Origin of the sequence: Streptomyces sp. NPDC102467, assembly GCF_044765445.1 — a bacterium.
Lineage (GTDB): Bacteria > Actinomycetota > Actinomycetes > Streptomycetales > Streptomycetaceae > Streptomyces.
The window spans coordinates 1-54,962 of the sequence record NZ_JBIWKA010000005.1 but is presented as its reverse complement, the minus strand read 5'-3'; the positions used below and the strand labels follow the sequence as shown (position 1 = coordinate 54,962).

57 protein-coding genes (1 of these 57 running past the window's edge) are annotated in these 54,962 nt (G+C 71.9%); 22 read left to right on the top strand and 35 right to left on the bottom strand.

What is annotated here, in order from left to right:
* Together ACIREE_RS11270 and ACIREE_RS11265 are read left to right on the top strand one after the other, a co-directional pair.
* Positions 1-237 carry the 3' portion of a FecCD family ABC transporter permease gene (locus ACIREE_RS11270; protein WP_404149561.1) on the top strand. Its footprint begins 813 nt before the window's first position, so 237 of the gene's 1,050 nt are visible here — the last part of the coding sequence; its start codon lies off the left edge, out of view; it ends in the stop codon at positions 235-237.
* Entirely contained in the window at positions 234-1,334 is a 1,101-nt protein-coding gene (locus tag ACIREE_RS11265) for a FecCD family ABC transporter permease (protein WP_404149558.1), read from the top strand. The genes ACIREE_RS11270 and ACIREE_RS11265 overlap by 4 nt, the downstream gene beginning before the upstream one ends.
* A 160-nt stretch (positions 1,335-1,494) precedes the next feature.
* Here the strand turns inward: ACIREE_RS11265 and ACIREE_RS11260 are convergent, their stop codons facing one another.
* From ACIREE_RS11260 to ACIREE_RS11240, 5 genes are read right to left on the bottom strand one after another with little or no spacing between them, the layout of a single operon-like run.
* Positions 1,495-3,525, bottom strand: coding sequence for an RICIN domain-containing protein (locus ACIREE_RS11260; RefSeq protein WP_404149556.1), 2,031 nt, complete (start codon positions 3,523-3,525; stop codon positions 1,495-1,497).
* A gap of 58 nt (positions 3,526-3,583) precedes the next feature.
* The gene (locus tag ACIREE_RS11255; protein WP_404149554.1) at positions 3,584-5,629 is read right to left on the bottom strand and encodes a beta-galactosidase; all 2,046 of its coding nucleotides are present in this window, start codon (positions 5,627-5,629) and stop codon (positions 3,584-3,586) included.
* 53 nt (positions 5,630-5,682) lie between these two features.
* Positions 5,683-7,023: an ABC transporter substrate-binding protein gene (locus tag ACIREE_RS11250; protein WP_404149552.1), complete on the bottom strand. Its 1,341-nt coding sequence runs from the start codon at positions 7,021-7,023 to the stop codon at positions 5,683-5,685.
* Positions 7,024-7,083: 60 nt separating this feature from the next.
* A complete protein-coding gene (locus tag ACIREE_RS11245; RefSeq protein WP_404149549.1) occupies positions 7,084-8,022 on the bottom strand; it encodes a carbohydrate ABC transporter permease in 939 nt (312 codons plus the stop codon).
* Positions 8,023-8,027: 5 nt separating this feature from the next.
* Positions 8,028-8,963 (bottom strand): carbohydrate ABC transporter permease, encoded by a 936-nt coding sequence (locus tag ACIREE_RS11240; protein ID WP_404149547.1) that lies wholly within the window; start codon positions 8,961-8,963, stop codon positions 8,028-8,030.
* A 295-nt stretch (positions 8,964-9,258) separates the two neighbouring features.
* Between ACIREE_RS11240 and ACIREE_RS11235 the strand changes: the two genes are divergently transcribed.
* Entirely contained in the window at positions 9,259-10,251 is a 993-nt protein-coding gene (locus ACIREE_RS11235; protein WP_404150469.1) for a LacI family DNA-binding transcriptional regulator, read from the top strand.
* Between the two features lie 40 nt (positions 10,252-10,291).
* On the opposite strand, the gene ACIREE_RS11230 is transcribed toward ACIREE_RS11235, so the two are convergent.
* Positions 10,292-10,852, bottom strand: coding sequence for a YbaK/EbsC family protein (locus ACIREE_RS11230; RefSeq protein ID WP_404149544.1), 561 nt, complete (start codon positions 10,850-10,852; stop codon positions 10,292-10,294).
* A gap of 43 nt (positions 10,853-10,895) precedes the next feature.
* Positions 10,896-11,468 (bottom strand): helix-turn-helix domain-containing protein, encoded by a 573-nt coding sequence (locus tag ACIREE_RS11225; RefSeq protein ID WP_404149541.1) that lies wholly within the window; start codon positions 11,466-11,468, stop codon positions 10,896-10,898.
* Between the two features lie 93 nt (positions 11,469-11,561).
* Between ACIREE_RS11225 and ACIREE_RS11220 the strand changes: the two genes are divergently transcribed.
* A complete protein-coding gene (locus ACIREE_RS11220; protein ID WP_404149538.1) occupies positions 11,562-12,437 on the top strand; it encodes an EamA family transporter in 876 nt (291 codons plus the stop codon).
* Between the two features lie 18 nt (positions 12,438-12,455).
* Here ACIREE_RS11220 and ACIREE_RS11215 read toward each other — a convergent pair whose 3' ends face one another.
* On the bottom strand, positions 12,456-13,763 hold the full coding sequence (locus ACIREE_RS11215) for an MFS transporter (protein ID WP_404149535.1): 1,308 nt from the start codon (positions 13,761-13,763) through the stop codon (positions 12,456-12,458).
* Between the two features lie 243 nt (positions 13,764-14,006).
* Complete coding sequence (locus ACIREE_RS11210) at positions 14,007-14,741, bottom strand: acyltransferase (RefSeq protein WP_404150467.1); 735 nt, start codon at positions 14,739-14,741, stop codon at positions 14,007-14,009.
* A 123-nt stretch (positions 14,742-14,864) separates the two neighbouring features.
* Here ACIREE_RS11210 and ACIREE_RS11205 point away from each other — a divergent pair, with 123 nt between their 5' ends.
* Positions 14,865-15,401, top strand: a complete 537-nt coding sequence (locus ACIREE_RS11205) for a gamma carbonic anhydrase family protein (protein WP_404149532.1) — start codon at positions 14,865-14,867, stop codon at positions 15,399-15,401.
* Positions 15,402-15,437: 36 nt separating this feature from the next.
* On the opposite strand, the gene ACIREE_RS11200 is transcribed toward ACIREE_RS11205, so the two are convergent.
* The 3 genes from ACIREE_RS11200 to ACIREE_RS11190 all read right to left on the bottom strand — a co-directional run bounded on the left by ACIREE_RS11200 (position 15,438) and on the right by ACIREE_RS11190 (position 18,146).
* On the bottom strand, positions 15,438-16,085 hold the full coding sequence (locus ACIREE_RS11200) for a DedA family protein (protein ID WP_404149529.1): 648 nt from the start codon (positions 16,083-16,085) through the stop codon (positions 15,438-15,440).
* 85 nt (positions 16,086-16,170) lie between these two features.
* Positions 16,171-17,769 carry a carboxylesterase/lipase family protein gene (locus ACIREE_RS11195; protein WP_404149527.1) on the bottom strand — a complete coding sequence of 533 codons (1,599 nt, stop codon included), beginning with the start codon at positions 17,767-17,769 and terminating at the stop codon, positions 16,171-16,173.
* A 182-nt stretch (positions 17,770-17,951) separates the two neighbouring features.
* On the bottom strand, positions 17,952-18,146 hold the full coding sequence (locus ACIREE_RS11190; RefSeq protein ID WP_363194315.1) for an antitoxin: 195 nt from the start codon (positions 18,144-18,146) through the stop codon (positions 17,952-17,954).
* 143 nt (positions 18,147-18,289) lie between these two features.
* Between ACIREE_RS11190 and ACIREE_RS11185 the strand changes: the two genes are divergently transcribed.
* Positions 18,290-18,904 carry an HAD family hydrolase gene (locus ACIREE_RS11185; protein WP_404150465.1) on the top strand — a complete coding sequence of 205 codons (615 nt, stop codon included), beginning with the start codon at positions 18,290-18,292 and terminating at the stop codon, positions 18,902-18,904.
* Positions 18,905-18,926: 22 nt separating this feature from the next.
* Here ACIREE_RS11185 and ACIREE_RS11180 read toward each other — a convergent pair whose 3' ends face one another.
* On the bottom strand, positions 18,927-19,379 hold the full coding sequence (locus ACIREE_RS11180) for a DUF4442 domain-containing protein (protein WP_404149525.1): 453 nt from the start codon (positions 19,377-19,379) through the stop codon (positions 18,927-18,929).
* Between the two features lie 131 nt (positions 19,380-19,510).
* On the opposite strand from ACIREE_RS11180, the gene ACIREE_RS11175 reads away from it, so the two are divergent.
* Both ACIREE_RS11175 and ACIREE_RS11170 read left to right on the top strand, forming a co-directional pair.
* Entirely contained in the window at positions 19,511-20,596 is a 1,086-nt protein-coding gene (locus ACIREE_RS11175; protein ID WP_404149524.1) for a hypothetical protein, read from the top strand.
* A 78-nt stretch (positions 20,597-20,674) separates the two neighbouring features.
* Positions 20,675-21,988 carry an MFS transporter gene (locus ACIREE_RS11170; RefSeq protein ID WP_404149522.1) on the top strand — a complete coding sequence of 438 codons (1,314 nt, stop codon included), beginning with the start codon at positions 20,675-20,677 and terminating at the stop codon, positions 21,986-21,988.
* Positions 21,989-22,002: 14 nt separating this feature from the next.
* Here ACIREE_RS11170 and ACIREE_RS11165 read toward each other — a convergent pair whose 3' ends face one another.
* Together ACIREE_RS11165 and tuf are read right to left on the bottom strand one after the other, a co-directional pair.
* The gene (locus ACIREE_RS11165) at positions 22,003-22,860 is read right to left on the bottom strand and encodes a spermidine synthase (RefSeq protein ID WP_404149520.1); all 858 of its coding nucleotides are present in this window, start codon (positions 22,858-22,860) and stop codon (positions 22,003-22,005) included.
* An 89-nt stretch (positions 22,861-22,949) separates the two neighbouring features.
* Positions 22,950-24,137, bottom strand: coding sequence for an elongation factor Tu (tuf, locus tag ACIREE_RS11160; protein ID WP_404149518.1), 1,188 nt, complete (start codon positions 24,135-24,137; stop codon positions 22,950-22,952).
* Between the two features lie 387 nt (positions 24,138-24,524).
* Between tuf and ACIREE_RS11155 the strand changes: the two genes are divergently transcribed.
* Positions 24,525-25,268, top strand: a complete 744-nt coding sequence (locus ACIREE_RS11155) for a TVP38/TMEM64 family protein (RefSeq protein WP_404149516.1) — start codon at positions 24,525-24,527, stop codon at positions 25,266-25,268.
* Between the two features lie 20 nt (positions 25,269-25,288).
* On the opposite strand, the gene ACIREE_RS11150 is transcribed toward ACIREE_RS11155, so the two are convergent.
* The 4 genes from ACIREE_RS11150 to ACIREE_RS11135 all read right to left on the bottom strand — a co-directional run bounded on the left by ACIREE_RS11150 (position 25,289) and on the right by ACIREE_RS11135 (position 29,421).
* Positions 25,289-25,996: a cupin domain-containing protein gene (locus tag ACIREE_RS11150; RefSeq protein WP_404149515.1), complete on the bottom strand. Its 708-nt coding sequence runs from the start codon at positions 25,994-25,996 to the stop codon at positions 25,289-25,291.
* On the bottom strand, positions 25,990-26,928 hold the full coding sequence (locus ACIREE_RS11145; protein WP_404149513.1) for a PmoA family protein: 939 nt from the start codon (positions 26,926-26,928) through the stop codon (positions 25,990-25,992). The genes ACIREE_RS11150 and ACIREE_RS11145 overlap by 7 nt, the downstream gene beginning before the upstream one ends.
* On the bottom strand, positions 26,921-28,081 hold the full coding sequence (locus tag ACIREE_RS11140) for a Gfo/Idh/MocA family protein (protein WP_404149511.1): 1,161 nt from the start codon (positions 28,079-28,081) through the stop codon (positions 26,921-26,923). The genes ACIREE_RS11145 and ACIREE_RS11140 overlap by 8 nt, the downstream gene beginning before the upstream one ends.
* Positions 28,082-28,233: 152 nt before the next feature.
* On the bottom strand, positions 28,234-29,421 hold the full coding sequence (locus ACIREE_RS11135) for an MFS transporter (protein WP_404149509.1): 1,188 nt from the start codon (positions 29,419-29,421) through the stop codon (positions 28,234-28,236).
* An 85-nt stretch (positions 29,422-29,506) separates the two neighbouring features.
* Here ACIREE_RS11135 and ACIREE_RS11130 point away from each other — a divergent pair, with 85 nt between their 5' ends.
* Positions 29,507-30,490, top strand: coding sequence for an ArsR family transcriptional regulator (locus ACIREE_RS11130; RefSeq protein WP_404149508.1), 984 nt, complete (start codon positions 29,507-29,509; stop codon positions 30,488-30,490).
* A 179-nt stretch (positions 30,491-30,669) separates the two neighbouring features.
* Positions 30,670-31,545, top strand: coding sequence for an undecaprenyl-diphosphate phosphatase (locus ACIREE_RS11125; RefSeq protein ID WP_404149507.1), 876 nt, complete (start codon positions 30,670-30,672; stop codon positions 31,543-31,545).
* Positions 31,546-31,566: 21 nt separating this feature from the next.
* Here the strand turns inward: ACIREE_RS11125 and ACIREE_RS11120 are convergent, their stop codons facing one another.
* Complete coding sequence (locus ACIREE_RS11120; protein WP_404149506.1) at positions 31,567-32,280, bottom strand: SDR family NAD(P)-dependent oxidoreductase; 714 nt, start codon at positions 32,278-32,280, stop codon at positions 31,567-31,569.
* 101 nt (positions 32,281-32,381) lie between these two features.
* On the opposite strand from ACIREE_RS11120, the gene ACIREE_RS11115 reads away from it, so the two are divergent.
* Complete coding sequence (locus tag ACIREE_RS11115) at positions 32,382-33,287, top strand: helix-turn-helix transcriptional regulator (RefSeq protein ID WP_404149504.1); 906 nt, start codon at positions 32,382-32,384, stop codon at positions 33,285-33,287.
* 58 nt (positions 33,288-33,345) lie between these two features.
* Positions 33,346-33,522, top strand: a complete 177-nt coding sequence (locus ACIREE_RS11110; protein WP_404149501.1) for a hypothetical protein — start codon at positions 33,346-33,348, stop codon at positions 33,520-33,522.
* 53 nt (positions 33,523-33,575) lie between these two features.
* On the opposite strand, the gene ACIREE_RS11105 is transcribed toward ACIREE_RS11110, so the two are convergent.
* Complete coding sequence (locus tag ACIREE_RS11105; RefSeq protein ID WP_404149499.1) at positions 33,576-34,355, bottom strand: glucose 1-dehydrogenase; 780 nt, start codon at positions 34,353-34,355, stop codon at positions 33,576-33,578.
* Between the two features lie 20 nt (positions 34,356-34,375).
* Complete coding sequence (locus tag ACIREE_RS11100) at positions 34,376-35,041, bottom strand: hypothetical protein (RefSeq protein WP_404149496.1); 666 nt, start codon at positions 35,039-35,041, stop codon at positions 34,376-34,378.
* 283 nt (positions 35,042-35,324) lie between these two features.
* On the opposite strand from ACIREE_RS11100, the gene ACIREE_RS11095 reads away from it, so the two are divergent.
* Together ACIREE_RS11095 and lnt are read left to right on the top strand one after the other, a co-directional pair.
* Positions 35,325-35,795: a nuclear transport factor 2 family protein gene (locus tag ACIREE_RS11095; protein WP_404149494.1), complete on the top strand. Its 471-nt coding sequence runs from the start codon at positions 35,325-35,327 to the stop codon at positions 35,793-35,795.
* A gap of 113 nt (positions 35,796-35,908) precedes the next feature.
* Complete coding sequence (gene lnt, locus ACIREE_RS11090) at positions 35,909-37,483, top strand: apolipoprotein N-acyltransferase (RefSeq protein ID WP_404149492.1); 1,575 nt, start codon at positions 35,909-35,911, stop codon at positions 37,481-37,483.
* A gap of 1 nt (position 37,484) precedes the next feature.
* Here the strand turns inward: lnt and ACIREE_RS11085 are convergent, their stop codons facing one another.
* Together ACIREE_RS11085 and ACIREE_RS11080 are read right to left on the bottom strand one after the other, a co-directional pair.
* Entirely contained in the window at positions 37,485-38,390 is a 906-nt protein-coding gene (locus tag ACIREE_RS11085; RefSeq protein WP_404149489.1) for a Gfo/Idh/MocA family protein, read from the bottom strand.
* Between the two features lie 62 nt (positions 38,391-38,452).
* Entirely contained in the window at positions 38,453-39,658 is a 1,206-nt protein-coding gene (locus ACIREE_RS11080; protein WP_404149486.1) for an FAD-dependent oxidoreductase, read from the bottom strand.
* A gap of 112 nt (positions 39,659-39,770) precedes the next feature.
* On the opposite strand from ACIREE_RS11080, the gene ACIREE_RS11075 reads away from it, so the two are divergent.
* Complete coding sequence (locus tag ACIREE_RS11075; RefSeq protein WP_404149484.1) at positions 39,771-40,427, top strand: TetR/AcrR family transcriptional regulator; 657 nt, start codon at positions 39,771-39,773, stop codon at positions 40,425-40,427.
* 80 nt (positions 40,428-40,507) lie between these two features.
* Positions 40,508-40,975: a hypothetical protein gene (locus ACIREE_RS11070; protein ID WP_404149481.1), complete on the top strand. Its 468-nt coding sequence runs from the start codon at positions 40,508-40,510 to the stop codon at positions 40,973-40,975.
* A gap of 44 nt (positions 40,976-41,019) precedes the next feature.
* Here ACIREE_RS11070 and ACIREE_RS11065 read toward each other — a convergent pair whose 3' ends face one another.
* From ACIREE_RS11065 to ACIREE_RS11035, 7 genes are all read right to left on the bottom strand, one after another.
* Positions 41,020-41,589 (bottom strand): hypothetical protein, encoded by a 570-nt coding sequence (locus ACIREE_RS11065; RefSeq protein ID WP_404149478.1) that lies wholly within the window; start codon positions 41,587-41,589, stop codon positions 41,020-41,022.
* Positions 41,590-41,676: 87 nt separating this feature from the next.
* Positions 41,677-42,360 carry a uracil-DNA glycosylase gene (gene ung, locus ACIREE_RS11060; protein ID WP_404149475.1) on the bottom strand — a complete coding sequence of 228 codons (684 nt, stop codon included), beginning with the start codon at positions 42,358-42,360 and terminating at the stop codon, positions 41,677-41,679.
* 137 nt (positions 42,361-42,497) lie between these two features.
* Positions 42,498-44,099, bottom strand: coding sequence for an ABC transporter substrate-binding protein (locus ACIREE_RS11055; protein ID WP_404149472.1), 1,602 nt, complete (start codon positions 44,097-44,099; stop codon positions 42,498-42,500).
* Positions 44,100-44,229: 130 nt separating this feature from the next.
* Complete coding sequence (locus ACIREE_RS11050) at positions 44,230-44,997, bottom strand: SDR family oxidoreductase (RefSeq protein ID WP_404149470.1); 768 nt, start codon at positions 44,995-44,997, stop codon at positions 44,230-44,232.
* Between the two features lie 17 nt (positions 44,998-45,014).
* Positions 45,015-45,776: a 3-oxoacyl-ACP reductase FabG gene (fabG, locus tag ACIREE_RS11045; RefSeq protein ID WP_404149467.1), complete on the bottom strand. Its 762-nt coding sequence runs from the start codon at positions 45,774-45,776 to the stop codon at positions 45,015-45,017.
* Positions 45,777-45,909: 133 nt separating this feature from the next.
* Positions 45,910-46,308 carry a DUF3037 domain-containing protein gene (locus ACIREE_RS11040; RefSeq protein WP_404149465.1) on the bottom strand — a complete coding sequence of 133 codons (399 nt, stop codon included), beginning with the start codon at positions 46,306-46,308 and terminating at the stop codon, positions 45,910-45,912.
* Entirely contained in the window at positions 46,305-47,117 is an 813-nt protein-coding gene (locus ACIREE_RS11035; RefSeq protein WP_404149463.1) for a HipA family kinase, read from the bottom strand. The genes ACIREE_RS11040 and ACIREE_RS11035 overlap by 4 nt, the downstream gene beginning before the upstream one ends.
* Before the next feature lie 108 nt (positions 47,118-47,225).
* On the opposite strand from ACIREE_RS11035, the gene ACIREE_RS11030 reads away from it, so the two are divergent.
* Entirely contained in the window at positions 47,226-47,681 is a 456-nt protein-coding gene (locus ACIREE_RS11030; protein ID WP_404149460.1) for a Rieske (2Fe-2S) protein, read from the top strand.
* On the opposite strand, the gene ACIREE_RS11025 is transcribed toward ACIREE_RS11030, so the two are convergent.
* On the bottom strand, positions 47,668-48,309 hold the full coding sequence (locus ACIREE_RS11025; RefSeq protein ID WP_404149458.1) for a cysteine hydrolase: 642 nt from the start codon (positions 48,307-48,309) through the stop codon (positions 47,668-47,670). The two genes, ACIREE_RS11030 and ACIREE_RS11025, sit on opposite strands and share 14 nt — an antisense overlap.
* A gap of 126 nt (positions 48,310-48,435) precedes the next feature.
* On the opposite strand from ACIREE_RS11025, the gene ACIREE_RS11020 reads away from it, so the two are divergent.
* A complete protein-coding gene (locus ACIREE_RS11020) occupies positions 48,436-48,903 on the top strand; it encodes a pyridoxamine 5'-phosphate oxidase family protein (protein ID WP_404149455.1) in 468 nt (155 codons plus the stop codon).
* A 45-nt stretch (positions 48,904-48,948) separates the two neighbouring features.
* Here ACIREE_RS11020 and ACIREE_RS11015 read toward each other — a convergent pair whose 3' ends face one another.
* Positions 48,949-49,869: a LysR family transcriptional regulator gene (locus ACIREE_RS11015; protein ID WP_404149452.1), complete on the bottom strand. Its 921-nt coding sequence runs from the start codon at positions 49,867-49,869 to the stop codon at positions 48,949-48,951.
* A 75-nt stretch (positions 49,870-49,944) separates the two neighbouring features.
* On the opposite strand from ACIREE_RS11015, the gene ACIREE_RS11010 reads away from it, so the two are divergent.
* Positions 49,945-50,886, top strand: a complete 942-nt coding sequence (locus ACIREE_RS11010) for a DMT family transporter (RefSeq protein WP_404149449.1) — start codon at positions 49,945-49,947, stop codon at positions 50,884-50,886.
* Between the two features lie 18 nt (positions 50,887-50,904).
* Here the strand turns inward: ACIREE_RS11010 and ACIREE_RS11005 are convergent, their stop codons facing one another.
* The gene (locus ACIREE_RS11005) at positions 50,905-52,236 is read right to left on the bottom strand and encodes an aminotransferase class I/II-fold pyridoxal phosphate-dependent enzyme (protein ID WP_404149446.1); all 1,332 of its coding nucleotides are present in this window, start codon (positions 52,234-52,236) and stop codon (positions 50,905-50,907) included.
* A 37-nt stretch (positions 52,237-52,273) separates the two neighbouring features.
* On the opposite strand from ACIREE_RS11005, the gene ACIREE_RS11000 reads away from it, so the two are divergent.
* The gene (locus ACIREE_RS11000; RefSeq protein WP_404149443.1) at positions 52,274-52,951 is read left to right on the top strand and encodes a pyridoxamine 5'-phosphate oxidase family protein; all 678 of its coding nucleotides are present in this window, start codon (positions 52,274-52,276) and stop codon (positions 52,949-52,951) included.
* Positions 52,951-53,598, top strand: coding sequence for an FMN-binding negative transcriptional regulator (locus tag ACIREE_RS10995; RefSeq protein ID WP_404149441.1), 648 nt, complete (start codon positions 52,951-52,953; stop codon positions 53,596-53,598). The genes ACIREE_RS11000 and ACIREE_RS10995 overlap by 1 nt, the downstream gene beginning before the upstream one ends.
* Before the next feature lie 4 nt (positions 53,599-53,602).
* Here the strand turns inward: ACIREE_RS10995 and ACIREE_RS10990 are convergent, their stop codons facing one another.
* Positions 53,603-54,574: a DMT family transporter gene (locus tag ACIREE_RS10990; RefSeq protein WP_404149439.1), complete on the bottom strand. Its 972-nt coding sequence runs from the start codon at positions 54,572-54,574 to the stop codon at positions 53,603-53,605.
* Positions 54,575-54,962: the final 388 nt, after the last annotated feature.

Sequence of the window (54,962 nt, the reverse complement as noted above, 5' to 3'; positions counted from 1 at the left end):
CCGATCGGTTTCGTCGGCCTGATGATTCCGCACGCGGTGCGCGCGTTCACCGGTCCCGACCCGCGCTGGATGCTCCCCTACTGCGCCCTCTTCGCGCCCACCCTGCTGCTCGTGGCCGACGTGATCGGGCGGGTCGCCGTCGCGCCGTCCGAGATCCAGGCGGACATCGTCACCTCGTTCCTCGGCGGTCTGCTCTTCATCCATCTCGTACGTCAGCGGAAGGTGGCCCAACTGTGACGGCGCCGGTCAAGAACAGACAGCGCGAGACCGACGAGACCGAACAGCGCCCCGTTCGCGCCGAGTTGCGTCGTGGACGGCTGCGCGCGGGCCGCTACTCGCTCCGCTTCGACCCGCGCACGGTGCTCGTCTGCCTCGTGCTGATCGTGGTCACGGCGTGCCTGGTGGTGCTCTCCGTCGGCACCGGCACGTACGAGGTGTCACCCGTGGAGGCGCTGCGCACGTTCGCCGGGAACGGGCCGCCCGGCGCCGAGTTCATCGTGCTCGACCTGCGGCTGCCCCGCGCCCTGGTGGCCGTCCTGGTCGGCTTCGGAACGGGCCTGGCCGGCGCCGTCTTCCAGTCGCTCACCCGCAATCCGCTGGGCAGCCCGGACATCATCGGGTTCGGCAACGGCGCGTCGGCGGGGGCGCTCGTCGCGATCATCTTCCTCGACGCGGGCGCGCCGCAGACCGCGCTCGGCGCACTGGTCGGCGGTTTCGCGACGGCCACGGCGGTCTATCTGCTGGCCTGGCGCAGGGGCGTGCACGGCTACCGGCTCGTGCTCGTCGGGATCGGTGTGTCCGCGGTGCTCGGCTCCGCGACCAGCTTCCTCTACATCCGTGCCGACATCGGCAAGGCGGCCCAGGCGGCGAGCTGGATGATCGGCTCCCTCAACGACCGCGGCTGGAGCGAGGTCCGGATGGCCGGGCTCGGCCTGCTCGTCTGCGTCCCCGTCATCCTGGTGTTCGGGCGCAGGCTGACCATGCTGGAGATGGGCGACGACACGGCGGGCGCGCTCGGTGTGCCGCCCGAACGCAGCCGACTGATCCTGCTGTGCGCGGGCACCGGCCTGACCGCGATGGCGGTGGCCGCGGCGGGACCGATCCCGTTCCTCGCGATGGCCTCACCGCAGCTGGCCCGTCGCGTCACGCGGGCGGCGGGACCGAACGTGCTGCCCGCCGGATGGACGGGCGCCCTCCTGGTGACCGCCGCCGATCTGGTGACGCAGCGCGTGACCGGTTCGGCGCTGATGCCGGTGGGCGTGGTCACCGGGGTCGGCGGCGGCCTGTTCCTCGCGTGGCTGCTGCTGCGCGAGCGCAAGGCGCAGCACGTGTGACCCCGGGCCCCTTTACGAAGGGGCCCCCTTGGCCTGGCGGACACCTTCCCCCAGGACACCTTCCCCCAGGGCACCGTCGCCGAGAAACGTGTGTCGGTGCCGTGACACACGACCGCGCCCCACGGCACAGGGCCGTGGGGCGCGGGGCCGTGCCAGGTGATCAGGGTGTCAGGTCCGTGACCTGCCACCTCTGGTTCGCCCCGGAGTTGGGCTGATACGTGGTGACGGCCGCGCCATCGCTCGTGGCCTGCCCGCCGACTTCCAGGAGTTTGCCGGTCCCGGCGTTGACCAGGGTGTACGTGCGGTCGCCAGTGGTCGACAGGATCCAGCGCGCGGCCGCGTCCCGCCGCCCCGTGTCCGTCTCGACGACAGGGACTCCGTCGCGTACGGCGAGCCGCTTGCCGCTCGCCGCGCTCGTGAACACGTATTGCTTACGGTTGTCCGCGCCCTTGCCGCTGATCTGCTTCACCTGCCACCGCTGCCCGGCGTCCGCGGCGCCGGTCTTGATGACGAGCTTGCCGCCGTCGGCGGCGACCGTGAGGTCCTTGCCGCTCTGCACACCCGTCAGCTCATACGTGTGCCCCTTGCGCAGCGTCGCCGCGTCCTTCGCCGTGCCGGACACCCCGTCGACCACGAAGGAGGTCACGGACTGGGCGGGGACCGTGAACGTGGCCTTCTTGTCGCCGACCGGGACGGCGGCGTGCCGCTCCAGCTTGCCGTCGGCACTGGTCACGACCGGGGTGACGGTGGCGCCCCGGCCGATCTTCGCGAACTTCGACAGATCGAGCGTGACCGTACGGGCGTCGGTCGTCCTGTTGACGTGGACGACCGTCGCGCTCTTGCCGTTCCGCGAGACGGCGGCCGCGCTGCTGGTGTCGTCCGTCCTGATCAGGCTGTCACCGGGCTGGATGTAATGCGTGAAGTTGCGGGCCGTGTCGAACTTGGTGTTCGTGCGGACCGGGCAGCTTGCGAGGGTGTCCTTGGAGGTGCAGCTGAACGGGAGCTGGATCTCGCCCCAGTTGCCGCCCTTCGCGGACTCGCCGCCGGGCTTCATGTTGTCGTCGTCCTCGACGGGCTGCCAGAACACCCAGGCGGTGGGCTCCAGTTCACGGAGGTCGTCGACCATCTGCTGGGCGAGCCCGAGGCCGGGACGCATGTCGGTGAAGGACTGCCCGTCGCCCCAGTCGCCCTCCACTTCACTCATCCACAACGGCTTGTCGGCCGCCTTGGCGAGATCACGGACCGTGGTACGGCCGCCGGTGCCGTACGTGTGGACGTTCATCTGTCCGACGAGGCTCTTCACATCGGCCGGGTAGCTGTTCCAGTTCGTCGCGAAGGTACCCGGGTTCGTCTCGTCCATCGCGGCGATCTCCGCGCCGGTCCGCGCTTTCTTCAGGGCCGGGGCAAGAGCCTTGATGACCTTCTGCTGGAGCTCGGGACCTATGTGGGCGCCTTCCTGACGGCCACCGGTCGGTTCGCCGTCGGCGCCCAACTGGGTTCCCCAATAGGTGGTGTTGGGCTCATTGAACGGGTCGACGGTGTCGACCTTGATGCCCTCCGCCTTCTCCAGGCGCCTGGTGACTCCGGCGACGTACGCGGCGAAGTCGCCGACCGATTCGGTCCTGAGCTGGTCCTTGCCCGCGTCGAAGTTGCCGGAGACGTAGCCGCTCTCCGTCATGAAGTAGGGCGGGGAGTTGCTGAACGTCTCCCAGTGGTCGATGTCCTTCTTGATGCGCTGCACCCACCAGCGCTGGGTGGCGTCGGCGTCCGGATTCCAGTCCGCCGCGTCGTCCGCGCTCCACCAGTCGGTGTCGGTACGGGTGGTGCCCGCGGGCGCCTTCCACCAGCCCTCGACGGCGCCGCCCGCCCGCAGGTAGTCCTTCACATCGGGGGCGTTGCCGCCGCCGATGTTGTAGCGGGCGATGTTCAGGGCCAGACCGTCGTCGCCGAAGAGCAGGTCGGCGAGCTTCTCCCGGATCTCCTTCGGGTAGCCGCCGGTGACGTTCGCGAACCAGGCGAGGCTGGTGCCCCAGCCCTCGAACCGCTGCTGCTGGTACGAGGGGTCGGGCGTGACCGTGACGGCCGCGGTCGCGGCGGTCGCCGGCGGCGCGGTGGTCAGGGCGGCCCCGGAGACCAGGGCTGCGGTGCCGACGAGGCCGAGGAGGCGTCTTGTGCGGGTACGGCGTGCCAACGTGCTCTCCCAACGCAAGGGTGTGGCCGGACAGTTGGTACTGCTGTGGTGGTGCGGTTCAGCGGGCGGGCTGCCGCAGGACGGCGACCTCGCGCGGGGGCAGGACGAGCCCGTCGTCCAGGGCGGGGCCGATGAGCACGGAGCCGGTGATGCCGGGCAGCGACACCGGCCCGTCGCTCCGGTTGACCAGGAAGAGGTAGCGGTGATCCGCGTCGCGGCGCACGACCGACTCCACCAACCCGTGGGCTTGTGCGGGGAGTTCGGGGCCCACTCCGGCGGGCGCGAGCAGATCGGGCAGCAGGGCGGCGAGGCCGTCGACGCCCAGGCGCGTGGAGACGTACGCGGCCGAACCGCTGCCCGTGCCGCGGCGGGTGACCGCCGGGCGCGCGGCATAGGAACCGGTGCGGTAGCGGGCGATGACCTCGACGTCCGGCCCGGTCACATCGATCCGGTCGCTCCACAGCGTCCCGGCGGTCCCGTTGTCGAGCTCGACGCTGTCGCCGTCGAGCAGCGGGCCGAACTCCTCGACGCGGATGCCGAGCAGCTCCCGCAGCGCGCCCGGGTAGCCGCCGAGCCAGATGTGGTCGTTCTCGTCGACGATTCCGGAGAAGTACGTGGTCACGAGGTGTCCGCCGCCTTCGACGTACCGGGTGAGCTCCTTGCCGAGCGTCTGCGGCACCACGTGCAGCACGGGCGCGATCACGACGTCGTACGAGGAGAGGTCGGCGCCGTGGGCCGGCACGACGTCGGCGCGGACGCCGAGGCGCAGCAGCGCGGAGTACCAGTCGAGGGCCTCGCGGTGGTAGTCGAGGCGCGCGGTGGGGTGGGAGTCGTGCTCACTGGTCCACCACGAGTCCCAGTCGAACAGGACGGCGACGCGGGCGGGTTCGCGCGTCGATCCGGCGATCGGCGCGAGCGCTTCGAGCGTGCTGCCCAGCTCCACCACGGAGCGGAAGAGTTCACTGTCGGCACCGGCATGAGGGAGCATCGCCGAGTGGTACTTCTCGGCGCCGGCCGCCGACTGCCGCCACTGGAAGAAGCAGACGGCGTCGGCGCCGTGGGCGACGTGCAGGAGCGAGTCCCGCGCCAACTCCCCCGGGTTCTTGGCCAGGTTGACCGGCTGCCAGTTCACGGCGCTGGTGGAGTGCTCCATGAGGAACCACGGGCGGTGGCCGGCGATGCCGCTGGTGAGGTTGGCCGCGAAGGACAGCTCGTCGCGGTCCTGCGGGCCCGGCACCACGTAGTGGTCGTTGGCGACGAAGTCCACCTCGGCGGCCCAGTCGGCGTAGTCCATGCCCTTGGTCCCGCCCATCACCATGAAGTTGGTGGTGACGGGCGTGGACGGGGTGAGCTCGCGCAGCACCGCTCGCTCGGCGAGCAGATGCTCCTTCAGGGCGTCCGAGGAGAACCGCTTGAAGTCGAGCTGCTGCGTCGGATTGGGGTGCGAGGCCGCGAGGCGCGGCGGCAGCAGTTCCTCCCAGTCGCTGTAGCGCTGGGACCAAAAGGCCGTGCCCCAGGCGTGGTTGAGGGCATCGAGGGTGGTGTAGCGGCGACGCAGCCAGTCGCGGAAGGCGCGGGCGGCGTCGTCGGAGTAGTCGTAGACGTTGTGGCAGCCCAGCTCGTTGTTGACGTGCCAGGCGATGAGCGCCGGGTGGTCCGCGTACCGGGTCGCGATCTCGCGTACGAGGCGCAGCGCGTGTGCGCGGAACACGGGCGACGTGGGCCGCCAGTGCTGCCGCGCGCCGGGCCAGAGCGTCTCGCCGGTGGCGGTGACCGGCAGGATCTCGGGGTGCGCGGTGGTGAGCCACGGCGGCGGGGACGCGGTGGCGGTGGCCAGGTCGACACCGATGCCACCCGCGTGCAGCAGGTCCATCACCTCGTCGAGCCAGGTGAAGTCCCAGGTGTCGGCGGTGGGTTGGAGTCTCGCCCAGGAGAAGATCGCCAGGGAGACGACGTTCACGCCGGCCTCGCGCATCAGCCGGACGTCCTCCTCCCACACCTCCCGCGGCCACTGCTCGGGGTTGTAGTCGGCGCCGTACCCGAGCCTTCGGGTGCCGTCGGGGCCCTTCGCGTACGGGAAACGGGAGGTGAGGGGGGCGGTCATCAAGGTCCTTCCAAACGTGCGGAGTCGATCGTGCGCGGCGGACTGCTGCCGGACTACTTCTCGACGGTGAAGCCCTGTTCGTTGCCGTACTTGACGGAGGCGTCCTGCCACGACTTCAGGCCCGCGGTCAGCTTCGTGCCGGAGATGTAGGCCTTGCCGACGGTGTCGTTGAAGATCGAGTTGGCGTACACCTGGTAGGGCAGGTACTTCCAGTCGGCGGGAACGTTCTTCGCGGACTCGGCGAAGATCTTGTTGGCCTTCTGGCCGCCGAAGTACGGGAACGCGGTGTCCTGGAACGCCGAGGAGTTCAGGTCCTTCGTGGTCGCGGGAAACGCGCCGTTCTTGATGCGGGTCTGCACGCCCGCACCGGAGTTGGCGTACTCGGTGAAGGCGTAGGCGAGCTCCTTGTTCTTGCCGAGCTCGGGCAGGGCGAGGGAGCTGCCGCCGTTCTCGGAGCTGGCGTCCGCGCCCTTCGTCCACTGCGGCAGCGGGGCCACGCGCCAGTCGCCGGACGCGTTCTTCACGCCGGAGGCGAAGTTGGCGGGCATCCAGGCGCCGATCGGCAGGGTGGCGATGGTGCCGTCGCCGAGGCCCTTGTACCAGTCGTCGCTCCAGCCGACGACCGGCGAGACGAGCTTCTCGTCGATCAGCTTCTGCCAGGTGTCGGTGTACTTCTTCGCACCCGCGTCGGTGAAGTCGATGCCGACCTTGGTGCCGTCGACCTTGTACGGGTGCGAACCCGCCTGCCACAGCAGGCTGGTGGTCATGCCCGCGTCGCCGACATCGCTGGTGATGTACGCCTTCGGATCGGCCTTGTGCAGCTTGCGGCCGGCCTCGACGTACTCGTCCCAGGTCGTCGGGACGGCGATCTTGTACTTGTCGAAGACCTTCTTGTTGTAGAAGAGCGCCATGGGGCCGGAGTCCATGGGCAATCCGTAGACACCGTCGCCGGACTGCACCGAGTTCCACGGGCCGGGCGAGTACGAGTCCGCCAGCTTCTCGGCGCCGTAGGGCTTCAGGTCGCTGATCTGCTTCGTCAGGGCGTACTGGCCGAGCGCGTAGTACTCGATCTGCGCGACGTCCGGGACGCCCTTCTTCGCCGAGATGGCGTTCGACAGGGCCTTGTACTGGTCGTTGTTGGTGCCCGCGTTGACCAGCTTGATGTCGACCTTCGGGTACTTCTTCTCGAAGTCGGCGGCGACCTGCTTCAGGGTGGGCTCCCACGCCCACACCGTGACGGTGCCGCCCTTCTTCAGCGCGGCCTGGATGTCGGCCGAACCCACCTTCTTCTGACCGGAGTTGTCGTCGTCGGAGCCGCCGCAGGCGGTTGCCCCGAGAGCGAGGGCGGCGACGAGACCTATGCCGCGCAGAAGGCGGCGGGTGTGCTTGGGCATGCTGAGGCTTCCACTTCGTCGTGGTTTTCCAGGGGGGATTTCGATACGGCGGGCTTGCGTCTACTCCTTGACGCTTCCGGCGGCGAGCCCGGACTGCCAGTACTTCTGGAGCAGCAGGAAGGCGGCGATCAGCGGCACGATGGTGAGCAGCGAGCCGGTGACGACCAGATTGAAGACGGCCTCGCCGCCGGCCGTCTGCGCCTGCTTGTTCCAGGCGTCGAGGCCGAGGGTGAGCGGATACCAGTCGGGGTCCTTCAGCATGATCAGCGGCAGGAAGTAGTTGTTCCAGGTCGTGACCGTGGTGAAGAGGAGCACGGTGACCGTGCCGGGCGCGAGCAGGGGCAGCGCCACTTGGAAGAAGGTGCGCAGTTCGCTCGCGCCGTCGATGCGGGCGGCCTCCATCAGCTCGGCGGGGATCGCGTCGGTGGCGAACACCCACATCAGATACAGGCCGAACGGGGAGATCAGCGAGGGGATGATGACCGCCCACGGGGTGTCGGTCAGGCCGATCTTGCTGAACATGAGGAACGTCGGGACCGCGAGCGCGGTGGTCGGTACCGCGACCGCGCCGATGACGACCGCGAACACGGCCCGCTTGCCGGGGAAGGTGAACTTGGCGAGGGCGTACCCGCCGAGGACGGCGAGGAAGGTGGCGCCGCCCGCACCCACCACCACGTACAGCAGGGTGTTGAGGAGCCAGCGGCCGAAGACGCCGTCCTGATACGTGAAGGTCTGGCTGATGTTGTCCCACAGGGCGAAGTCCCCGTCGAACCACAGGCCGAACGATCCGGCGAGGCCCGCTTGCGTCTTGGTGGCACTGATCAGCAGCCACAGCAGCGGTACGAGGCTGTAGAGCAGGACGACCGCGGTGAGCACGGTCAGCAGGATGCTGCGTCGGGGGCGGCCCGGTCGGTGCCGGCGCGGGGTGCGCAGCCGGGGGGCGGCGGACTTCAGAGGTGCCGCCGGACGCGTGGCGGTGGCGGTGATCGGTCCGGTCATGGCGCTCACGCTCCCTTGCGCATGCCGCGCAGCTGGACGAGGTAGGCGACGATCATGGTGATGACGCCCATGACGATGGCGACCGTCGCGGAGTAGTTGTGCTGCTGGCCGGAGAAGGACAGCGAGTACGTGTAGTAGTTCGGGGTGTAGTCGGTGGTGATCGCGTTCGGCGCGAGCTTCTGGAGGATCGCGGGCTCGTTGAAGAGCTGGAAGCTGCCGATGATCGAGAAGATCGTGGCGATGACGAGGGCGCCGCGGATCGCCGGGAGCTTGATCGCCGAGATGACCCGCCACTGGCCCGCGCCGTCGATCTCCGCGGCCTCGTAGAGCGAGTGCGGGACGACGCGCAGGGCGGAGTAGAAGATCAGCATGTTGTAGCCGACGAACTCCCACGTCACGATGTTGCCGATGGACGCCAGGATCAGGCCGGAGGAGAGCGGGTCGGGCAGGCTCACGCCGAACGCGTCGTTGATGTCGCCGACCAGGCCGAAGCGCGGGCCGTACATGAAGCCCCACATGAGGGTGGCGACGACGGCGGGTACCGCGTAGGGCAGGAAGACGGAAATCCGGAAGAAGTCCTTGCCGTACAGCCGGCCGCTGTCGATCGCGAGGGCGACCAGCAGCGCGATGCCCAGCATGACCGGCACCTGGATCAGCAGAAAGAGTCCGACGCGGGCGACGCCGTCCCAGAACTGGCCGTCCTGCAAGGCCTGTTGATAGTTGTCGAGGCCCACGAAGGTGGTGCCGCCGATGAGTTGGGTGCGGAACAGGCTCAGGTAGACCGAGTACGCAAGGGGCGCCAGGAAGACCAGCGTGAAGACGAGCACGAAGGGGCCGATGAACCCCCACCCCGTCCAGGAGCGGCGGGCACGGCGCGTGGGTCGCGCCGGTGGCCCGGCCGGGCGGCGACCGGCTGCGGCCGGCGGGTGAAGCGTCGTCATCTCGGGTCCCTCGCTCATACGTCCCTCGCGGGTGGCGCAGCGGATGTTTGCGTAAACATCGCAGCGCGCAGGCGACCGGCACGACAGCCGGTCGTCAGCTGCTATGTTTACGTAAACATTCGGTGGCGGCATGTCTACACTGCCCCGATGACGGCGGTCAAGAGTCGCTGAGAACATCGCGACACAGCGCGGAAACGGGACAACACGGCTGGTGAGGGAGACGGTGGGAGCAACGGACAGCGCCCCGGCGCGCGGCGGGGCCGACGGGCGGCGCCGTCGTACACAGAACGCGTCGATGGCGGATGTCGCCCGGGTCGCGGGGGTCTCCTCACAGACGGTGTCCCGCGTCTCGAACGGCTTCCCCGGCGTGCACGAGGAGACCCGGCAGCGGGTCCGCGCGGCGATGAAAGAGCTCGGCTACCGTCCCAACAGCGCGGCGCGAGCCCTCAAGCGCGGCGATTTCCGCACGATCGGGGTCATCACGTTCACGCTGTCCACGACGGGCAACATGCGCACCCTCGAGGCCATCGCGACGTCGGCCGCGCAGGAGGGCTACGCGGTGACGCTGCTGCCGGTCGCGGTCCCCACGCAGGACGAGGTCCGCGGCGCCTTCTCACGCCTCGGCGAGCTGGCGGTCGACGCGGTCATCGTCATCATGGAGGTCCATCTCCTCGACTCGGCACGCCTGTCGCTGCCGCCGCACGTGAAGGTCGTCGTCGCGGACTCGGACGCCGGCGACCGGTATGCGGTCGTGGACACCGACCAGGCGGGCGGCACCCGGGACGCCGTACGCCACCTCCTCGGCCTGGGTCACCGCACGGTCTGGCACCTGGCGGGGCCGTCCGAGTCGTACGCGGCCCAGCGTCGAACGGACGCCTGGCGCACGGCACTTGAGGAGGCGGGCCGGGTGCCGCCGCAGCTCGTGCGCGGCGACTGGTCGGCGGAGTCCGGCTACCGCGCGGGCCTGCGCCTGGCCGAACAGGCCGACTGCACCGCGGTGTTCGCGGCGAACGACCAGATGGCACTCGGCCTGCTGCGCGCCCTGGACGAGCGCGGCCGCCGGGTCCCCGAGGACGTCTCGGTCATCGGCTTCGACGACATCCCCGACTCGGGCTCGTTCCTGCCCCCGCTGACCACGGTCCACCAGGACTTCGCCGAGGTCGGCCGGCGCTGTGTGCAGAGCGCGCTGCGCCAGGTGCGGGAGAGCGAGGCGGAGCGGGGAACGACACTGGTGCCCACGCGGCTCGTGGTGCGGGAGAGTACGGGGCGGGCGCCGGCCGGCACCTGACCGTACGGCGCCGTGGAGGTACGGGTCCTTCTGACGGACCCTAGACAGCGGCCCCGAGCCCGTCGAGGACCACCGCTCCCGGCAGTTCCGCCAGCGCCTTGCCCGGCACGATCAGCTTGCCGCGGCGGGTGCCGCTGCCGATGAGGACGTACGGGAGGTCGACGACGGCCGCGTCGACCAGGACCGGCCAGTCGGCCGGAAGGCCGATCGGCGTGACGCCGCCGTACTCCATGCCGGTCTCGCCGATGGCGGTGTCCATCGAGGCGAACGAGGCCTTGCGCGCGCCGAGTTGACGGCGCACGACGCCGTTGACGTCGACCTTGGTGGTGGAGAGCACCACGCACGCGGCGAGGCTGCTCTCGCCGCCGCGCTTGCCCGCGACGACGACGCAGTTCGCCGACTGGGCGAGCAGTTCAGGTCCGTAGTGCTCGACGAACGTGGCCGTGTCGGCCCACTCGGGGTCCGTGTCGACGTGGATCAGGTCCTGCGCGGGCACCGCGCCGCGCCAGTGCCGTACGGCGTCGGCGACGGGACGGGTGAGCAGGTCGAGGGCGTCGGGGGCCGGACGGGCGTCGTCGAAGGTGCCGATGGGTGCGCGCATGGCGGCACGCTAACAGCCGCCGCGTGCCCCGGTTCCGGGCATCTCAGCGTTCGAACGGCACCGACACCGCCATCACCATCCGGGCCGGTACACCCCCGTCGTTGCGGTACTCGTGCGGCACGTCGGCCTCGAACGTGACGCTCGCGCCCTCCGGCACGACGTGGGCGACGCCGTCCACGACCAGGGTCAGCTCGCCCTCGGTGACATGGAGCAGCTCGACCGTGCCCTGGGGGTGCGGGTCGGACGGGCTGCCCTCGCCCGGCTGCAGCAGCCAGTCCCACATCTCCAGCGGGCCCGGCGCCTCGGTCCCGGCCAGCAGGCGGTGGTAGCTGCCCGCCTCCGTGGACCACAGTCGCACCGCCTGCTCGGCGGGCACGATCCGCACCTTGGGTCCCTGCTCGTAGTCGAGCAGGGTGGTGATGCTGATGCCGAGCGCGTCGCCGATCTTCACGACCGTGCCGATGCTCGGGTTGGTGCGGGCCTGCTCGATCTGGATGAGCATGCCGCGGCTGACACCGGCCCGGGTGGCGAGCACGTCCAGGGTGAAGCCGCGCTCCGAGCGCCAATGCTTGACGTTACGGGCGAGCGACTGGGTCAGGAGGTCGAGGTCCGACACATTCCGTCCAATATTTTGGATGACAGAGTGCAAGAAACTGAACTACGTTGTGGTGCACCATAACGTTCAGCGAACTGTACTGCGAGGTCGACAGTGGAAGTACCGTCCGCGCTCTTCGCCCTGGCCACGAGCCTCCTGTGGGGGCTGGCCGACTTCGGCGGCGGACTGCTCACCCGCCGGATGCCGGCGCTGACGGTCGTGGTCGTCTCCCAGTCCGTCGCCGTGGTCGTGCTCGGCGCGATCGTGGTCGCGACGGGCGGCTGGAGCGAGGCGGGACCGCAGCTCTGGTTCGCGGTCGGCGCGGGCCTGGTGGGGCCCGTCGCCATGCTTGCCTTCTACAAAGCACTCGCTCTCGGGCCGATGGGCGTCGTCTCCCCGCTCGGCTCGCTCGGCGTCGCCGTGCCGGTCGGCGTCGGTCTGGTGCTCGGCGAGCGCCCCGGGCCGCTCCAGTTGGCGGGGATCCTCGTGGCCGTCGCGGGTGTCGTCCTGGCCGGCGGGCCGCAGTTCCGGGGCGCGCCCGTGCAGCGCCAGGCCGTACTGCTCACCCTGCTCGCGGCGTTCGGCTTCGGCGCGGTGATGGCCCTGATCTCGGCGGCGTCGACCACTCTGACGGGCCTCTTCCTCGCGCTGTTCGTGCAGCGGGTGACGAATGTGGCGGCGGGCGGCACGGCACTCTACGTCTCCGCGAGGCGCGGGGCGCGGGTGCTGCCCGAGGAGGGTGGGGTGGGCCTCATCTGGCTCTCCCTCCCCGCGCTGGCCTTCGTCGGCCTCGCGGACGTCGCCGCCAACGGCACCTACTCGCTGGCCGCCCAGCACGGGCCGGTGACGGTCGCGGCGGTGCTGGCCTCCCTGTACCCGGTCATCACGGCTCTCGCGGCGCGCGGCGTGCTGAGCGAGCGGCTGCGCGGCGTCCAGGCGGCGGGCGCGGGGCTCGCCCTGGTCGGGACGGTGCTGCTGGCGACCGGCTGAGAACCCGCCGACCGGGGGTCAGATGCGGTAGCGGCGCAGCGCCGGTACCGCGAGGGCCAGGCCTCCCATGGCGACGACGACGAGAAGTCCGCCGCCGACGACCGCCGCGCGGGGGCCGAAGGCCGAACCCGCCGCACCGTGCAGGACGTCGGCGAGGCGGGGGCCGCCCGCGACGACGACCGTGAAGACGCCCTGCATGCGGCCGCGCATCTCGTCGGTGGCCGCGGACAGCAGGATCGCGCCGCGGAAGACCATCGAGACCATGTCGGCGACGCCGGCCACCGCCAGGAACACCACCCCGAACCACAGGCTGCCGCTCAGTCCGAACCCGGCGATGGCGACGCCCCAGGCGACGACCGCGCCGATCACCATCCAGCCGTGCCGGCGGGCCCGGGAGAACGTGCCGGAGAACAGTCCGCCGACCACGGCCCCGATGGGGATCGCCGCGAACAGCAGGCCGAGCGCGAGCCCTTCGCCGTACGGGGCGTAGGTCTCGGAGGCGAGCTGCGGGAAGAGGGCGCGGGGCATGCCGAAGACCATGGCGATGATGTCGGCGGAGAACGAGAGCAGCAGCACCTTGTGCGCGGAGATGTAGCGGAACCCGGCCGCTATCTCCCGCACGCCCGCCCGCCGCTTCGTCGCGGAGCCGAGCGGCGGCAGCGAGGGCAGCCGGTAGACCGCCCACACCGTGACGCACAGCGCCAGGGCGTCGATGAGGTACAGCTCGGGCAGGCCGATGACGGGGATGAGGACGCCGGCCAGGAGCGGGCCGATGACCTGGCCGGTCTGCATGACGGTCGAGCCGAGCGCGTTGGCGGCGGCCAGTTCGCCGGCGGGGACGAGGCGGGCGATGGAGGCGTTGCGCGCGGGGGCGTTGAGGCCCCAGAACGCCTGCTGCACCGCGAGCAGGATCATCAGGGCGGCCACCGAGTCGAATCCGGCGGCGGCCTGCACCCAGAACAGCACCGAGGTCACGGCGATGCCGCAGTTGGTGATCAGGAGCAGCTTTCGGCGGTCCATGCTGTCGGCGACCGCCCCGCCCCACAGGGCGAACACGATCAGCGGCAGCAGACCCGCCATGCTCGCCGCGCCGACCCACGCCGACGAGCCGGTGATGTCGTAGATCTGCTTGGGCACGGCGACCGCGGTGAGCTGGCTGCCCACGGCGGTGACGATGGTCGAGGACCACAGGCGGCGGTAGGCGGGGATGCGCAGCGGGCGGGTGTCCATGGCCCAGCGCCGCCATCCGCGCCGCGGCGGCGGCGCCTTCTCGTGCGCGGCCGCTCCCTGCGGGTCGGTGCCGGTGCTGCTCTCGCTGGTGTCCACGGGCTTCCTGGGTGCTCGTTACATCTATCGGATCCGGGGTTCACTATCGCAGCACCGCCAGGGCCTTACGAGAAGGGCCCTAAGGGCTGTCCCGTAATCCCTGGTGGATCAGCGCGCGGCGTCAGATGCGGTGCATCGCAAGGCGGAGGAGCGCCCGCATACTGGATGTATTCGGGCGTTTCGACAACGCGGCGAGGTGCCGTAGCTGTCGTCGTGCGCCCGCCAGGGATTACGGGACAGCCCTTAGCTCTCGTCCAGCTCGCCGAGAGCCACCAACTGCTCCGGTGTCACCCCGGACGGAATCGGTCGTGGGGCGGGGGTGCGCAGGGGCGGCTGCCAGCCCGCGTCCGCGTCCCAGGTGCGGACGACCCGGGCCGGCGCCCCTGCCACCACCGCGTGATCCGGTACGTCGCCGCGCACCACGGCGCCTGCCGCGACGACGACGTTCCGCCCGATCCTGGCGCCGGGCAGGATCACGGCGCCGGTGCCGATCCAGCAGCCGGGACCGATCTCGACGGGTTCCATGCGGGGCCACTGTTTGCCGATGGGCTGGTGCGGATCGTCGTACGAGTGGTTCGTGGACGTGATGTAGACGTACGGCCCCATGTACACGTCGCGCCCGATGGTCACGGTCGTATCCGCGATGACATGGCTCCCGCGTCCGATGACGACCCCGTCGCCGACGGTCAGGATGGGCTCGGGCCCCAGGTCCAGGTCCGGCATCAGGCCGGCGGTCAGGGTGACCTGTTCGCCGATGATGCAGTGCTCGCCGAGCCGGATCCAGGGCTCCCCGAACACCGTGCCCTGCGGGAACGAGAGCTTCGTGCCGTGCCCGATCGCGCCGAACCGGTGTCTCCCCGGTTGCTCCGCGGTGACCGCGCCCGCGCGCTGCATCCAGCGCCAGCCCGCCTGCACGACGCGATGGCCGAGCCTGCCCTTGGCGGACCGCCCATCTGACGAGAACACGTTCCACTTCATCGGCACGGCGCCACGTTACTCATCCGTACCGCCCGCCCCCACCTCGGCGCCCTGTGATCTTCACCCCACGGGTACGGTTCGCTCAGGCGTGACGCACGCAGGCTACGTAGGGAGCGGTACCCGATGGGAAGCACTGGCCACGAGGCACTCGTCACCGGCATCGGCGGCAAGGACCCCAAGGTGGACGCGGCGGCGTTCACGGCGCCGACGTCCGTGGTGATCGGCGAGGTGACGCTGCACGCGGGCGCGAGCGTCTGGTACGGGGCGGTGCTGCGTGCCGACTGCGGCCCGATCGAGCTCGGCGCCGACAGCAACATCCAGGACAACTGCACCGTGCACGTCGACCCCGGCTTCCCGGTGTCGGTCGGCGAGCGGGTCTCGGTCGGTCACAACGCGGTGCTGCACGGCTGCACCGTCGAGGACGACTGCCTGATCGGCATGGGCGCGACCGTCCTCAACGGCGCGGTGATCGGCGCGGGTTCACTCGTCGCGGCCCAGGCACTGGTCCCCCAGGGCATGGTGGTCCCGCCGGGTTCACTGGTGGCCGGCGTCCCCGCCAAGGTCAGGCGCGAACTGACCCAGGAGGAGCGCGAGGGCATCACCCTCAACGGCACGCTGTACGTGGAACTGGCGAAGGCCCACAGCGCGGCCCACGAGTAGAAGCCTGTCTCCGAGGCGGGTGCGATCGGCCGGGGCTCAGTCCCCGGCCACCACGGATTCCGGCTCGGCGGCGGTCTCCGCCGCGACCTTCGCCGCGCGCCGCTTCATGAACAGCATCGACGCGAGACCGAACAGCACGGCCAGGCCGAGACCCACGTACGAGAACCGCTTCAGCCAGTCCTCGGCGACGATCCCTAGGTAGTAGATGACGGCGGTCGTGCCGCCGGCCCAGACCACGCCGCCGAGGAAGTTGGCGATGAGGAACTTCCAGTACGGCATGTGCAGCACACCCGCGAGCGGCCCGGCGAAGATCCGCAGCAGCGCGATGAACCGGCCGATGAAGACGGCCCACATGCCCCACTTCTCGAACGACCGCTCCGCCGTGGCGATATGGGCGGGCCCGAAGTGCTTGGGGAACTTGCGTCCCAGCTTGGCGAGGAGCGGCCGCCCGCCCTTGCGCCCGATCGCGTACCCGATGGAGTCGCCGATGACGGCGCCCGCCGTGGCGCAGATCCCGAGGACGACCGGGTTGACGTCACCGTGCTGCGAGGACAGCAGCGCCGCCGAGACGAGCACGATCTCCCCGGGCAGCGGAATGCCCAGGCTTTCGAGGCCGATGACCCCCGCCACCAGGGCGTAGATGGCGACCGCCGGAATCGTGTCGAGCCATTCCTGGACGTGCAACGCCGTCGCCTCCCGTACCCGAAAATCCTTGTGCCCGGCGTGCGCTCCCCCTCTGGCCGCGCACGCCGGGCAGCCTACCTGCCTTTTAGGACGCCGCCGCGTCCCACAAGGTGCATCGATGGTCGCGGTGAACTGTCGTGGAGCGTGTGATCCCGCCCACGGAAGCGGTCCGCAGCGACAGCGTCCGCCCGGCCGAGCTCCGCTGGTCCGGCATCGCGGGCGCCCCCTCGGCCCGCGGCACAGAACCCCGCACGAACGAACCCCAGTACTGCACCATCCGCCGCGCCAGGACGCGCTGTTCCGCGTTGAGCGGCGTAGCGAGCCCGAAGTGCTTGAAGAGGTACTGCACCTCGTTCACGTGGGTGGCCCCGAAGTCGAACGTCCGGCCCGCTTCCCTGATCGACGCGAAGGGCGGCGAGGTGCGGTCGGCGAACTCGTACGCGTACACGGGCAGGCCGCTGCGCGCGAGCCGCTGGTTCAGGCGCAGCGCGGGGCAGGCCATGAGCTGGTCCCCGGCCGCTGCGGCATACGCGTACGTGGGAGAGGGGTGGCCCGCCAGGGGGTATTCCCCGAGCGCCCGGGTCCCGGCCTCCTGCCCGAAGGCGTCCACCAGCGCCTTCGGGTATGCGGCGGCCGTGAGCGGCGTGCCCTGCCCGTCGTACGCGCCGTACGCGAACAGCCGCCCCTCGTCCTGGTTGGCCCCGTTGAGTACGGGGACCCGCGCGGAGCGCCCGGCGGCGATCGACGCGGCCGGCTGCTCGGGCAGGAAGGCACCGCCCACCACGGGCGCCCAGTCGAATCCGGCCTGCGCCTCGAGGATCTCCTGGGACGACTTGCGCCGCAGACAGCCCACCACGTCGCCGGACGCGCACCCGAGCCGCGCGGCGAACGCGGCGCCGGATGCGCGGGCGTCCTCATGGGTGCGGGCCGCGCAGTCCCCGTACGCGCCGGACTCGACGATTCCGGCCCGGAACAGGCCCCGTCCGGTCGGTGAGGCGAGCTGGGTGCACACGGAGCGGCCGCCCGCGGACTCGCCCGCGACGGTGACCCGGCCCGGGTCGCCGCCGAACCGCCAGATGTTGGCGCGTACCCAGCGCAGTGCCAGCTGTTGGTCCTGCAGCCCGAAGTTGCCCGAGACGCCGTCGGAGGCCTGCCGGTCGAGCCCGGCCGCGGCGAGGAAACCCATGGCTCCCAGGCGGTAGTTGACGGTGACGACCACGGTGCCGGTGGTGCGCGCGAAGGTGTCGGGGACGATGTCGGCGCCCGCGCCCGCGGTGAGCCCGCCGCCGTGCAGCCACACCATCACGGGGCGATCGGCGGATCCGTCGGGCGCGTACACGTTGAGGTCCAGGCAGTCCTCGGTGTACGTCGGGTCTTCGTAACCCGGATCCCAACTCGCCGACTGTACGCACCTGTTGCTGAACTCCGTCGCGTCGCGCACCCCGCGCCAGGGCTCCGCCGGCCGTGGTTCCCGCCAGCGCAGCGCGCCGACGGGTGGCTGCGCATAGGGGATGCCGAGGAACTGCCGCCCCTCACTGGTGTGTTGACCGCGCACCACGCCGGTCCCGGTGCGGACCAGGGTGTCGGCAGGCACGGACGCGCGAGCGGCCGCCGCGGGCAGCAGCGCGGTGGCCAGGGTCGTCACCAGGGCGGCGACGAGGATGCGTGTACGACCGTTCCGCATGGGCTGTCACTCCTTCTCGCGTACGCGTCCCTGCGTACGACCGACCGGCCGGAAAACTAGGGCCGACGTTGACTCGTGTCAATGGAAGGAGCGGAAAACGCCGGAAGCCCCGCCGCGGGTGCGGCGGGGCTTCCAAGACGTGCAGCCCTGTACAGCTCAGTGCCCGCGGGGCGGGCCGGCCGTCACTTCTGGGCCGGTGGTTCCTGCCCGCGGTCGCCGCCGAGCTGGTCCTTCATCTTCTGCTGGGCGGTGTCGACCTGACCGCTGTACTTGTTCTGGGTCCTGCCGTCGACGTAGTCCCCGGCCTTGTCGATGCCCTTGCCGGCCTGATCCTCGTGGCCCTTGAACATCTGCTTGAGCTTGTCCATCACGGACATGGTCGGCCTCCTCGGTTCGAGCCGTTGTCTCCAGCATGGGCGCTCATCGGAGTTGTCGCATCCGCAGAAAAGCGGAGAGGGGCATGCGGGCCTTCCGCACGGGCCGAGGGCCGTGCTATTCCTCGGCCGTGACCGCCTCCGACATGCTCAGCAGCCCCTTCGACGCGGTGCTGTGCGACCTCGACAACGTGATCCGCTTCTACGACATGGCACCGCTGGCCGAGCTGGAACGCGCGGCGGGCCTCCCCGTGGGCACCACGGCACAGGTGGCCTACGCCCCCGAGGTGGACCTGCCGCTGCTCCTCGGCAAGATCACCAAAGCGGAGTGGGTGGACTCCATCGCTTCGGCGCTCACCGGTCGGGTACCAAGGAAAGAGGCCAGGGAGCTGGGCGCGGCGCTCGCCGATGCGCCGTTCCGCGCCGACGCCGAAGTGGTCGCTCTGTTGCGCCGGGCGCGGGCTCGCCTGCCCCTGGTCCTGGTGACCAACGCGACCCTGGAGCTGGAACGCGACCTCGCGGCGATGGGTCTCACGGATCTCGCCGATCACGTCGTCAGCAGCGCCCTGGTCGGGGTGGCCAAGCCGGACCGGGAGATCTACGAGATCGCGGTCGAGCGTGCGGGCGTGGCCGCCCACCGGTGCCTGTTCGTGGACGACCGGCTGGAGAACGTCGAGGCCGCCGTCGCACTCGGAATGACCGGAGTGCACTACCGGGAACGTGCCGACCTCGACGCGATGCTGAGCAACGGATCCCCGTGAACGGGGGCGCCTGTGTGCCGGGTCAGCTGTTGGGGCGCAGGGTCCAGACCACCGTCATCTCGCCGGTCACCGCGCCGTCCTCCCGCTGGATCTCGATGGTCACCGGGAACTCCGGGCGCTCGCCCGCGTCCAGCTCCGCGACCACGTCGGCGGCCGGGCGGCCGAGCGTCGCCGTGGCGGTGACCCGGCCCATGGCCAGCTTCTTGTACGCGATCTCCGCACTGACGGCCAGTGGCACCGCCCGCGAGAGCTGGTCCCCGAAGGCGGCCAGCACGATGGCGCCGCTCGCGGACTCGCCGAGCGTGAACATCGCGCCGGCGTGCGGGCCGCCGACGTGGTTGTGGTAATCCGCCTGGTCGGGCAGTGCGACGACCGCCTTCTCCGGCGTGGTTTCGAGGAAGGCGAGGTTCAGGGTGCGGGCCATCGGCACCGTGGCGGCGAGCATCTCGCCGATCGACATCTGGTCTGCGCTCATGACCCGCATGTTACCCATGGGTAGCAAGCTTGGCCATCCTCCCGTTTGAAGGCGCGTGCGGATCGAACCGTTGCACGTCCGGTACCCGGCGGGGATCCCGGTGGCCCCACGACCCTCTATCGTTTACGGCCATGTGGCCAGGACAGCAGCCGCCCGGGGGCGAGCAGAACCCGCAGGACCCGAACAACCCCAACTACCCCAGCAACCCACCGACGCCGAACCCGTACCAGCAGCCGGGATTCCAGCAGCCGAATCCCTATCAGCAGCAGCCCGGGTATCAGCAGCCGAACCCGTACCAGCAGCAGCCGGGGTACCAGCAGCAGCCTGCGTGGAACGCGCCGACGACGCCGCTCGGCCCGCCGCAGCCGCCGAACAAGGGCGGTGGGGAGAACCGCACGAAGATCGTCGCCATCGTCGCGGCGGTCGCCGTCGTCGTCGCCGCCGGGGTGACCGGGCTCCTGGTGCTCGGCGGAGACAAGGACGACGACGCCGAGGGCAAGGACAAGCAGAGTCCGAGCGCCTCGCGGTCCGCAGGCCAGAAGCCGAGCCCTTCCGCGTCGACCGGCGGCAACCCGCGCGGCGGGGACAGCGCGGTCAAGCCGGTCGTCGCCGGCTGGCAGCCGGTGGTGAACACCAAGCACAAGACCGTGTTCGACGTCCCGCCGGGCTGGGAGGTCAGCCCCGGAGGCGCGGACCAGATCATCGGGTTCGAGTACGACTACAAGGACAAGAAGGGCAAGAAGGACCACGGTATGACCACCGTGTCCGCCCCTGCCGCGTACAAGTCCAAGTGGTGCTCCGACGACTCCGACAAGGACGGGCGCCAGGACGACACCTCGCTCGCCGGCGCCGGGACCCGCGGTGAGGACGGCGCCAAGACCGCGGCGCAGGCCGCCGAGAACCGTGTGCCGTGGTGGATCTACGGCGGGTACACCGAGCCGGACATGAAGTCGGTGAGGCCGGGCAAGCCCAAGGACTTCACCAACGCCCAGGGCGTCGCGGGCAGCCTGATCAAGGCGACGTCCGTGAACTCCCCGCAGAAGGGCAAGTGCGCCAGCGACGGCAAGGCGGTCGTCTTCGCCTTCCAGAACGAGGCCGGGGACTACGTGTCCTGGGACCTGTGGGGCGCGAAGGGCGTCAAGGGCGAACTGGACGACGCGACGATCGACAAGATCCTCGGCTCGGTCCGCTTCTACAAGGACCCGACCGCGTCCTGAGCGGCCCCACCCAACCGGCCCGAGCCCTTCACGAGGGAACGGTTTGGCAAATGGGCGCGCGGCGGCGATAGTCCCTCAGTGACCTCAGCCGCCGCCTCCCCGCCGCCCCCGGCCCCCGCGCCCCCGCGCCGCCGCCCCGCGTGGGCCGGACGCAACTACTCGCTGCTCGCCGTCGCCGCGTTCGTCACGACGCTCGGGGCGCACGGCGCGCTCATCGCGTCCGCCTTCGCCGTGCTCGACGCAGGCGGAGACGGCGGCGACGTGGGTCTGGTGGCCGCGGCGCGCACCCTGTTCCTGGTCGTCTTCCTGCTGGTCGGCGGGGCGGTGGCCGACCGGCTGCCGCGCCACCACGTGATGGTCGCGGCCAACGCCCTCAACTTCCTTTCGCAGGGCGCCTTCGCGCTGCTCATCCTCCAGGGCGACCCGAAGCTGTGGCAGATGATGGCGCTCAGCGCGCTCGGCGGCACGGGCCAGGCGTTCTTCAATCCGGCGGCCGAGGGCATGCTGATGGCGTCGGTCTCCGGGGAGCACGCGAGCCGCGCCTTCGCGATGTTCCGCATGGGCATGTCCGGCGCCGCGGTGGGCGGCGCCGCGCTCGGCGGGGCGATGGTCGCGGCGATCGGCCCCGGCTGGGTCCTCGCGGTCGACGCGGCGGCGTTCGTGGTGGCCGGCGCGCTGCGCATGTTCCTCGACGTGAGCCATATCGCGCCACGCGTTCCGGGCAGCGGGCTGCTCTCCGACATGCGGGACGGCTGGCGGGAGTTCATCGGGCGGCCCTGGCTGTGGACGATCGTCGCCCAGTTCTCGGTGGTCGTCGCGGTGGTGGGCGCCGCCGAGGCGGTGTTCGGGCCGCTGGTCGCGCGCGACGAGCTCGGCGGGGCCGGACCGTGGGGCCTCGCCCTCGGCGCGTTCGGCGTCGGTACGATCCTCGGCGGCCTGCTGATGATGCGCTGGAAACCGCAGCGGCTGCTGTTCGCCGCGACGCTGTCGGTGTTCTCGCTGGCCCTGCCGTCCGCGGCGCTCGCCATCCCCGTGCCGCTGCCGGCCCTGGTCGCCGTGATGTTCGTCAGCGGCGTCACGATCGAGATCTTCGGAGTCTCCTGGATCACCGCCCTGCATCAGGAGATACCGGAGGAGAAACTCTCCCGCGTCTCGGCGTACGACTGGTTCGGCTCGGTGGCGATGGTGCCGCTGGCCACCGCGCTCGCCGGTCCCGCCGAGTCGGCGTTCGGCCGGACGCCGTCCCTGTGGGGGTGTGCGGCCCTCGTCGTCGTGGCCACCACGGCGGTCCTGTTCGTGCCGGACGTACGCAATCTGCGCCGCCGTCCACCGGCCCCGGTCGCGGCGGGGGCGCTGCCCGCCGCACAGAAAGCGGACGCCACCGGGCGCTGAGAACCTGTCCGAGGTCACCCCACGCTGAACGCGCCGCCCGGGGGCTCCGGCGAGGGCACCGCGTCCGCGTCCGCGACGGCCTGCGCGTCGCCGACGAAGCGGCGCAGCCCGTCCCCGTGCTCGACCCGCGCCGGAAACACGTCGCGGGCGGTGCGGCGCGCGAGCTCCGCGACGTCGAGCTCGCTCTGCGAGGCGACGAGCACGGCGTTGCCGAACCGTCGGCCGCGCAGCACCGCGGGCTCCGCGATCAGCGCGATGTGCGCGAACACACCGCGGAACGTGGCCAGTTGGGAGCGCAGGAAGGTGAACGGCGCCCCGTCCGCGAGGTTCGCCGCGTAACTGCCGCCCGGCCGCAGTACCCGGTCCGCCTCGCGTGCGTACGCCTCGGTCGTCAGATGGGCGGGCACCCGCGAACCGCCGAAGACATCGGCCACGAGGACGTCCGCGGACCCGTCCTGCGCCGTCCGCAGCCACTCCCGGGCGTCGTCGCCGTGCACGGCGACATCCGTGCCGGCCGGCAGCGGAAGGTGCTCGGCGACCAGGGCGAGGAGGGCCCGGTCCGCGTCGACGACATGCTGGTGGGACCCGGGCCGCGTCGCGGCGACGTACCGGGGCAGCATGAGGGCCCCGCCGCCCAGGTGCAGCACGTCGAGCGGCAGCCCGTCCTGCGCCGCGCAGTCGAGCACGTGCCCGAGCCGGCGCGCGTACTCGAACTCCAGGTGGGTCGGTTCGTCGAGGTCGACGTACGACTGCGGGGCCCCGTCCACGGTGAGCAGCCAGGCCCGCCGCCGGTCCACGTCGGGCAGCAGCTTGGCGGTGCCGTGGTCGACGACGCGGGTGACGGGTATCGGCTCGGGGTCGGGTGCGTTCACGTGCCCATTGTGCCGGGGGTCCGGGCCCGGTGGCGGACGGCTGTGTGGCCGGGGCCCAAGGGTCCCGGCCACACACCGGCCTGCTCCGCCTACTCGGTCTCGACGGTCGTCACCGTGCCGGCGCCGACGGTCCGCCCGCCCTCGCGGACGGCGAAGCCGAGCCCGGCCTCCAGCGGCACGTCACGGCCGAGCTCGACCGTCATGGTGACGGTGGAGCCGGGCCGGGCGACGGCCGCCGCACCGAGGTCGATGTCGCCGACCACGTCCGCGGTGCGCAGGTAGAACTGCGGACGGTAGCCGGTGGCGACGGGCGTGCTGCGGCCGCCCTCCGCCGCCGACAGGACGTACACCTGCGCGGTGAAGCGCCGGGCGGGCCGTACGCTGCCGGGCTCCGCGACGATGTGCCCGCGCCGCACCGCGTCGCGCGGCACCCCGCGCAGCAGCAGCGCCACGTTGTCCCCGGCCTGCGCCTCGTCCATCGGCTTGCCGAAGGTCTCGAGGCCGGTCACGACGGTCTCCCCTTCCTTGACGGTCTCGGCCCCGTACACCCGCACCCGGTCGCCGACCCGGATCCGCCCGCGCTCCACGGCGCCGGTGACGACGGTGCCGCGCCCGCTGATGGTCATGACGTTCTCGACCGGCATCAGGAACGGCGCGTCCACATACCGCTCCGGCATCGGGACGTAGGTGTCCACCGCGTCGAGCAGCGCCTCGATCGACGCCTCCCACCGCGGGTCCCCCTCCAGGGCCTTGAGCCCGGAGACGCGGACGACGGGCACGGAGTCGCCGCCGTAGCCGTGCGCGGACAGCAGCTCGCGTACCTCCAGCTCGACGAGGTCGGTCAGTTCCTCGTCACCGGCGTCCGCCTTGTTGACGGCCACCACGATGTGGTCGACGCCCACCTGCCGCGCCAGCAGCACGTGTTCGGCGGTCTGCGGCATGATCCCGTCGAGCGCGGACACGACGAGGATCGCCCCGTCGAGCTGGGCCGCGCCGGTGACCATGTTCTTGATGTAGTCGGCGTGGCCCGGCATGTCCACGTGCGCGTAGTGCCGGGTGTCGGTCTCGTACTCGACGTGCGCGATGTTGATGGTGATGCCGCGCTGCGCCTCCTCGGGCGCCTTGTCGATCCGGTCGAACGGCACGAACGTGCTCGCGCCGCGGCCGGCGAGGACCTTGGTGATGGCGGCGGTCAGGGTGGTCTTGCCGTGGTCGACGTGGCCCATGGTGCCGATGTTCAGGTGCGGCTTGGTGCGCACGTATGCCGTCTTGGGCATGGCTGGGGTGGTCCCTTCCGGAACATCTGAGTCATTCAGATACGCGATGGCCTCCTGCGGGAGGCGGGGACCCCTGAGCCGGACCGACCCTCCCCCTGCGGGGTCCGCCGGAATGTCCGGAGAGGGTCAGCTTCGCGCGCCGTCGACGGCTGCTGCGAGGAAGACGGCAGCCTGAGCTGCGTCCGCGACTGCGGACGGAGCTGCGGGGAAGGCGTGCCGGAACATGCTGCTGAGCATCGCCGACGCAACGCCCCACGTCGAATGGTTTTCGGCACCCCGTGCGGTCGCTCGGCCGACCACGGACCTACGTTCCTCAGCGCGTCCCGCACCGGAAAAGTGAGACGTAGCCTACGGCGATCTTATGCGTATGTCGGTTAGTCTCCCCTGATGTTCGAACCAGTAGCCGCCCGTCCCGCCGCGCGCTGCACCAGAGCGCTGTTGTCGCCCTGGTCGAGACTGTCGCTTCTGGTGGTGCTGCTGGCCGCGGGCGCGACGTGTGTGCTGCTCTTCGAACCGCAGCGGTTCCTGTCCGGCGCGTGGATGTCCGAAGTGGGCGGCGCGGTCGCGGTGGTGCTGTTCGCGGTGGCGTACGGGGTGTGCACGGTCGCGTTCCTCCCGCGCCCGCTCCTCAACCTGGCGGCGGGCGCCCTCTTCGGCTCGCAGCTCGGCCTGCTCGGGGCGATCGGCGGAACGGTGCTCGGCGCGGGTCTCGCCTTCGGCCTGGGCCGGATGCTCGGCCAGGACGCGCTGCGCCCGCTGCTGCGCGGCCGCTGGCTCAAGGCGGCGGACGGGCAGTTGAGCCGGCACGGCTTCCGTTCGATGCTGGCGGCCCGCCTCTTCCCCGGCATCCCGTTCTGGGCGGCGAACTACTGCGCTTCGGTCTCCCGCATGAGCTGGCCCGCGTTCCTGCTCGCCACGGCCCTTGGGTCGATCCCGAACACGGCGGCCTACGTGGTGGCGGGCGCGCGGGCGTCGACGCCGACGTCCCCGGTCTTCCTGATCGCGATGGGCTTCATCACGGTCACGGGCGTGGCGGGAGCCCTGGTGGCGTGGCTCAAGCGGCACAAGCTGCGGGGCGGCGCACAGGAACGCGAAGAGGTGCGCCCCACGGAGCACGCGGCGCACCTCTAGGGCCCTGCCCGTTTACGGACTCAGTCGGTCCGGTAGACGTCCAGGCGTCCGCACATCCCGAATTTCCCGCGCGCCGACGGTACTTCGGAGCGCACCACGGCGTCGGCGAGGTGCCCGGCGTCCCCGTCCGCGAGCCGGTCGAGCTGGTGCCCGGTCGCGGCGGACGCGGCGGCGGCCCCCTGCTCCCACCGGGTACGCCACGCGTCGAGCCGGTGCCGTACGAGCGCGGCTGCCGCCTCGTGGAAGGCCGCGAGTTCCTTCGGCTCCTCGCGCAGGCGCAGGTACCCCTCGATCGCGAGGTCGCGCCGGGCCCGTGCCACCCGCTCCTGCTCCGCCTCGGGGGCGTCGGCGGGAATGGCCGTGGCGGCGGCGTACGTGTCGGGGTCGGTCAGGTACGCGGGCGGCAGCGTGAGCACGGCGTCGCCCGCCTCGGGCAGCCCGCTGTTCTGCATGAGGACGACGATGCGCAGGCCGCCGTCCTCGTTGACGAGCCGGTGGATGGTGCCCGGCGTGAACCAGGCGACGGTGCCCGCGTCCAGCGGCGTCTGCTCGAACCCGGAGGCGGTGAGCGTCTGGACGGCGCCGCTTCCCGCGGTGACGACGTACCCCTCGCTGCACGTCAGATGCATGTGCGGGGTGCCGCCGCACAAGCCGTCGGCGGCGGGCCAGTCGTACACCGACAGATGCGAGACGGCGACGCCGCCGGGCAGCCCCTCGAAGGTCACCACGGGTGGTCCTCCAGGTACTTGCTGATCTCGTCGCGTTCCCACGCCCCGTCGGCGACGACCACGCGGTAGCGGCGGGTGAGGGTGGCGCCGGGCTCCAGGACCAGTTCGTCGTAGTAGGCGAAGGAGGGAGCCACGGCGGCGAACGGGTCGTTGCGCACGAACCAGTGCGCCGGATGGGCGCCCCGCTCCCCCGCGTGGTCGTTCTCCACGGCGTGTTCGAAGACGAGCGTGGCGTGCCCGTCGGCCCCGTCGTGCTCCGCGCTGTACGCGAGCCAGGGCGCCTGCGTCCCCATGATCTCCGGTCCCTCGGCGTCGGCCGTCTGGACGCGGCCGCCGCGGAAGCCGCGCGGGCCGCGCCAGAACAGGCCGGTGTAGCCCGCGAGTTCACGGCCATGGGTGGTGGGGCTGCCGAACCGCAGGGGTTCGGCGCGGCGGTTGGTGACGGCGCTGGTCCAGGTCAGCGCATAGGAGCCGGCGGCCGGGTCGACGTCGCGCACCTCGATGCGGCGCGACTCCTCGGCCCACAGTTCACCGTCGTACGGGTGCCAGGTCAGCCGCTCCGCGATGGTCGGCCCGTGCCCGTCCCCCCCTACCGTCCCTACCGTGTCGAAGCCGACGTGGGCCATGGAGCCGACCCGCTCGGGCTGCGCCAGGTAACCCTCGCCGTGCACATAGCAGTTGCCGCCCCACAGGTTCTGGCCCGAGAGGTGCGAGGCGGTCATCTGCAGGCCCTTGTGCCAGCGGTGGTCGTTGGGCCGGTAGTCGGTGACGATGTCGCCGCTCAGCGTCCTGATCGGGTGGAGGTACGGCTTCGGTGCCTCCCACGCCGCTTCGGGCCGGTAGACGTAGGCGAACAGGTCGACGCCTGTGGTGGGTTCGGTGACGGTGATCCGGTCACCGTGGGCGTGGACGACACGCAGGGGTTCACTCATGGGTACCGGCCTCCTGGGTGGGCGCCCAGCCGGGGGCGCCGCCGTGCAGGGCTGTGTAGTACGGGTCGCCCGGGCCGATCTCGCCGGCCCGGACGGTGACGTCGGTGAACGCGGACTTGTACAGGGCGGAGATCAGCTCCAGGCTGGTACGCCCGTCGGGGCCGCTGCTGCGCGGCCGCTCTCCCGCGCGCATAGAGGCGAGAAGTTCGCGCAGCTGGGCGAGGTGGGAGCTGGGCACGTCGGGGCCGAAGTCCCGCCAGGACGCGGCCAGTTCTCCGGGTACGTCGCGCGCCGGGGTGACGGTCCAGTCGGCGTTCCCGTACCCGTACAAGTGGGTCAGTTCCAGGGTGGCGCGCTCGCAGTCGACGCGGATGCGGCTGACCTCGTCGGGGCTGAGGACGCTGTTGACGACGGTGGCCAGAGCCCCGCTCTCGAAGCGCACGAGGGCGGTCGACACGTCCTCGGTCTCCACGTCGTGCACGAGCCGCCCGGCCATGGCCCGCACCTCGGACCACGGGCCGAGGAGGTCGAGCAGCAGATCCGTCTGATGGATCCCGTGCCCCATGGCGGGGCCGCCGCCCTCGGTGGCCCAACGGCCGCGCCAGGGCACGGAGTAGTAGGCGGTGTCCCGGTGCCAGGTGGTCTGGCAGTGGGCGACGAGCGGCCGCCCCACCTCCCCCTTGGCGAGCAGGTCGCGGACGTGCCGCGCGCCCGACCCGAATCGGTGCTGGAACACGATGGCCGCGTACGGGCCGCCCCGCGCGCCCTCGGCCGCCTCGATGGCGTCGAACTCCGCGAGGGACGGCGTGGGCGGTTTCTCGCACCAGACCCAGGCGCCCGACTCCAGGGCGGCGACGGTCTGTTCGCGGTGCAGGGTGGGCGGGGTGCAGACGGTGACGAGGTCGGGCCGCTGCTCGTCGAGCATGCGCTGAAGATCGGTGTACGGGTGCGGGACGCCGCCGTCCGCGCAGAACCGGCGCACGGCGTCGTCGTCGATGTCGACGGCCGCGACGACGTCGAGCTCGCCCTCGGCGGCGAGCTGCTGGAGGGCGGGCAGGTGACTGCCGCGGGCGATGCCGCCGGTGCCGATCACGGCGGCCTTGAGGCGGTGGGTACGGGGGCCGGAGCGAGTCGGTGCGGGTGCGCTGCGCATGGGCGCGATCAACACTCCATCGGGGTGCGGTGACGGGACCTGACGCGAAGGGACGGCGCGCATAGCAAGCGCTTTCCCCTCGTCGACGCTAAGCGCGCGGGGCGACGGGGGTCAACAGGGCGGAGGGAGTTGATCCACTCCGCGGACCTGGTTCACGGAGCGAGCGTCCGGGGTCGCCGGCTCTCCACCGGACGCAGACCGGGGGCGAGCGCGAGCGTGACGGCCAGGGACAGGGCCGCCAGCACCGCCATGGCCGCCGACGGCGACGTGACCTCGGCCAGCGCCCCCGCGATGAGCGCCGCCACCCCTTGCGCCGAGAGCATCCCCGCAGTGTGCAACCCCAGGGCGTGCCCGCTCAGTTCCTCCGGGGTCAGCGCCACGAGGCGTTCCTGCAGCAGCAGGCTCGCCGCGTACCCGACGGAGGCGAGCGCCACCGCGACGGCGGCGACCGGCAGCGCGGGCGTCATCGCGAACACCAGGTACGGCGCGGCCAGCAGCAGCCGCAGGGGCGCACCGAGGCGGGCCCGCCAGCGGGGCGACAGGAAGCGTCCCGCGAGGATGTCCCCGGTGAGCATGCCGAGGGCGGCGCTCGCCAGGAGCAGGCCCGCGTGCCGGGGATCGTAGGGGACGAAGAGGGCCTCGCAGCCGACGATCAGCCCGTTCGGCACCCAGAGGGCCAGGTACACGTACCGGCGCGGTCGCGACGACCACAGCGCTGCGTTGCCGCGCCGCGTCTCGGCGACCGACGGGCGGCCGGTGGCCCGCGCCGGGCGCCGGGTCAGACCGAAGCGGGCGACCGCCGCCGACAGGCCGTACAGGCCCGCCGCGATGAGCAGGGTGCCGCGCGGGGACAGTACCTGGACCAGGACGCCGCCGAGCGCGAACCCGAGGATCTGGCAGGTGCCCGCGCTCATGTTCAAGACCGAGCGGCCCAGCAGGTACCCGTCGCGGTCGAGGATGTGGGTGAGCAGGCCGTAGCGGACACCGCCGCCGAGGGCCGCGGGGACGCCCTGGGCCAGGACGAGGGTGAGCGCGGCCGCTGTGGGCAGACCCGGCGCGGCCTGCGCCGCGGTGGCGAGGCCCAGGAACAGCGGGAGTCCGGTGAGGGCCGCGCGCGCCGGCAGCCGGTCCGCCGCCGACAACAGCGTGAACGCGCCCACGACTTGGGCGAGCGCGGGACCGAACATGGCGAGCGCGGACAGCAGCGCCGAGCCCGTCGAGGCGTAGACGAGTGAACCGAGGGCCAGTCCCGCGACCGTCTGGGCGGCGGTCTGGAGCGAGCAGGCCAGGAAGAACGGCGAATATTCCGGCGTGGTGAACAGGTCCCGGTAAGTGCGCATGGACGCAGGCTCCGGGGCCGCGTGCGAGGGGCGTTAATGTTTCGCGGACCGGCGAAACAAGAGGCGGGACAAAAGGGGGCCGTCCGTGGGGGTCTGGCAGGTCGACGCGGACACGCTCGCGGGCAGCCGCTTCGTGGTGTCGTCGCTGGCCGAGACGACCGCGAGCCTGAAGAAACTGGCGGACCCCGCGGCAGCGCACCCCGGCGAACGGCAGTGGCTGGACACGCACCTGCCCGCCTACCGCGCGCGCCTCACCGCGGACCCCGTGACGGCGCTGCTGGTGGTCGCCGCGTTCGGGGCGACCTGGATCGCCGACTTCGTCACGCCCACCCCGGCCGGCTTGTGCGACCTCGACCTGGACGACGGGCTCGCCCGGATCCGCGCCACCCCGCCACGGGCCGTACGCGCAGATCTCGCGGTCTCCTCCCGGGGCCCGCTGCCCGCCGCCCTGACCCGCGCCGACGACCTCGCGGAGCGCACCGCCGCGCTCCTGGAGTGGGTGTGGCGGGAGACGGTGCGGCCGCAGTGGGCACGGCGGCGCCGGGTCATCGAGGCCGATGTCGTCGCGCGGACCCGGCAGTTGACGGTCGGCGGCTGGACGGCGGCGTTCGGCGGCATGCGTCCCGCCATGCGCTGGCTGGGCGACGGACGCCTGCGGATCAACGCGCACGACTATCCACCGCGCGACATCTCCGGGTCCGCGCTGCTGTTCGTCCCCGTCACCCCGCAGCAGGGCTGGTTCTCCTGGGAGGCTGCCGCCGACCGGTACGCCGTGGTGTACCCGTGCGCGGGCGCGCTGGCCGAAGCGGGCCGGGCGGCACCGCCCTCGGGGCTCGCCGCGCTGATCGGACCGGCCCGCGCCCAGGTCCTCGTCCTCCTCGACCAGCCGCTGACGACGACCCAGCTGGTGGCTCTCACCGGTCAGGGCCTGGGCTCGGTCGGCCGCCATCTCAAGGTGCTGCTCGATGCCCGTCTCGTACGGCGCCGCCGCGCGGGCCGCTCGGTGCTGTACTACCGCGCCCCTGCAGGGGACACGCTCCTGGCGGCGCAGCGGGAGGCCGGGCCGTAGCACCTGTGTCTGTCCCTGCCCCTGGGGCCCCTCGGGCGGACCCTGTCGCGAGCCCGTCACTTTCGGGCGCTACGCTGCCCTCGCACGCGCCCGGGGCTCAGGTCCCGGGGGCTCGCAGAGCCCTGCCCGGACCGCGTTCGCGGCCGGGTCCGCCCGCACCCTGGATCGCGAATCTCCCCATGTCTTGGTTCGAATCATTCATTCTCGGACTCGTCCAGGGGCTGACGGAGTTCCTCCCGATCTCGTCGAGCGCCCACCTCCGCCTCACCGCCGCCTTCGCGGGCTGGAGCGACCCGGGCGCCGCCTTCACGGCGATCACCCAGCTCGGCACGGAGACCGCGGTGGTGATCTTCTTCCGCAAGGACATCGCGCGGATCATCTCCGCCTGGTTCCGCTCACTGACCGACAAGGCCATGCGCGGCGACCACGACGCCCAGATGGGGTGGCTCGTGATCGTGGGCTCGATCCCGATCGGCGTGCTCGGTGTCACGTTCAAGGACCAGATCGAGGGCCCGTTCCGCGACCTGCGGCTGACGGCGACGACGCTCATCGTGATGGGCGTGATCCTCGGCGTCGCCGACCGCCTCGCGGCGCGCGACGAGACGGGCGGCCGGCACCGGGCCATCCGCACCCGCAAGGAGCTCAAGGACCTCTCCGTCAAGGACGGCCTGATCTACGGCGTCTGCCAGGCGATGGCCCTGATCCCCGGCGTCTCCCGCTCCGGCGCGACGATCAGCGGCGGCCTCTTCCTCGGGTACACCCGCGAGTCGGCCGCCCGCTACTCGTTCCTCCTCGCCATCCCCGCGGTACTCGCCTCCGGCGTCTTCGAACTCAAGGACGCGACAGAGGGCGGCCACGTCGCGTGGGGCCCGACGATCTTCGCGACCCTGATCGCCTTCGGTGTGGGCTACGCGGTCATCTCCTGGCTCATGAAGTACATCTCCAGCAAGAGCTTCATGCCGTTCGTCTACTACCGGGTCGCGCTGGGCATCGCCCTGTTCGTGCTGGTCAGCATGGGTGTGCTGAGTCCGCACGCCGCCGAGTCCGCGGGCTGATCCGGCGCGCCCGCGCCGCCGTCACCAGGCCACGGGGCCCTGCGCGTCGAAGTACCCGCCCGTCGGTCCGTCGGGCCCGACCTGGGCCATCCGGACGATGATCTCCGCGCCCTGCTCCACGGTCTGGACGCCCGTGTTGCCGTTGAGGTCGGTCTTGGTGAAGCCCGGCTCGACGGAGTTGATCCGGATCTCGGGGAACGCCTTCGCGTACTGCACCGTGAGCATGTTCACCGCGGTCTTCGACGCCGGGTACGCGATGCCCGGATAGCCGTACGCCGGGGTCGACGGGTCGGTGACCAGGGCCATCGAGCCGAGGCCGCTGCTGACGTTCACGATGACGGGGGCGGTGGAGCGGCGCAGCAGCGGCAGGAACGCGTGGGTGACGCGCAGCGTGCCGTAGAGGTTCGTCTCGAACAGCGGGCGCAGGGTGTCGACGGTCTCCTCGGCGGGGGCGACGATGCCGTTGCCGTCGGTGCGGCCCTCGATGCCGGCGTTGTTGACGAGGATGTCCAGGACACCCCCTGTGTCGGTGTCGATCGTGCGGACCGCTGCGGCGACGGACGCGTCGTCGGTGACGTCGATGACGACGTGGCGTGCGCCGAGCTCCTCGGCGGCGCGGCGGCCGCGCTCCGCGTCGCGGCTGCCGAGGTAGACGGTGTGCCCGGCGGCGAGGAGACGGCGGGCGGTTTCGTGGCCGAGGCCCTTGTTGGCTCCGGTGATGAGTGTCGTGGTCATGGGTCCAGGTTCCGTCCGGCCCGCCGGCTCAGCCAGCCGTCCCGGCTTCCTGGGACTCCCGGTACCAGGAAGATCGGCACAGGACGGTGCACAGTGGGGACATGGTGAGCACGGAGTCCGCGTCCTCTGGTCGGTTCCGGGCCTTCGGGGATGCGGTGCGACGGTGGCGGGACCGGGTCGCGCCCGAGTCGGCGGGGCTCACGGCGGTGGGGCAGCGGCGCGCGGCCGGGCTGCGCCGCGAGGAGCTGGCGCTGCTGGCCGGCATCTCGGCCGACTACGTCACCCGCCTCGAACAGGGCCGGGCCACCCATCCGTCGGACCAGGTCGTGGAGGCGCTCGCCCGTGCGCTGCGGCTCTCCACGGCCGAGCGCGCGCATCTGTTCCGGCTCGCCGGCCTGGCGCCGCCAGGACCCGACCGGGTGCCCGCCACGCTCACGCCGAGCGTCCACCGGCTGCTGGAGCGGCTGACCGGCACGCCCGTCGCGGTGTTCGACGCGGCGTGGACGCTGCTCCTGGCGAACCCGCTGTACACGGCGGTGCTGGGCGAGCGCCCCGAGTGGCGCGGCCACGGGCGCAACGGCGTCTGGTGGACGTTCCTCGGCCCCCCGGGCCGGGTGCGGCAGAGCCCCGAGGCCCGGCACGCGATGGAGGCGGCCCTCGTCTTCGACCTGCGGACGACCGCGGGCCGCTATCCGGCCGCCTCGCGGCTCGGCGAGCTGATCGCCGAACTGCGGGCGGGCAGCCCCCGGTTCGCCGAGCTGTGGGAGTCGGGGGCGGTCGGGCGGCACGAGGCCGCGCGCAAGACGGTCGAGCACCCCGAGGTCGGACCGCTGACGCTGGACTGCGACATCCTGACCGTCGCGGGCGACGATGTGCGCGTCATGGTCTACACGGCCGAGCCCGGTTCCCCGGACGCCGACCGCCTGACGCTGCTGGCCACGACGGTGCCGCCCGCTCTGCCGCGGACCGCCTTGGACGCCAACTCCGGTACGGACCTGATCACTTGACGCAGCCGAGTGCTCGCTCAGGGTTCCCTTTCGGCCGCTCCGGCTTTAGCCTTGGCGCATGCCGCCTGTCACGTATGGTTCCGTGCGGTCTGCCGAAGAGGTGAACGAGCAGATCCGGGGCTTGTGGCTGCGCGCGGGCGGACGACTCTCCGCCGAGCAGCGCGCACAGTACGCGCTGCTCGTGACGGAGTGGGCCGACGCGGTGCGCGCCGAGGGCGCCCGCGAGGCCGCCTGATCCGGCGCCCGGCTCGACCGGCTCTCGGTCGGGCCGACTTCAAGGACGGGCTCTCAGCGACCGCCCGCCACCCTCACCACCGTGCCCGTCGTGTACGCGGCGTCGTCCGAAAGCAGCCAGGAGATCGCCGCGGCGACCTCGTCCGCGGTACCGGCGCGGCGCAGCGGGATGCCGGGGCCGGCCTGCGCGGCCCGGTCGGGCGCGCCGCTCGCCGCGTGGATCTCGGTGTCGATGATGCCCGGCGCCACCGCGTTGACCCGCACGCCCGCCGGGCCGAGCTCTTTGGCGAGGCCGAGGGTGAGCGTGTCGACGGCGGCCTTGGACGCGGCGTAGTGCACGTAGTCGCCGGGGCTGCCGAGGGTGGCTGCGGCGGAGGACAGGTTCACGATGGCGCCCGTTCCGGCGGCGCTCATGTCCCGGGCCGCGCGGCGGCAGCACAGCAGGACACCGAGGACGTTGACGTCGACGACGCGGCGCAGGTCCTCGGTGCTCGCCTCGGCGAGCGGGCCGAGCGCGGAGGTGACGCCCGCGTTGTTCACCAGGCCGGTGAGCGGGCCGAGGCGCTCCACCGCTTCGTCGAACATCCGCTCCACGTCGGCTTCTTGGGACGTGTCCGCGCGGAGGACGACACAGCGGGCACCCGCGGCGACCACGGCTTCGGCGACCCGGTCCGCGGCGTCCTTGTCATGGACGTAGGAGAGCGCCACGTCGTGCCCGTCGCGGGCCAGCCGCAGAGCGGTGGCGGCGCCGATGCCCCGGCTGCCACCGGTGACCAGGGTGACGGGACGGTGGGCGTCCCGGATATCGGCGAAGTGGGTGGCGGAGCTGGTCACGTGGTCCTCCCTGATGGTGATCATGTCGCGCGGGGGGCACCGTACCAGCGCCATTTCCCTACGCGCTCGCGCCCGGGGAGGTCACCGCGACCGGTCAGCCACAGCAGGGCCGACCATGGCTCGGCGCCGTCGGGGGCATCGGGGAAGAGGCGGTGCAGCGTTCGGGCGCAGAGGTCGGCGGGCGGCACGAAGTCCACGCCGAGCCCCTGCGCCAGGTCGTGGGCGTGCAGCAGCGTCTCGACGACACCCATCGCGGCGAAGCCCTCGGGGTCGCTGATCCCGAAGACGTGGTGCGCACGCGCGGTCGCCGGCGTCACCCGCGTGACGGCGGCGAGCAGGCCGCCGCAGGACTCGAGCACCTGGAGCAGCCCGGCCGGTCCGGCCGCCGGGTCCGCCGTGATGGTGTTCGCGGGCCCCTCGGGGCGGCGCCGCGACCAGCCGAAGCACTCCCGCTCGTCCGTCGAGGGCCGCGGCGAACCGATCTTGGCCGCGTACCAGAACAGGTCGTCGGCGAGGTGCTCGCCCGTCTCCCAGCACGTCCACTCCAACGATCCCGCCGGGACGTCCCAGTCGGCGTCGAGGGCGGGGCGCAGCGCGGCCACGGCGAGTTCGACGGCCTGTGTCACGTCGTCGGCGGTGACGGGCCCCGGGTGCGGGGGCGTCGCGGTGTTGAGGTCAGCTGGCATGGGGCGACCGTAACAGCGATCCGTACGGCCGCCCCGGGGATTTTCGCCCCGCCGGTCAGGCCTTGCCCTGGCCCGCCTTCTTGGCGATGCGGCGCCTCTGACGCGGCGTCAGTTCTTTGCGGCCCGTCTGCTTCCCGTACACGGCCTTGCGATCGGCGTTCTTCATCAACTACCCCCACATGGCTCCGAGTTGACCGATCTGCTCACGGCCGGATGCTACCCGCGGAAATCCTGATCGCGCACGCCCCTTGGCTGTGCGCACCGGGGGCTCGACACTTGGCCGATGACGCAGCGTGTGGAACTGGCGACAGTCCTGGACCGGCTCGCGGTCGACGAGTTGGTGACCGGGTACGCGGTGGCCGTGGACGACGGCGACTGGGCGGCCTACCGGGCGCTGTTCGCACCGGACGGCCGCGCCGACTACCGGGACGCCGGCGGTGTGGAGGGCAGCGCGGAGGAGATCGCGGGTTGGCTGACGGCCACCATGGAACTGTTCCCGATGCGGCAGCATCTGATCGTGAACCGGCTGGTGCGGTTCGACTCCGTCGACCGGGACATCGGCGACACGGCCCACGTCCAGGCCGACTACATCAACCCGATGCGCTTCGCGGGCGACGGCACGGCACCGGACTTCGTGTGCGGCGGCCGGTACGCCTTCGCTCTCGTCCGCGCGCACAGCGGCTGGCGGCTGCACCGGGTGACCGTCCACGAGAAGTGGCGGCGCACCCCGGAGCGGTCCGCCGCCGACGCGTGAGAGCCTCCCCCACCTCGCCCGGCGCCCGCCTGTCGTTGATCGTTTCCGGGGCGCACACTGAGGGCACGCGACGGGTGTTGTCGGGTGTCGTACGAACAGGGAGGCGCGGGCCCATGGAGCAGTGGCGGCAGCGGCTCGGCTCATCGTCCTGGTGGCGCGGCGGCGCGGCTCTCCTCGCGGGCGCGCTGCCCGCGCTCGCGTTCCCGGCGCCGTCGCTGTGGTGGCTCGCGTATGTGGCGCTGGTGCCGTGGATGCTGCTGGCGCGCTCGGCGGGCACAGCGCGCCGCGCGGCCCTCGACGGCTGGCTCGGCGGCCTCGGGTTCATGCTGGCGGTGCACCACTGGCTGCTGCCGAGCCTGAACGTGTTCACCGTCCTGATAGCGGCGCTGCTCGGTGTGTTGTGGGCGCCGTGGGGCCTGCTGTTGCGCAGGCTGCTGCACGGTGTGCCCTCGCCGGGCCGGGCGGCGGCCGCGCTCGTGGCCGTCCCCTCGGGCTGGCTGATGGTCGAACTGGTCCGTTCCTGGCAGGGGTTGGGCGGCCCATGGGGTCTGCTCGGCTCCAGCCAGTGGCAGGTGGTGCCGGCGCTGCGGCTCGCCTCGGTGGGCGGCGTGTGGCTGGTGAGCCTGCTCGTGGTGACCGTGAACACCGGGATCACGGTCCTTCTTGTCGCGCGCGGGGCGCGGGCCCCCGCGGTGGCCGGGCTCGTCGCGACCGTCGCCGTCACCGGTGCGGCCTGGGCGTGGGCCCCGCGTCCGCAGACCGACGGACAGCTGCGCGTCGCCGTGGTGCAGCCGGGTGTGATCGATGGCGCCGACAGCGGCACGCGCCGGTTCGACCGCGAGGAGGCGCTGACCCGCCAACTGGCGGGCCGGGACGTCGGCTTGGTGGTGTGGGGCGAGAGCAGCGTCGGCTTCGACCTGGCCGAACGTCCCGACCTCGCGCGCCGGATCGCGGCCCTCTCCCGGGCCGTGGACGCGGACGTCCTGGTCAACGTGGACGCGCGCCGCCCGGCCTCCGGCACGGGCCCACAGGGCCAGGGCATATACAAAAGCTCGGTGCTGGTCGGCCCCGACGGCCCGACGGGCGAGCGCTACGACAAGATGCGGCTCGTCCCCTTCGGCGAGTACGTGCCCGCGCGCTCGCTGCTCGGCTGGGCGACATCGGTCGGCAAGGCGGCGGGTGAGGACCGGATGCGGGGCACGCGCCAGGTCGTCATGGACGTACGGCACGGGAACCGTGATCTGCGGGTCGGGCCACTGGTCTGCTTCGAGTCGGCGTTCCCCGACATGACGCGCAGTCTGACCCGGGACGGGGCGCGGCTGCTCCTCGCGCAGTCGTCGACGTCGACCTTCCAGCACAGCTGGGCGCCCGAGCAGCACGCGTCGCTCGCCGCGATGCGGGCCGCGGAGACCGGCCGTCCGATGGTGCACGCGACACTGACCGGCGTGTCCGCGGTCTACGGCCCGAACGGCGAGCGCGCGGGCGCCTGGCTGCCCACCTCGGCGAGCGCCGCTCGCGTGTACGAGGTGCCGACGGCCCACGGCAGCACGCTGTACGTCCGCTTCGGCGACTGGCCCGTGCACGCGGCGGTGACGATCCTCGCGGTGCTGGCGGCGGCAGAGGCGGCCCGCCTGCTCAGGCGCAGGACAGCGGCGTCCGAGGCGCCGCCCGCCCACGTCGGGCTCTGAGTCAGGCGGTGCGGCGCGCCACCTCACGGACGACGCGCTCGCACAGCTCGTGCGTGGCGAGGGCGTCGCGGGCGCTGAGCACCTTGCCCGCTCCTACGGCGTCGAGGAAGGAGAGCACGACCTGCTCGATACCGCGCTGGCGGGCGACCGGAACCCAGTCGCCGCGGCGGCGCACGGTCGGCTGGCCCTTGTGGTCGACGACGTCGGCGAGGTTGATCACCTGCCGCTTGGTGTCCTGCCCCGACACTTCGAGGATCTCCTCGGTGGAACCGCTGAGCCGGTTCATGACGCCGAGCGCGGTGAAGCCGTCGCCCGCGAGCTGGAGCACGACGTGGTGCAGCAGGCCGTCCTCGACGCGGGCGCGCACGGTGACGTCGTCGACCGTGCCGGGCACGAGGAAGCGCAGGGTGTCGACGACGTGGATGAAGTCGTCGAGGATCATCGGGCGCGGCTCCTCGGGCAGACCGACCCGGTTCTTCTGCAGGAGGATCAGCTCGCGCGGGTGCTCGACACACTGCGCGTACCCGGGCGCGTACCGTCGGTTGAAGCCCACGGCCAGGCTGACGCCGCGCTCCTCCGCCAGCCTCACCAGCCGCTCGGAGTCGGCGAGTTCGTAGGCGAGGGGCTTGTCGACGTACGTGGCGACGCCCGCTTCCAGGAGCCGCGTCACGATCTCGGGGTGCACGGCGGTCGGCGCGTGCACGAACGCCGCGTCGAGGCCCTGCGCGAGCAGCGTGTCAAGGTCGGCATGGCGCTGCGCGTCCGGGATGTGGAACTGGTCGGCGACGCGCGCGAGGGTCGCGGGCGTACGCGTCTGCAGATGCAGTTCCACCCCGGCCCGCGTGGTGAGCACGGGCAGGTACGCCTTCTGCGCGATGTCCCCGAGTCCGATGCAGCCGACCTTCACGTCCTGTACTCCTCTGTAGCCCTGCCCCGTCGCATTCGGCAGCATACGGGGCCGCACCTGCGCTACACCCGCTCGTCGACGTCCACATACGGCCGTTCCTGCGGGGGCCGCCAGTCCGCGATGCCGTCCATGCCGCGCAGCATCAGCGCGGGCCCGACGAGGCCGACGGCGCGGACGGCCGCGTTCCGCAGGGCGATGCCCGGCCGGTTGCCGAGCATGTTCACGCGGCTGACCGTCCTCGCCCGGCGCGCGACCAGCGCCGTGCGCGGCTGTCGCACGCGGGTGTACCCCTCCAGGTCCAACGGGGCGTCCGGAGCGGCATGGTGGGCGAGGACGACCGCGTCCTCGATGGCCTGATTGCCGCCCTGGCCGAGCATGGGGGTCATGGCGTGCGCGGCGTCACCGAGGAGGGCGACGCGGCCCCGGTGGAAGGCGGGCAGCGGTTCGGCGATGTGGTGGACATCGTGCCGCAGCACTCCGCCGGGCTCCACCGCGTCGAGAACAGCGGGGATCGGGTCGTGCCAACTCCCGTACCTGCGCAGGAGTTCCGCTCGCTCGTCGCCGTCCGCGGCGGCCCCTCCGGCGGGGGCCGTCGCGGCGGCGTACGCGTAGACCGTGCCGTCGGCGAAGGGGTGCGTGCCCCAGAGACGGCCGGGTCCCCAGGTCTCGTGCTCCACGAAGGCGCGGCCCAGCGGCGGTACGAGGACGCGCCAGGTGGTGAATCCGGCGTACGCGGTACCGGGATGCGCCGGGAACAGGACCTCGCGCACCCCCGAGTGGATTCCGTCGGCGCCGACGACCAACTCCGCCTCAAGGTCGCCCTCCGGGGTGGAGACCCGGGCGGGACGGCTCGGATCGGCCGGATCACCGGCATCGGCAAGGCGCGCGTCGGACGCGGTGCGCACGACATCGGCGGGGAGCCGGCCCGCCAGTTCGCCGATGAGAGTCGCGCGGTGCAGCAGGACGAGGGAGCCGCCGAACCGCTCGGCCGCGAGGGCCGGATCGGCGCGTGACAGCCAGCGGCCCTTCGGGGTGCGCAGGCCGCCGACGCCCTCCCAGGCGGCGAGGGAACGGACCTCGTCGCCGAGTCCGACCACATCGAGGGCACGCTGCGCGTTCGGCGCGAGCGAGATGCCCGCCCCGACGGGCTTCAGCTCGCGCGCCCTCTCCAGGACGGTCACCCGCCAGCCGCGCAACTGGAGCGCCAGGGCGGCGGTGAGCCCACCGATGCCGCCGCCGACCACTACGGCCCTTGCCCTGGCTGTCATGACGCCTCCTATTGCGTGTCTTCAGGCGGTGGAAGATCCCGCCTCACTACACCTGTAGTGAGGCGGGATCAGGACAGTACTACACCTGTAGTAACCGCGATAGGTTGTCCCCATGTCCCCCACGTCCCGCGCATCCGCAACCGCAACCGCAACCGCAACCAACAACCCGAACGGCCCGGAGGGCTCCCGCCCCGACCGGATCGCCGACGCCGCCCTGGTGCTGCTCGCCGAGCGAGGCATGCGCGGCCTGACCCACCGCGCGGTGGACGAGGTGGCCCACCTGCCGCAGGGTTCGACGTCCAACCACGCCCGCACCCGGCTCGCCCTGCTCGAAGCGGCCGTGCGACGGCTCGCGGTGCTGGAGGGCAAGGTGCTCGCGGTCGACGAACTGCCCGGCCCCGCCGGCGGCCTGCCCGCCCTGATCGACGGCATGGCCCTCGCCTTGCACCGCTATCTGACGAGCAACCCCCAACTACTGGTCTGCCGTTATGAGTTGGCCCTGGAGGCGACACGCCGTCCCGAACTGCGCACGTTCTTCGACGAGACGGGCAGCCAGTTCCGCCGGCCGCTGACGGCCCTCCTGCGGTCCGCCGGGTCGCACTCCCCCGAGCGGCACACCCTGTCCCTGGTGGCGTGGACCGAGGGGACGATGTTCTCGTGCGTGGCGGGTTCGTTCCACACCGCGGTGCCGAGCCTCGCGGAACTGCGCGAGGGGTACGGGGAGTTGCTGCACGGCATGCTCGACACCCCGCACGTCATCGAGGCGTGAGGCATCCGCCGTCACCCGTGCGGGGCAACCTCGCCCGCTGCGGTTCCCTCACCGCGGTCACGTCCAGCAGAGTTGCGCGGGTGCCCAGAAAGTCCAGCTCAGTCGCGCTCCTGGTGACGGCGGCCGCCGCCGTCACCGCTGCCACCGCGTCCGGATGCATGAGCGTCCACACGCCGACCGCACCGACCGCGCCCTCACCGTCCGTCGTCGCTCCGGCGCCCCGCCCCGACGGCCGCGCCGACCGGCCGGCGGTCCAGGCCCCCGCGCGGGAGGCCCTGAAACGCACCGGCCCCTCGCCGCACCGCGCCCCCGCCGCACCGCACACCGAGGCCCCGCCCCCTCCTCCCCCGGATGCGAAGGCGCCGGTCCGCCGCGCGGCACCGCCGAAGCCCGCGCCCCGCACGGCCGCGCCCGAGCCCGCGCCCGCGCCGCGCTCCGTACCCAAGGCCCCCGCCCAGACCGATGTCTGCGCCCTGGGCCGCCAGTACGGCGGCTGGGACCCGGACAGCCCACAGTCCGTGATCTGCCGGAGCGCGTACGGCAGTTGACCCTGCGCAGCACCCCGCCCCCACGCCCGGCGCGGGCCGCCCCGTCAGGAACTACGGCGCGGCGGCCCCAGCGGCTCGCCGCCCGGCCGACCGCCGCCCTCCCCGTTGCCGCCCTTGCCGCTCTCGTCGCCCTCGCAGGGCAGCCCCGACACCCGCTGCTCGAGCCGGGTGAGGGCGGCGCGCACCCCGTCCCCGTATCCGTCGTCACCCAGGGCATCGACCACCGACCAGGCCCGTGCCAGGTGGTTGCGGGCCGCGTCGGGGCGGCCCACCTTCACATAGTCCGCCGCCAGATTCAGGTGCAGCGAGGGATACAGGGCGCGCAGCGCGAGGGAGCCCTCGTGCGCCGCGAGCCGTTCCCCGGTGAGCCCGTCGGCGGCGGCCAGCGCGCGCAGGTCCCAGGCCAGCTCGTCGGCCGGGTCGTCCTGGGTGTCGGCCATGTAGTGCGCGAGCGTGCAGCGGTGCAGCGGGTCGCCGTCCTCGCCGATCTCCGACCAGAGGCCGAGAAAGCGGTCCCGCGCCTCCTCGCGGTCCCCGGCGTGCGCCAGCATGACCGCCTGCCCGATGCGGGTCATCATGGCGTCGTCCGCCGCCTGCGCGCGCTGCTGGGCCACTGGCTCCTCCAAGCTCCCGACCGGCCGGGCGCCGATCGCGGCTACCGACGCTAACGGCCGCCGCCGACAATCCAGGTCAGGCGCGGCTCAGCCCAGATCCGGGATGCGCCAGTCGATCGGCTCGTGGCCCTGCGCCGCCACGGCCTCGTCGATCTGCGTGAACGGCTGCGAGCCGAAGAACTTCCGCGCCGACAGCGGCGAGGGGTGCGCCCCCTTCACGACGATGTGCCGCTCGGTGTCGATGAGCGGGAGCTTCTTCTGCGCGTAATTGCCCCACAGGACGAAGACCGCCGGGTCGGGGCGGTCGGCGACGGCCCTGATCACGGCGTCCGTGAACTTCTCCCACCCCTTGCCCTTGTGCGAGTTGGCCTCACCGGCCCGCACCGTCAGGACCGCGTTGAGCAACAGCACACCCTGCTCGGCCCACGGCATCAGATATCCGTTGTCCGGGATAGGGGTGCCCAGCTCGGACTGCATCTCCTTGTAGATGTTCCGCAGCGACGGCGGCGTCCGCACCCCGGGCCGCACCGAGAAGCACAGCCCGTGCCCCTGGCCCTCCCCGTGGTACGGGTCCTGCCCGAGGACGAGCACCTTCACCTTGTCGTACGGCGTCGCGTCGAGCGCGGCGAAGACTTGCTCTCGCGGCGGGTAGACGGGCCCCTTCGCGCGCTCCTCCTCGACGAACTCGGTGAGCTCCTTGAAGTAGGGCTTCTGCAGCTCCTCGCCGAGGACGCCGCGCCAGGACTCGGGCAGCATCGCGGTGTCGGTCACGTCAACAACCTCCGGGGGTAAGGGCACTTGCACGGCCGCACGCGTGTCACCACCCGCACTGCCGCTTTCGACACCCACGAACCTACCGGCGCCCACTGACATGCACGGACCGGCGGCCGTTCCCGCCCCGTCCGGCCTCACCAACTGGTCTTGCGCTGCAGCTCCCACATCATCATGATCGTCGACGGGTCGAGGGCGCGTTCGCCGCCGGAGATCTCCTCGCTGGACGCGATGTACTGCTTGCCCTGCCACAGAGGCAGCAGCCGGGCGTCGTCCGCCATGATCTGCTGGGCCCGCTCGAACTGCCGCACCGTGGCACCTCTGTCACTCTCGCCGCGCGACTGCGGCAGCAGCCGGCCGGTGATCTCGGGTGACACGTACGGTGTGCTCACCGCGTTCTCCTGGCCCACGAAGGGCGCGATGAAGTTGTCGGCGTCCGGGAAGTCCGGGAACCAGCCGCGCCCGAACACCGGGTACTCGCCGGCGCGGTACCCCTTCTCGTACGTCTTCCACGGTCGGCTCCTGAGCGTCACCGTGAACAGTTTCGATGCCTCCAACTGGCGCTTGATGGCGGCGAATTCGGGCGCGGTCGCGGAGCCGTAGCGGTCGGTGGCGTACCAGAGGGTGAGGGGCACCGGCGCGGTGATGCCCGCCTTGGAGAGGAGCTCGGCCGCCTTGGCGGGGCTGGGATCGCCGAAGTCGTCGAAGAAGTCGGTGGTGTGGCCCGCGAGGCCTCTGGGGACCATGGAGTACAGCGGTTCGACGGTGTCCTTGTAGACCTCGTGCGCGATGGCCCCACGATCGACGACCTGCGCGACGGCCCGGCGCACGGCGCGCTTGCCCGCCCAGGGGTCCTTGGGGTTGAACACGAGGTAACTGATCTCCGTGCCCGCGCCCTCGACGAGTTGCAGACCCGCGGTGACGTGCTTGCCCTGGAGGTCCACGACGTCCTCGGCCGCGAGACCGCGGAAGGTCGCGTCGATCTTCTTGGACTTCAGTGCGGTGACCATCTCGGACGACGTCTTGAAGTAGCGGATCGTCACGGCGCCGTTCTTGCGGTCCGCGAACCCCTTGTAGTGGGGGTTTTCGACGAGCTCCGCCTTCTTGTCGTCCGCATAGGCCTGTAGTGCGTACGGGCCGGAGCCGGTGACCTTGCCGTCCGCGCGCAGCTCCTTGGCCGGATACTCCTTGGGGTCGACGATCGACATCGCCGGGGTGGCGAGGACGAACGGGAACGTCGCATCGGGCTTCTTCAGGTGGAACGTCACGTCCCGATCGCCCTGGGTCTCGACGCGGTCGAGGCTGCCGAGCAGGCCCTTCGGACCGCCCCTGACTCCGATCGCGCGGATCCGGTCGATCGAGTACTTCACGGCCGCGGCGTCGAGCCGGTCCCCGTCGGAGAACTTCATGTCCGCGCGCAGCTCGCAGTGGTAGACGCGGTTGGCGGTGTCCTTGAAGGAGCAGTTCGCCGCGTCGGCCTCCGGTTGCGCGGCACCCGAGGGGAAGGCGACCAGGGTCTGGTACACGTTGCGGAACAGCTCCCAGGAGCCGTCCCAGGAGGCCGCCGGATCGAGGGTGCTCGGCGCGCTGGTGGTCCCCACCACGATCGGTTTCTCTTCCTCCGAGTCGCCGGATCCCAGCGGTCCGCACCCGGCGAGCAGGGCGGTGGAAGCAGTCGCCGCCAAGATGCATGGGGCAAGCAACCTTACGAACACGCGCACGCTCCTTGATCGGGCCATGCCAAGGGTCGGCAGACCATATCGCAGAGCCCCGCCGGTTCGACCACCTGGACCGACGGGGCACTTCACGCGCGAGGACCTTTGTCAGACGTTGTCACCCGACGCCTGCAATGTGCCCTGCGGAACGTCGTCAGGCGACGCCCGCGTTGAGGAAGATGCCGCCGTCCACGACGAGCGTCTGCCCGGTGATCCAGTCGGCCTGGTGCGAGGTGAGGAACGCGGCGGCGCCGCCGATGTCCTCGGGCACGCCGAGCCGGCCCAGCGGGTAGCCGGCCGCGGCCTCGGCCTCCCGGCCCTCGTACAGGGCCTGCGCGAACTTGGTCTTCACGACCGCGGGCGCGATCGAGTTGACCCGCACCTTCGGCGCGAACTCATGCGCCAGCTGGAGCGTCAGGTTGACCATGGCGGCCTTGCTCATGCCGTACGCGCCGATGAACGGCGAGGCCGACACCCCGGCCACGGAGGCGATGTTGACGATCGCGCCGCCGTGCTCGCTCTGCCAGGCCTGCCACGTCCGCTGCGCGAAGCCGAGCGCCGAGATGACGTTCGTCTCGAAGACCTTGCGCGCCACGTTCAGGTCGAGCTCGGCCATCGGGCCGAACACCGGATTCGTACCGGCGTTGTTGACGAGGAAGTCGACGCGGCCGAACGCCTCCATGGTGCGCTCGACGGCAGCGGCCTGGTGCGCCTCGTCGTGGGCCTTGCCGGCTACGTAGATGACGCGGTCGGAGCCGAGGGTCTCCACCGCCTCCTTGAGCGCGTCCTCGCCGCGTCCGGTGATGCAGACGCGGTCGCCGCGCGCGACGAAGGCCTCGGCGATGCCATAGCCGATGCCCCGGCTCGCGCCGCTGACGAGCGCGACCTTGCCCGAGAGGGGCGGGAGTTCAGAAGTCGTCATGTGCGTTGTCCCCGGCCTTAGTTGAGCGGTCCGCCGGCTACGTACATGACCTGGCCGGAGACGAAGCCCGCCGCGTCGCCCGTGAAGAAGGCGATGGCGTTGGCGATGTCCTCGGGGCGGCCCACGCGCGCCACCGGGATCTGCGTGGCGGCGGCGGCCTGGAACTCCTCGAAGCCCATGCCGACGCGCTCGGCGGTGGCCGCGGTCATGTCGGTGACGATGAAGCCGGGGGCCACGGAGTTGGCGGTGACGCCGAACTTGCCGAGCTCCTTGGCCAGGGTCTTGGTGAAGCCCTGCAGACCGGCCTTGGCGGCGGCGTAGTTGACCTGGCCGCGGTTGCCGAGCGCCGACGACGAGGAGAGGTTCACGATCCGGCCGAACTTGGCGTCCACCATGTGCTTCTGGACGGCCTTGGACATCAGGAACGCACCGCGCAGGTGCACGTTCATGACGGTGTCCCAGTCGGAGGCGCTCATCTTGAACAGAAGGTTGTCGCGCAGCACGCCCGCGTTGTTCACGAGGATCGTGGGGGCGCCGAGCTCCTCGGCGATACGCGCGACGGCGGCCTCGACCTGCGCCTCGTCGGAGACGTCGCACCCGACGGCGAGTGCCGTGCCACCGGCGGCGGTGATCTTCTCGACGGTGTCCTTGCAGGCGGCCTCGTCGAGGTCGATCACGGCTACGGCGCGGCCTTCTTCGGCCAGACGGATCGCGGTGGCGGCGCCGATGCCGCGCGCCGCTCCCGTGACGATCGCTACGCGCTGCTCAGTGGTGGACATGCTCTCGGTCTCCTCGCCCTAGAGGGCGGTCGCGCCACCCGGAACGGGTGAGCGACCGCTTAGTACCCTGTGCGGGTGACGCTAGAAGCCCTGGCACCCGGTGTCAACGTACCCACCCCGTGCCCCTGATCACTCAGCGCACCAGAAGCGCGAGCAGCCGCTCCGCCTCGGCCGCCGGATCAGCTGTCAGACCGGTGTGCACCGGGCCCGGCTGCACCACGGTCGACCGGGGCGCGATCAGCCACCGGTAGCGCCGGCCCGCATCGTCCGCCGCGGCCTGACCCGCGCTCTCACCGCCCCGGCAGTGCCGCTCGACGGCGCCCAGTACCGCGCGCACGCCGACCACGTCGGCCTCGGGGTCGAGAGCCAGCAGGCGGGCCTCGTCGAGATGCGTGAGCGCGGTGACGAAGGACTTGGCGCGGCAGTACACGACCACGCCCGCGTTGATCTGCTCGCCGCGCTCCACGCGCGGAACGACCCGCAGCAGCGCGTACTCGAAGACGTCGCGCGCGTGCTCGTGCTGCTCGTTCACTGGGACGCTCCTTGTGTCACCCAGCCGGTCGTTCGCGCGGCCGGGGCCACGTCGCCCGCCGGCAGTTCGATGCGCTCATGGACGGTCGCGGCGCGCTCCGCCAGCGTCTCGACGTACGCGCGCCGCACCGCGTCGGGGCTCGTGAACCCCGGCTCGTCCGTGAGCCACCCGTCGGGCACGTCGGCGGCCGCCCGCGCCAGGAGTTCTTCGGTGACGCGCGGCGCGAGTTCGGCGGCGGCCGCGGCGATGTCGGGCCCGAACGGAGCGAGGGCGTGGTCGGTGGCGTCGTACGGCTTTGCCGCCCAGGCCGGTGCGGTGCGCCAGTTGTGGTGCCAGATCATGCTGGCACCGTGGTCGATGAGCCACAGGTCCCCGCCGTGGACCAGCATGTTGGGGTTGCGCCAGGACCGGTCGACATTGTTGATCAGTGCGTCGAACCAGACGACCCGGCCCGCCTCCTGGGCGCCGACGGTGTACGCGAGCGGGTCGAAGCCGAGCGCGCGCGGCAGGAACCGCATCCCGAGATTGGTGCCGCCGCTCGACTTGAGCAGCCCTTGCACCTCCGGGTCGGGTTCGCCGAGTCCGATGACCGGCTCGAGGTCGAGGGCGACGAGCTCCGGCACCCGGAAACCGAGCCGCCGCGCCACCTGCCCGCAGATCACCTCGGCGACGAGGGTCTTGCGGCCCTGTCCCGCGCCGCTGAACTTCATGACGTACGAGACCAGATCATCGGCCTCGACCAGGCCGGGAAGCGATCCGCCCTCCCTCAATGGGGTGACATATCGGGTCGCCGTGACTTCGGTGAGCATGCGCCCAGGTTAGGAGATCGGCGAGACGTTGAACGCTCCGGGATCACCGCACGTACGGGAAAGCACCCCCACGGGATCCAGGTCCGCCCATCGAAAGGAACCGAGAACATGACCGCTCCGCAGGAAACCGCGCCCCTGGGCCCGGCGCCCACCCGCCGCACCGTCGTCGCGGCGGTCGGCGCCGCGGGGATCGCCGCCGCGCTGACCGCGTGCGGAGACTCGAAGGGCGGCGGGTCCGAACCGGCGGGCAACGCCGCGTCGGCCGGTGGCGGCGGGAGCGAGGAGCTCGCCAGGACCTCCGACATCCCGGAGGGCGGCGGCAAGATCTTCGCCGACGCGGGCGTCGTGGTGACGCAACCGAAGAAGGGCGAGTTCAAAGGGTTCACCAGCACCTGTACGCATCAGGGCTGCGCGGTGACCAAGGTCGAGGGCGGCACCATCGACTGCCCCTGCCACGGCAGCAAGTTCTCCATCGAGGACGGCAGCGTCAAGAATCCGCCGGCCACGCGACCGCTGGCCGAGAAGAAGATCACGGTCAGCGGCGACTCGATCAGCCTCGCCTAGGACGCTTCCAGGCGGCGAGCACGTCAGGTGTCGCCGTGATGGTGGCGACGAGGGCGAGGGTGTTGCGGATCATCGCGGGGGTGTAGTCGGAGGGCACCCCCGCGATGGCGTCGCCGGGGACGACGACCGTGTAGCCGAGGTTCACGGCGTCGAAGACGGCGTTCGGTATCGCTACGTTGGCGGAGACGCCGGTGACGACGAGGGTGCGGCAGCCGAGGTTGCGCAGGAGCGGGTCGACGTCGGTTCCCGCCAGCGGCGACAGTCCGTGCAGGCGGCGGACCACGAGGTCCTCGTCGGCCACCTCGACCGGCGGCGCGATCCGGACGGCCCTCGACCCCGAGAGCTGCTGTACGGGGAGGCGCTCCGCGGCCCGGAAGAGGCGTCCGTTGCGGTTGGCGCCGCGACCGTCGGGGCGTCGCTCGGCCACGGCGTGCAGCACCTGGACCCCGCTTTCGTGGGCGGCGGAGACGAGCCGGGCCACGTTGGCGAGCGCCCCCGACGACCGTGCCTCCTTGGCGAGTTCGGGCAGGGCGCTCTCGGTGCCGACGACGCCCTGCTGGCACTCGACGGTCAGCAGCACGGTGCTCGCCGGGGCGAGCAGCTCGGCCAGGTCCTCGCGCGTTGCCATGATTCCCCCTGTACTCGTACGTCCGACCCCTCCGGGGTGCTGGAGACTAGCCACCATTGCGCGGGACCGGAAGAGGCCGCATGCTGCATTTCTGACACACCGTCAGCTATTGAAGAGGGAGTGCCCATGACCGACACCCAGCGCCGGGGTCGCAAAATCATGATGACCTCGCAGGAGCTGGAGACGTTCCTCACCGAGCAGCGCACCTGCCGGGTGGCCACGGTGTCGGCCGACGGCACCCCACACGTGAGCCCGCTGTGGTTCGTGTGGGACGGGACGTCCTTGTGGCTCTACTCCCTTGCGCGCAGCCGCCGTTGGGCCGACCTGCGGGCCGACGGGCGGGTGGCCGTGGTGGTCGACGCGGGCGAGGAGTACGGCGAGCTGCGCGGCGTCGAGCTGTCCGGGCGCGTCGAGTTCGTCGGCGAGTCCCCGCGTACCGGCGAGCCGCTGCCCGAACTCGACGCGCCGGAGCGGCTGTTCGCGCGGAAGAACTTCGGGATGGCCGAGATGTTCCACGACGGGCGGCACGCCTGGGCCCGGCTGACCCCGGACAAGGTCGCGTCGTGGGACTTCCGCAAGCTGGCGGATCTTTAGGTCGCGGGCCAGGCGGACCGCGCACCGCGGGAGACGAGGCGCGGCTCAGCCCCGGTCAGCCGATTGTCCGAGGTCGGCCCCCACCTTCTGCAGCGCCTCCACGGCCGCCCGGATCGAGGGCCGCCGGTCGGCGTCCGCGCGCCACACCACGTACACGTGGCGCCGCACCTGCGACCGGACGGGCACCGTCACCACGCCCCGGGGCATCGGGTCGCGGCCGAGCAGCGGCGCCACGCACACACCCAACCCGGCGGAGACGAGGCCGAGTTGAGTGTGGGTCTCGGCGGCGCGGTGGCCGACCTGTGGCTCGACCCCCTTGGCGCGCAGCGTGAACATCAGCCACTCGTGACAGAACTCGCCCTCGCCCCAGGTGATCCACTCGTCGTCGGCGAAGTCCTCCAGGCCGATCTCGTCGCGGCCCGCGAGCGGGTGCCCTTCGGGCATGGCGACGTCCGCCGGGTCGTCGAGGATGCTCGCCTTGACCAGCCCGTCGGGCAACGGCATCGGCTTGTTGTGCCAGTCGAGCACGACCGCCATGTCGAGGTCGCCGCGGATCACTCCGGCGACGCCCGCCTCCGGCTCCAACTCCTGTGATCGCAGGCGCAGTTGCGGGTGTGCGGCGCGCAGCGCGGCGAACGCGGCCGGGAAGAGTCCGCGCGCGGCGGTGGGGAACGCGGACAGGCGCAGTTCGCCCACCACCTGCCCGCGCTGCGCCTCCAGATCGGACTGGGCCAGCTCGACCTGCGACAAGATGCGCGCGGAGTGCTCGGCGAGCAGCCGCCCCGCATCGGTCAGACGCACCCCGCGCCCGTGCTTGGCGAGCAGCTGCTGGCCGACCTCGCGCTCCAGCTTCGTCATCTGCTGCGACACGGCCGAGGTCGTGACGTGCAGCGCGTCGGCGGCGCCGCTCACCGATCCGTGCCGGGCGAGCGCGTCGAGCACCCGTAGCCGCTCCAGGTTCAACATGTAAGCGATGCTAAGCGATACCGCGCACAAAGTCTCGCTTGTGCTAAGGAGACGGCGGGCGCGATCCTTGCGTCCATGAGCACCGTCACCGCCGCCCGCACCGCGGCGACCTCCGCGAACCCCACCCCTCTTCGCCGCGCTCTCGACTGGCGGGTCCGCTTCGGCGTGCTCTCCCTCATCTGGGGCTTCAGCTTCCTGCTCATCAAGGTGGGCACGCACGGGTACGCCCCGTTCCAGGTGACGCTCGGGCGGCTGGTGTTCGGCACGCTGGTGCTCGTCGCGGCGATGGCCGTGAAGCGGGAGCGGCTGCCGCGCTCCGCCCGCACCTGGGGACATCTGACGGTCGCGGCGTTCCTGCTGAACGCGCTGCCGTTCTCCCTGTTCGCCTTCGCCGAGGAGACGATCCCCTCGACGCTGGCCGGCATCTGCAACGCGACGTCGCCGCTGTGGGGCATGGCCCTGTCCCTGGTCGCACTGTCGGAGGACCGGCCGACCCGGCGCCGGGTCGCGGGCCTCGGCATCGGTTTCCTGGGCGTCCTGACGGTCCTGGGCGTCTGGCAGGGCTTCAACGGCCTGGACGTGACGGGCACGGCGATGGCGCTGCTCGCCTCCTTCAGCTACCCGGTCGGCTGGATCTACGTCCGCCGCACGCTCGCGCACACCGGCAACTCCCATCTGTCGATGACCGGCGCACAGCTGCTCGTCGCCACGGTCCAACTGGCCGTCGTCACCACGCTGTTCACGTCCTGGCCGAGCCACTTCGCGGTCGTCCCGCTTCTTTCGATCGTCGCACTCGGAGCGCTGGGCACCGGCCTCGCGGTCCTCATCCAGTACGGCCTGGTCGCCGAGGTCGGTCCGACGACCGCGCAGATGGTCACGTACTTCATCCCGGTCATCGCGACCGCCGCGGGCGTCGCCGTGCTCGGCGAGTCGCTGAGCTGGTCGACGCCGGTCGGCGCGGTGATCGTCCTGGCGGGCGCGGCGCTCACCCAGTCACGGGCCCGCGCCAAGGCGTAGCCGCTCCCCGGGCCCGTGTCAGGCGTAGTACCGCGCCGGCGCGGGCGCGACCGCAGCCGCCACCGTCTCCGCCACAGCCTCGATCTCCTCGACAGCCAGCCGGGACACGGTGATCCGCACACCCGGCCCGGCCTGCATCCGGAAGCGGGCACCCGGCGCGACCGCCCACCCCGCGTGCAGCAGCCGGGCCACCGCGCCGGTCTCGTCGGGCACCGGGACCCACACGTTCATGCCGCTGCGCCCGTGGGCCTCGACCCCCCGCGCGGCGAGGGCCGCGATCAGCGCGTCGCGCCGCTTCCCGTACGAGGCCGCGACCGCCCGCGCGTCCACGGCGCCGCTCGCCCACAGTCCGGCCACCGCCCGCTGCACGATGCGGCTGATCCAGCCGGGCCCGAGACGCTGACGGCCGCGCACCCGGTCCACGGTGACGGCGTCGCCGGTGAGCACCGCGAGCCGCAGGTCGGGCCCGTAGGCCTTGGCGACGGAGCGGACGAACGCCCAGTGCCGAACGGTCCCGGCCAGCGGATGCAGCGGCAGGTCGACGATGCCATGCCCGTGGTCGTCCTCGATGAGCAGCACGTCGGGGTGGGCCGCCAGGACCGTACGCAGGGCCTTCGCCCGGTCCTGACCCACCGCGGCGCCGGTCGGGTTCTGCGCCCGGTCGGTCACCACGAGGGCCCGCACGCCTTCGCGCAGCGCCCGCTCGACGTCGGCCGGCAGCGGCCCGTCGTCGTCCACGCCGACCGGTACGAGGCGCAGCCCGAGAGCGGGCACCAGGTCGAGCATGCTGCCCCAGCCGGGGTCCTCGACGGCGACCGCGTCCCCGGCCTTGAGGTGGGCGGCGAGCACCCGCTCGATCGCGTCCAGCGAACCGGACGCGACGGCCACCGGCCCGTCGGGCACCCCGTCGGAGTCGAGATCGGCCCGCGCCAGGCGCACCAGCTCCGGCTCCAGCGGGTCGCCCCCGTACAGCACCGGCTCGCGGTCCCCGGCGGCGGCCGCGGCGGTGAACGCCGCGGCGAGCGAGGGCAGCAGCGCGGTGTCCGGGTTCCCGTCGGACACGTCCCGCACGCCCTGCGGCACGTCCACCCGGATGCGCTCCCGACCGGTCGTCGCCGGCTTCGGGCGCACCCGGCTGCCCCGGCGCCCCGCGGTCTCGATGACCCCGCGCTCCCGCAGGGTCCGGTACGCGGCCGCGACCGTATTGGGGTTCACGCCCAACTCCTGCGCCAACTCCCGCATCGGCGGCAGGAGTTGTCCAGGCTCCAGGTCACCGTCGGCCACCGCGCGTTCGACGCTCGCGGAAATCTCCGCCGCACGTCGCCCCTTGATCCGATACTCTTCTAGCACAAACCACAGTTTGCACTAGTGCAATGGAGTTCGCAACATGAGCGTGTCCCCTGAGCCGACAGCCGCCGCCTACGCCCCCACGGAGCGCACGGTGCCGACCCGCTCCAAGGAGCGCGCCGCCTACGACCGCGCCCAGGTCCACTCGATACTCGACGAGGCATACGTCTGCCACCTCGGCTTCGTACGCGACGGCGCCCCGGTCGTGCTGCCCACGCTGTACGGCCGGGTCGGCGAGCGCGTCTACGTGCACGGGTCCACCGGGGCGCGGCCGCTGCGCATGGCGGGACAGCAGGACCCCGGCCTGCCGGTGTGCCTGACCGTGACGCACGTCGACGGCCTGGTGCTGGCCCGCTCCGCCTTCCACCACTCCATCAACTACCGCTCCGTGGTGATCCACGGCACCGCACACACGGTCACGGACCCCGAGGAGAAGCGGCTCGCCCTGGACGCGCTCGTCGATCACGTGGTGCCGGGCCGGGCCGCCGACTCGCGCCCGGCCAACGCCAAGGAGCTCGCCGCGACCGCCGTGCTCAGCCTCGACCTCGCCGAGGTGTCGGCGAAGGTACGCACCGGCGGCCCGAACGACGAGCCGGAGGACCTCGACCTGCCGCACTGGACCGGCGTCGTCCCCCTCCAGCGGGGCTACGGCCCGCTCATCCCGGCGGACGACCTCGCCGACGGCATCGACGTGCCCGCGTACCTGCGGGACCTGTGATGCTGATCCACCCCTGGGACGCGGCGCGGGACGCCGCCGAGTGGCAACAGTGGCTCGCCGTCCACGACTTCGGACAGCTCGCGGTCAACGGGCTGCCCGGCGAGCCGCCGTTCGTCCAGCCGATGCACTTCGCCTACGCCCCGTCGGCCGGCGGCGAGTTCGGCGGGGTCGTCGCCCACCTGGCCCGCCCCAACCCGGTGTGGCCCGCCCTGGACGCGAACCCCGGGGTGCTGCTCAGCGTCGTCGACGACTACGCGTTCGTGCCGGGGCCGTGGCAGGCGCTGCCCGGCGCCCCGGCCGAGCACGGGACGCCGACCAGCGTGTACACCGCCGTGCAACTCCGCTGCACCGCCCACGTCGTGGACGACCCCGAGGAGAAGTCCGCGCTGCTCAACCGGCAGGTGGGCCACTTCCAGCCGCCCGGCCTCTCGGCGACGGTGGCGGTGGGCGAGGCGCCGTACGGGCGGATGCTGTCCGGGATCCGCGGCCTGCGGCTCGAAGTGACCGGCGTACGCGCCAAGTTCAAGTACGCCGGACACAAGCCGGAGGAAGTCCAGGATCGGATCGCGGCGGGACTCACCGAGCGGGGCGGCCCTGGTGACGCCGCCGCGCTGGCCGGACAGCGGCGGCGTCGCCAAGAGGCATGACGGCTCAGCCCGAGGCGGTCCGGGTCTCCGCCACGGCGAGGCCGAGGACCGCGGCCAGCATCAGGGCCGTACCCGCCACGGTCGCCGTGGTCAGCCGCTCCCCCAGGAGAGTCACGGCGATGACGGCGGCGCCCACCGGTTCGAGCAGCATGATCACGGACACCGTGGCGGAGCGCACGACGGCCGCGCCCGCGAAGTACAGGGTGTAGGCGAGCGCCGTCGGCACGGACGCCGTGTACGCCAGCAGGCCAAGCACCTCCAGGTGCTGGACCGTGTGCGGGACCAGACCCTCGGCCGCGCCGAACGGGAGCAGTGCGAGCGAGGCGACCGCGAACGTCCCCACGGTCGTGCCGAGTTGGTCACCGGCCCGGCCCGCACGCCCGAACCACCGGGTGAGCAGGGTCATCACGGCATACCCGGCCGCGGAGGCGAGGGCCCACAGCACGCCCAGGGGCCGCACCGCCGCGCCCCCGCCGCCCAGGATCAGCACCGCGAGCCCGCCGAGCGCACCCACGACGGCGAGCACACCGCCGCGGCCGAGCCGCTCCCCCAGGGTCAGCCGCGCGCCGAGCGCGATGAGTACGGGGCCCGCGCCGAGCGTGACGACGGTGGCGACGGCGAGCCCTGTCGCCCCGACCGCGGCGAAGTAGGCGGTCTGGAACACCGACAGGCACAGGCCGAGCACGAGGAACCGGACGGCTTTGCGGCCGCGCGGTTCGGATGATGCGGCGGCGGGCCTGCGCCACAGCACCCGGGCGGCGACGAGCAGGACGAGGCCGCCCGCGCACCGCCAGAACGACAGGGCGGCAGGACCCAGGTCGCTCTGCCGGAACACCACAGAGGCGGCGGCGCCCGCGGTGCCCCAGGCGATACCGGCGACGACGAGATACAACAGGCCGCGCGCAACGGGTAGTTGAGGCGCGGAACGGACAGTGGCACACGACACGGCTGAGCCGGCCGAGACAGCATTCGACACGTGGATCTCCACGGAAAGGGTCCCGCCGCAGCGAGGACCGGGGACACGGACCGTCCGCAGCGGGCGGCCGTCTCCCGCTCGGGACATACCCGAGCCGGGGATCTGTGTACGAAGAGGCGGCCGCCCGCGTCAGGGCCCGACAGGCGGATCCGTCCGGTCTCGGAAGGATCGACGCCCGCACACAGGCGATCCGGCGGATCAGGCAGCACCCTGCGGACCGGCACCGATCGGTGCGGGTCTGATGGGCGGCGGATCGCCGAACGTGCCCGGGTCCGGCCGAGCGGCCGGACGAGCCCTAGGTGTTCTGTCCGGGGAGGTTGTGGACGGGTGAGGCAGATCTCGGCTGAGGGATCTTGAACAGGTGAGGGCCTTCCGGTTCGGTGTGGAT

Excerpts from the sequence above, each read along its gene's own strand:
- ACIREE_RS11255 (WP_404149554.1), bottom strand. The coding sequence starts at position 5,629 with ATGACCGCCCCCCTCACCTCCCGTTTCCCGTACGCGAAGGGCCCCGAC.
- ACIREE_RS11250 (WP_404149552.1), bottom strand. The coding sequence starts at position 7,023 with ATGCCCAAGCACACCCGCCGCCTTCTGCGCGGCATAGGTCTCGTCGCC.
- ACIREE_RS11245 (WP_404149549.1), bottom strand. The coding sequence starts at position 8,022 with ATGACCGGACCGATCACCGCCACCGCCACGCGTCCGGCGGCACCTCTG.
- ACIREE_RS11240 (WP_404149547.1), bottom strand. The coding sequence starts at position 8,963 with ATGACGACGCTTCACCCGCCGGCCGCAGCCGGTCGCCGCCCGGCCGGG.
- ACIREE_RS11235 (WP_404150469.1), top strand. The coding sequence starts at position 9,259 with ATGGCGGATGTCGCCCGGGTCGCGGGGGTCTCCTCACAGACGGTGTCC.
- ACIREE_RS11230 (WP_404149544.1), bottom strand. The coding sequence starts at position 10,852 with ATGCGCGCACCCATCGGCACCTTCGACGACGCCCGTCCGGCCCCCGAC.
- ACIREE_RS11210 (WP_404150467.1), bottom strand. The coding sequence starts at position 14,741 with ATGAAGTGGAACGTGTTCTCGTCAGATGGGCGGTCCGCCAAGGGCAGG.
- ACIREE_RS11205 (WP_404149532.1), top strand. The coding sequence starts at position 14,865 with ATGGGAAGCACTGGCCACGAGGCACTCGTCACCGGCATCGGCGGCAAG.
- ACIREE_RS11195 (WP_404149527.1), bottom strand. The coding sequence starts at position 17,769 with ATGCGGAACGGTCGTACACGCATCCTCGTCGCCGCCCTGGTGACGACC.
- ACIREE_RS11190 (WP_363194315.1), bottom strand. The coding sequence starts at position 18,146 with ATGTCCGTGATGGACAAGCTCAAGCAGATGTTCAAGGGCCACGAGGAT.
- ACIREE_RS11185 (WP_404150465.1), top strand. The coding sequence starts at position 18,290 with ATGCTCAGCAGCCCCTTCGACGCGGTGCTGTGCGACCTCGACAACGTG.
- ACIREE_RS11180 (WP_404149525.1), bottom strand. The coding sequence starts at position 19,379 with ATGAGCGCAGACCAGATGTCGATCGGCGAGATGCTCGCCGCCACGGTG.
- ACIREE_RS11175 (WP_404149524.1), top strand. The coding sequence starts at position 19,511 with ATGTGGCCAGGACAGCAGCCGCCCGGGGGCGAGCAGAACCCGCAGGAC.
- tuf (WP_404149518.1), bottom strand. The coding sequence starts at position 24,137 with ATGCCCAAGACGGCATACGTGCGCACCAAGCCGCACCTGAACATCGGC.
- ACIREE_RS11155 (WP_404149516.1), top strand. The coding sequence starts at position 24,525 with ATGTTCGAACCAGTAGCCGCCCGTCCCGCCGCGCGCTGCACCAGAGCG.
- ACIREE_RS11145 (WP_404149513.1), bottom strand. The coding sequence starts at position 26,928 with ATGAGTGAACCCCTGCGTGTCGTCCACGCCCACGGTGACCGGATCACC.
- ACIREE_RS11140 (WP_404149511.1), bottom strand. The coding sequence starts at position 28,081 with ATGCGCAGCGCACCCGCACCGACTCGCTCCGGCCCCCGTACCCACCGC.
- ACIREE_RS11135 (WP_404149509.1), bottom strand. The coding sequence starts at position 29,421 with ATGCGCACTTACCGGGACCTGTTCACCACGCCGGAATATTCGCCGTTC.
- ACIREE_RS11125 (WP_404149507.1), top strand. The coding sequence starts at position 30,670 with ATGTCTTGGTTCGAATCATTCATTCTCGGACTCGTCCAGGGGCTGACG.
- ACIREE_RS11120 (WP_404149506.1), bottom strand. The coding sequence starts at position 32,280 with ATGACCACGACACTCATCACCGGAGCCAACAAGGGCCTCGGCCACGAA.
- ACIREE_RS11115 (WP_404149504.1), top strand. The coding sequence starts at position 32,382 with ATGGTGAGCACGGAGTCCGCGTCCTCTGGTCGGTTCCGGGCCTTCGGG.
- ACIREE_RS11110 (WP_404149501.1), top strand. The coding sequence starts at position 33,346 with ATGCCGCCTGTCACGTATGGTTCCGTGCGGTCTGCCGAAGAGGTGAAC.
- ACIREE_RS11100 (WP_404149496.1), bottom strand. The coding sequence starts at position 35,041 with ATGCCAGCTGACCTCAACACCGCGACGCCCCCGCACCCGGGGCCCGTC.
- ACIREE_RS11095 (WP_404149494.1), top strand. The coding sequence starts at position 35,325 with ATGACGCAGCGTGTGGAACTGGCGACAGTCCTGGACCGGCTCGCGGTC.
- lnt (WP_404149492.1), top strand. The coding sequence starts at position 35,909 with ATGGAGCAGTGGCGGCAGCGGCTCGGCTCATCGTCCTGGTGGCGCGGC.
- ACIREE_RS11080 (WP_404149486.1), bottom strand. The coding sequence starts at position 39,658 with ATGACAGCCAGGGCAAGGGCCGTAGTGGTCGGCGGCGGCATCGGTGGG.
- ACIREE_RS11075 (WP_404149484.1), top strand. The coding sequence starts at position 39,771 with ATGTCCCCCACGTCCCGCGCATCCGCAACCGCAACCGCAACCGCAACC.
- ACIREE_RS11055 (WP_404149472.1), bottom strand. The coding sequence starts at position 44,099 with ATGGCCCGATCAAGGAGCGTGCGCGTGTTCGTAAGGTTGCTTGCCCCA.
- ACIREE_RS11050 (WP_404149470.1), bottom strand. The coding sequence starts at position 44,997 with ATGACGACTTCTGAACTCCCGCCCCTCTCGGGCAAGGTCGCGCTCGTC.
- fabG (WP_404149467.1), bottom strand. The coding sequence starts at position 45,776 with ATGTCCACCACTGAGCAGCGCGTAGCGATCGTCACGGGAGCGGCGCGC.
- ACIREE_RS11035 (WP_404149463.1), bottom strand. The coding sequence starts at position 47,117 with ATGCTCACCGAAGTCACGGCGACCCGATATGTCACCCCATTGAGGGAG.
- ACIREE_RS11030 (WP_404149460.1), top strand. The coding sequence starts at position 47,226 with ATGACCGCTCCGCAGGAAACCGCGCCCCTGGGCCCGGCGCCCACCCGC.
- ACIREE_RS11025 (WP_404149458.1), bottom strand. The coding sequence starts at position 48,309 with ATGGCAACGCGCGAGGACCTGGCCGAGCTGCTCGCCCCGGCGAGCACC.
- ACIREE_RS11020 (WP_404149455.1), top strand. The coding sequence starts at position 48,436 with ATGACCGACACCCAGCGCCGGGGTCGCAAAATCATGATGACCTCGCAG.
- ACIREE_RS11015 (WP_404149452.1), bottom strand. The coding sequence starts at position 49,869 with ATGTTGAACCTGGAGCGGCTACGGGTGCTCGACGCGCTCGCCCGGCAC.
- ACIREE_RS11010 (WP_404149449.1), top strand. The coding sequence starts at position 49,945 with ATGAGCACCGTCACCGCCGCCCGCACCGCGGCGACCTCCGCGAACCCC.
- ACIREE_RS11000 (WP_404149443.1), top strand. The coding sequence starts at position 52,274 with ATGAGCGTGTCCCCTGAGCCGACAGCCGCCGCCTACGCCCCCACGGAG.
- ACIREE_RS10995 (WP_404149441.1), top strand. The coding sequence starts at position 52,951 with ATGCTGATCCACCCCTGGGACGCGGCGCGGGACGCCGCCGAGTGGCAA.